The organism is Streptomyces sp. NPDC057900 (assembly GCF_042887885.1).
Lineage (GTDB): Bacteria > Actinomycetota > Actinomycetes > Streptomycetales > Streptomycetaceae > Streptomyces.
This window is the reverse complement of sequence record NZ_JBHVOI010000002.1, coordinates 605210-662880: the sequence shown is the minus strand read 5'-3', so window position 1 is coordinate 662880 and position 57671 is coordinate 605210. Positions and strand designations below refer to the sequence as shown.

The following is a 57671-nucleotide window of genomic DNA, read 5'->3' as shown; positions in this document are numbered from 1 at the left end:
CGGATGTGCGGGCGGCCGTCCTGCGGAGCCGCACCGTGCTGGACGGGCTCCGGGAGTGGGCCGGGGACCACGCGCGGCAGGACGAGGCGATGGCACGGCTGGAATCCGGGTGCCCCGACGCGTTCACCCTGGTCGACCCCGTCGCCGGGCTACTGGTGACACTCGCGGTACGGCGCGTCCGGTCGGGCCGGACCGCGGGCGTCGAACGCGCCGCCTCACGGCAGCACCCGTACGAGCGCGTCCAGGGTGCCCGCCCAGGCGCTGTCGGTCGGGGTTCCGTAGCCGATGACCAGCGCCTCGCGGCTCACCTCGGCGTCCGGGTGGCGATAGCGGGACAGTCCCTCCACCGCCAGCCCCTGCCAGGCCGCGGAGCGGACGACGTCCGTCTCGCTGCCCTCCGGGAGTTCGAGTACGGCGTGCAGACCGGCGGCGATTCCGCTGATCCTGATGGACGGGGCCCGTTCCGCAAGGGCGGCGACGAGCTGGTCGCGGCGTCGGCGGTAGCGCAGCCGCATGGAACGTACATGCCGGTCGTACGCGCCCGAGGCGATGAACTCCGCGAGTGTCAGCTGGTCCAGCGCGCTGGACGACCAGTCGCTGAGCCCCTTGGCCTCGGTCACTTCGCCCACCAGTGCCTGCGGGACCACCATCCAGCCCAGCCGCAGCCCCGGCGCCAGGGATTTGCTGGCCGTGCCGAAGTACACGACGCGTTCCGGGTCCAGTCCCTGGAGGGCGCCGACCGGCTGGCGGTCGTAGCGGAACTCGCCGTCGTAGTCGTCCTCCAGGATCAGCCCGCCCGTGCTCCGGGCCCAGTCGACGGCGGCGGCCCGCCGGTCGGGGTGGAGCGGCACCCCGGTCGGGAACTGGTGCGCGGGGGTCAGCAGCACCGCGCCCGCGCCCCGCATCGCGGGTAGTTCGCCGGTCCGGGAGCCGAGTTCGTCGAGCGGCAGGCAGGGGATGCGCAGCCCGGCCTCGGTGAGCAGACGGGTGTGCACGTCGAGTCCGTACGATTCGACGGCCACCTCCCGTACACGGCGCTCCCGCAGCACCTTGCCCGTCATCATCAGTCCGTGGACGAAGCCGGAGCAGATGACGATGCGGTCGGGGTCCGCGTACACGCCCCGGGCCCGTGACAGGTAGTCGGCCAGCACGGTGCGCAGTTCGACTCGGCCGCGCGGATCGCCGTAGCCGAGGGCGTCGTTGGGCGCGGAGGTGAGCGCGCGGCGGGCGGCCTTGAGCCATTCGGCGCGCGGGAACGTCGACAGGTCGGGCGAGCCGGGCATCAGGCTGTAGGCGGGGCTGGTGCGGGGCGGCCGGGAACGCGGCGCCCTGGTCGCCGCGCGGCGGGGCTCGGCGCGGCGGGCGACCCGGGTGCCGGAGCCCTGGCGGGCGGTGAGCCAGCCCTCCGCGACGAGTTCCGCGTAGGCGTCCGCGACGGTGTTGCGGGCGATGCCGAGGTCCGCCGCGAGGGTGCGGGACGACGGCAGCCGGGTGCCCGGTGCCAGCCGACCCGTCCGGGCCGCCTCGCGCAGGGCGTCCATGAGCCCGGCCCGCAGTCCGGTTGCGCCGGTCGGGTCAATGTGCAGGTCGGCTCCGAAAGTGGCCCAGGGCTCTGTCATGAAAATGGACCATACCGCTGCGCCATCCCGCGCGTAACGTCGTATGCATGACCACGAACGAGCACCACCACGCAACGTCCGAGTACACCGCCGAGCACACGCCCCGTATGCAGTGGGCCGAGCACGCCCCCGACGTCTACAAGGCGATGGCCCGACTGGAGGCCGCGTCCCGCAAGGGGCTCGACCCGGTCGTGGCCGAGCTGGTCAAGATCCGGTCCTCGCAGCTCAACCACTGCGCGTTCTGCCTCGACATGCACACCAAGGACGCCCTCGCGGCGGGCGAGTCCATCCAGCGGATCGTGCAGCTCAGCGCGTGGGAGGAGTCGCAGCACTTCTACACGCCGAAGGAGATCGCGGCGATCGAGCTGACCGAGGCGGTGACCGTCCTGACCGACGGTTTCGTCCCGGACGAGGTGTACGAGAAGGCCGCCAAGCACTTCGACGAGGCGGAGCTCGCCCAGCTCATCGCCGCGATCATCACGATCAACGCCTGGAACCGGTTCGCCGTGTCCACCCGGATGGTCCCGGGCCACTACACGCCGGGCGACCACCGCTGACCGTCCCCTCTCCCCGCCCCTCCCCCGTCTGGAGCCCCGCGATGACCGCGTACGACCTCCGCGCGCTGCACCACGGCCGCACCCCCGGCGATCCCCTGGTCCTGCCCGGCCCGTGGGACGCCGCCAGCGCCCGGGTCTTCGCGGACGCCGGGTTCCCGGCCCTGGCCACACCGAGCGCGGGCGTCGCGGCGTCGCTCGGGTACGCGGACGGGGAGACGCCCGCGGCGGAGATGTTCGCGGCGGTGGCACGGATCGCCCGCGCCGTCGCCGTCCCCGTCTCCGCGGACATCGAGGCGGGGTACGGGCTGGCGCCGAAGGAGCTGGTGGAGCGGCTGCTGGCCACCGGGGCGGTCGGCTGCAACCTGGAGGACTCGGTGGACGGTGTCCTGGTCGAGCCGGACCGGCAGGCGGACCGGCTGGCGGAGGTGCGGGCGGTCGCCGGGGACGCGCTCTTCGTCAACGCGCGGGTCGACACCTACGTGCACGGCGTCCCGGCCGGTACGGGCGACCAGGAGGCGGAGACCGTGCGCCGCGCGCTGCTGTACGTGGCGGCGGGCGCGGACTGCGTCTACCCGATCGGCGCCCCGGCAGAGTCGCTCCCCCGGCTGGCCGCCGCCGTGCCCGCGCCGCTCAACGCGCTCTCCCGGCCGGACGGTCCCGGCCCGCGCAGGCTCGGGGAGCTGGGCGCCGCCCGGATCACCTTCGGTCCAGGGCTCCAGCGCCGGGCCATGGCCGCCGTACGCGGAATCGCGGACGAGCTGCGCGACGAGCTGCGCACGGCCTGAGCCGCTGGCGTACGGAAAGCACCGGCGTACGGAAACACCGCGCCCCCGGCAGCGAGCTGCTGCCGGGGGCGTCTGCGTACCCGCGAACGGGCGGTGGATCAGATGAGGCCGAGCTCGCGGACCGCGTCGCGCTCTTCGGTGAGCTCCTTCACCGAGGCGTCGATGCGCGCACGGGAGAACTCGTTGATGTCCAGGCCCTGGACGATCTTGTAGGTGCCGTTCTCCGTGGTGACCGGGAACGACGAGATGATGCCCTCGGGGACGCCGTAGGAGCCGTCCGACGGGATACCCATGGAGGTCCAGTCGCCCGCGGCGGTGCCGTTGACCCAGGTGTGCACGTGGTCGATGGCGGCGTTCGCGGCGGAGGCGGCGGAGGACGCGCCACGGGCCTCGATGATCGCGGCGCCGCGCTTGGCGACGGTCGGGATGAAGGTGTCGCCCAGCCAGGCCTCGTCGTTGACGAGCTCGGCGGCGTTCTTGCCGGCGATCTCCGCGTGGAAGATGTCCGGGTACTGGGTGGCCGAGTGGTTGCCCCAGATCGTCAGCTTCTTGATGTCGGAGACGGCGGCACCGGTCTTGGCGGCCAGCTGCGAGATCGCGCGGTTGTGGTCCAGGCGGGTCATCGCGGTGAAGCGCTCGGCCGGTACGTCCGGGGCGGCGGCCTGCGCGATGAGCGCGTTGGTGTTGGCCGGGTTGCCGACGACGAGGACCTTGATGTCGTCCGCGGCGTTGTCGTTGATCGCCTTGCCCTGCGGCTTGAAGATGCCGCCGTTGGCGGAGAGCAGGTCGCCGCGCTCCATGCCCTTGGTGCGCGGGCGGGCGCCGACGAGCAGGGCGACGTTGGCACCGGCGAAGCCGACGTTGGCGTCGTCGGTGATCTCGATGTTGCGCAGCAGCGGGAAGGCGCAGTCGTCGAGCTCCATCGCGGTGCCCTCGGCGGCCTTCAGACCCTGCGGGATCTCCAGGAGACGCAGGTTGACCGGCACGTCCGGGCCGAGCAGGTGGCCGGAGGCGATGCGGAAGAGCAGCGCGTAGCCGATCTGGCCGGCTGCGCCGGTCACGGTGACATTCACGGGAGTGCGGGTCATGGCGATCTCCGTTAGACAGCTGGCGGTGGGGGCTCCTGGCCCCTGGTGCTGGACATCCCTGAATCTTGATGTGAAGAGATATCCAGCGATCAGGCTATCCGACCCGGAACCCCGTGGCCGCCCGGCCCCCTGTGGCACCGCACACAACCGGTCACTCCGCGCTCACGAGAGCCGTCACCCGGTCGCTTCGGCCGTGCATCCCTTCGTGCCGACGGCGAGGGTGGCGCAGGCCTTGACGTCCGCGACCCGCTTCACGGCGACCATCGGGGTGTACGTGTCCAGCGCGGTGGACACCTTGCCGTCCTGGCCCGCTCCGCCCGCGCTGATCCGCACGGTGTCACCGGCCGCCGCCTTGGTGATCCGGGCCCACGCCGCCCCGCAGGGCTCGCTGTAGCGCACCTCGACGACGCTCGCGCCGACGGTGGCGCTGGCGACCGTACGGACGTGCTTGCCGCCGCAGCCCATGTCCTCCGGGTCCTGCCCGGCGCACGCGGAACCGTTGCACCCGACTCCGGCCGGCGGTTCCGGCGCGCTGCTCGTCGGCGTGGGGGAAGGCGCGGCGGCCCGCTCTGCGTCGGCGTCCCCGCCGGGGGAGGTCAGCAGGACGGCACCGGTCACCGCCAGCAGGAGGGCCAACGCGGCCACGGCGACCACCAGCTGTTTACGGCGGCTGCCGTCGCGGCCCCCGCCACTGCCACGACCGGCACGGCGGCTTCCGGGCTCACGGCGCTCGGACGGCGGCTGCTGCGGATACGGCTGCTGTTGCGGGTGTGGCAGCGGCTGCGACTGCTGGGGGATGTGCGGGACGGTCCCGCGCTGGACGGGTACGGACGGCGAGCGGTGCGCGCCGCTCGCACCGGCAGCGCCCTCCGCCGTGCCGACGGCTCCTGAGGGGCGGCTCCTGCCATGGCCGCGCGACGGCTGCCCGGTCTCACCGAGCGCGGCACGCGCCTGGATGATCCGCATGCCCTCCATCGTCATGTCGTGGCGCATCTCGGCCCGGCTCCAGGCCCGTTCCGTCAGCTCCCACATGGTGTTCAGGTGGACGTGGTTGGTGCCCGTCACCTCGGCCAGCGCGACGATCGCACCCCTGGGTGGGAGCAGCCGCCCGTTCAGGTACCGCTCCCACGACGTCCTGCTGTACCCCGTGCGGTCGGCCACCGCGGCGATGCTCAGGCCGCTGCGGTCGACGAGTCTGCGCAGCTGGCCCGCGAACTCCCGTACCTGTGGGTCGAGGTCCTCCGGCAGCGCCTTCCAACGCGGCATTACTTCCCCCTGCTTCCCGATTCCCGCTTCACGTCATACCCGCTTCACGTCGTTTCGGCTTCACGTCGTTTCGGCTTCCGCTTTTCCCCTGTCCGGGACCGGTGGTCTTCCGTTCCGGACTACCCAGGGAGATGCGCGAAGCGGGCTGCCAGTTCCTGGCGGGACAGCGCACGGTTGCACTCGCGCGTCCGGCACGCACCCGCGCGCGCCCCTGCCTCGCCGGCCCACGGCCATCCGCCGGCTGCCGTACACCGGCCGTCCGCCGGGCCAGTCTGCCATCGTTGCCTGACGATCACACCGTGGCGGAATGGTCACTTCCGTGCCACAGGCCACAGTCATCCCTTGAACAGCCCTCCCCCAACCACAAGGCTGGAGTCAGGACGGGGCAAGGCCGCTCAACTCGCCGCATTCCGGAGCTTTTCGCTCCGGCGCGCCCCGCCTCCCGGCGTCCGTCCCCCCACGGGGGAGGGGACGGACGCCGATGAGCGGTCGGTTCAGCGGACCGGTTCAGCGGATCTGAAGCGGACCGGTTCAGCGGATCGTGAAGTGGACCGCGTTCTCCAGGAACGGGATGTCCAGCCACGGCTTGGGCTGGGCCATCAGCGAGAGCATCACGATGAGGACGCCCAGCAGTCCGTACGTCACCAGGTCCGTGAAGCGGGAGCGCACCGCGAGCATGCCCACCGAGGGGATCACGAGGCGGAGCACCGCGCCCCCGATGAGGGCGACGCCGATCAGTATCGTGCCGATCCGGAAGGCCTCCTCGAAGGGATCGGTGGCCACGACCAGCAGCCCGATCGCGGCCGTGCAGAGCACCGCGAGCAACGGCCACTGGCGGGCGGGGGCCGGGGCGTCCCCGCCCGCGGCCCGGCCGCCGCCCTCGGGGCGCGCGGTGTCCGTGGTGAGCGACGCCGGCTCGCGCGTACGGCCCGTCGTGGACCCCTCGGCGGGAGCGGGTGCCAGATGGCTGCCGGTGCGGCCGTCCGCGGTGTCGTCCGCCACGCCGCCCGGCGCCTCTACGGCTTCCGCTTCCACTTCCGCGTCATCGCTCCCGGCGGCCGGCCCGTCCGCGGCGGCGGCACGGTCGGCCGGACTCGTACCAGCACCCATGGGGTTCCTTCCGGTTCGGATCAGCCCGCGGCCGGGGCGGCGTCGCGCTCGGCCGCCTCGACCACGTTGACGAGCAGCTGGGCGCGGGTCATCGGGCCGACGCCGCCCGGGTTGGGCGAGATCCACGCGGCGACCTCGGCCACGCCCGGGTGGACGTCGCCGACGATCTTGCCGTTCTCGTCCCGGCTGACGCCGACGTCGAGCACGGCCGCGCCCGGCTTCACGTCCTCGGGCTTGATGATGTGGGGCACACCGGCCGCCGCGACGATGATGTCGGCCTGCCGCAGCTGGGCGGACAGGTCACGCGTACCGGTGTGGCACTGGGTCACCGTGGCGTTCTCCGACTTACGGGTCAGCAGCAGCGGGATCGACCGGCCGATGGTGACGCCGCGTCCGACGACCACGACGTGCGCTCCGTTGATCTCCACATCGTGGTGGCGGAGCAGCTGTACGACCCCCTGCGGGGTGCAGGGCAGCGGGCCCTTCTCGTTGAGCACGAGCCGGCCGAGGTTCATCGGGTGCAGGCCGTCGGCGTCCTTGGCCGGATCCATCAGTTCCAGGACGCGGTTGGTGTCGATTCCCTTGGGGAGCGGCAGCTGCACGATGTACCCCGTGCACTCGGGGTCGGCGTTCAGCTCGCGTACGACGTCCTCGATCTCCTCCTGGGTGGCGGTGTCGGGGAGTTCGCGCTGGATGGAGCCGATGCCGACCTGGGCGCAGTCGCGGTGCTTACCGGCCACGTACCACTTGCTGCCCGGGTCGTCCCCCACCAGGAGGGTTCCCAGGCCGGGGGTGATGCCCCGCGCCTTGAGGGCCGCCACGCGGACGGTGAGATCGGACTTGATCGCGGCTGCGGTGGCCTTGCCATCGAGAATCTGGGCAGTCATGTGCACATACTCGCGGATGACCCCTCCCTCGTACCAATTCTGGACGCGGGGGTGACCGGCTGATTGCACTTGCACAACACATACAGCAACCGACTGGACAAAAAGACGATGTCACGACGACGATGAGCCGCGCAGAACGCGGACAGTGTCGGGGGGACAGACCGTTCTTTATGCGCAGCATTCCTCCGCCCGGACCGCATCGTCCCCGCATATTTCACAACGGAGGAATCTCGCCATGAGCAACGGCGACCCGAACAACCCCTACGGCCAGCCGCAGCAGGGCGGGCAGCCGGGTTACGGCTATCCGCAGCAGGCCCCGCAGGGCGTGCCGCAGCAGGGCTACGGATACCCCAGCGCCCCGCCCGTCAACCCGCAGTTCGGCGGCGGCTACGGCGGCGTGCAGGAGATGCCGGGTGGCGTGAAGGCCGCCCGCGTCATGCTCTATGTCATCGCGGGCTTGCAGCTGATAGGCGTGATCCTCATCGCGCTCAGCGCCGCTGCCGTGAATGCCGCGAAGAACGACGAAACGCTGAAGGACGACGTCCAGTTCCAGCAGCTCGCCGACTACTCCTCAAGTGCCCTGTGGATCATCGCTGTCATCGCCCTGGTCTGGGGCGCGCTCGCCGTGTACCTGGCCGTGAAGTTCGGCAAGGGCGGCAACGGGATCCGGATCTTCGCGATCGTGTTCGCGTCGATCACGGCTCTGCTGGGCATTTACCCCTTCATCGTCGTCGGTCTGGTCCACACGGTCCTCTCCGTGCTGGTCATCGTCTTCGTCGCCAAGTCCGACGGCGGTGCCTGGTTCAACCGCCAGCAGCAGCCCCAGTACTGAGCACTGCTGAGCCCTGCTGAGCACTACTGATCAGTGCGCAGTGAGCAGTCGTCACTGCGCGAAAAGGCCGAAGGCCGTGCGCCCCTCGTTCCGGGGTGCACGGCCTTCGGCCTTTTCAGCGGCTCAGTGGAAGAAGTGCCGGGTGCCCGTGAAGTACATCGTCACGCCCGCCTTCTTCGCGGCCTCGACCGCCAGCTCGTCACGGACCGAACCGCCGGGCTGGGCCACGGCCTTGACGCCGGCCCCGGTCAGGATCTCCAGCCCGTCGGGGAAGGGGAAGAACGCGTCGGAGGCGGCGTACGAGCCACGGGCCCGCTCCTCGCCCGCGCGCTCGACGGCGAGCTTCGCGGAGTCGACGCGGTTGACCTGGCCCATGCCGACGCCGACGGAGGCGCCGTCCTTGGCGAGCAGGATCGCGTTCGACTTGACCGCGCGGCACGCCTTCCAGGCGAAGGCCAGCTCCCGCAGCTCGTCGGCGGAGAGCGCCTCACCCGCGGCGAGCGTCCAGTTGGCCGGGTCGTCGCCCTCGGCCTGGAGCCGGTCGGTGACCTGGAGCAGCGCGCCGCCGTCGATCGGCTTGACCTCGACCTCTGCGGACGGGGCCTCGGGACAGCGCAGCACCCGGATGTTCTTCTTGCGGGACAGCACCTCGACGGCGCCGTCCTCGTACGCCGGGGCGACGACGACCTCGGTGAAGATCTCCGCGACCTGCTCGGCCATGGCGACGGTCACCGGGCGGTTGACGGCGATGACACCGCCGTACGCGGAGAGCGGGTCGCAGGCGTGCGCGTTGCGGTGCGCCGTCGCGACGTCGTCGGCGATGGCGATGCCGCACGGGTTGGCGTGCTTGATGATCGCGACGCAGGGCTCGGTGTGGTCGTACGCGGCCCGGCGCGCGGCGTCGGTGTCCGTGTAGTTGTTGTACGACATCGCCTTGCCGTGCAGCTGCTCGGCACCGGCCAGGCCGCCGGTACCGGAGGTGTAGAGCGCGGCGGGCTGGTGCGGGTTCTCGCCGTAGCGCAGCACGTCCTGGCGCTCGTACGTCGTACCGAAGAAGTCGGGGAAGCCCGAGTCGTCGGCGGCGGCGTAGTCGTCCGCGAACCAGGAGGCGACGGCCACGTCGTACGCGGCGGTGTGCTGGAAGGCCTCGGCGGCGAGCCGCTTGCGGGCGGTCAGGTCGAAGCCGCCCGCCTTGACGGCGGCGAGCACGTCGGCGTACCGCTCGGGGCTGGTGACGACGGCGACCGACGGGTGGTTCTTCGCGGCGGCACGGACCATCGACGGGCCGCCGATGTCGATCTGCTCCACGCACTCGTCGGCCGAGGCCCCGGAGGCGACGGTCTCCTTGAACGGGTAGAGGTTGACGACCACCAGGTCGAACGGCTCCACGCCGAGCTCGGCGAGCTGCTCGCGGTGGGCGTCCAGGCGCAGGTCGGCCAGGATTCCGGCGTGGACGCGGGGGTGCAGCGTCTTGACGCGGCCGTCGAGGCACTCGGGGAAGCCGGTGAGCTCCTCGACCTTGGTGACCGGCACTCCGGCGGCGGCGATCTTCCCGGCGGTGGAGCCGGTGGAGACCAGCTCGACACCGGCCTCGTGCAGGCCGCGGGCGAGGTCTTCGAGCCCGGTCTTGTCGTAGACGCTGACCAGGGCGCGGCGGATGGGCTTATTCACCGACATGATCGAGATGAACCTTTCGTCCCTCAATGCGATAGCCGTCACGGGCGAGCCGCCCCACGGCCTCGACGAGCAGCTTTCGCTCGACTTCCTTGATGCGTTCATGGAGGGCCGCTTCGCCCTCCGGGGTGTCCTCTTCGGTCACCTCGACCACGCCCTGCGCGATGATCGGACCGGTGTCGACGCCGTCGTCGACGAAGTGGACGGTGCACCCGGTGACCTTCACGCCGTACGCGAGCGCGTCACGTACCCCGTGGGCACCGGGAAAGCTGGGGAGCAGGGCGGGGTGGGTGTTGATGATCCGGCCGCCGAACCCGGCGAGGAACTCCTTGCCGACGATCTTCATGAACCCGGCGGACACGACGAGGTCCGGGCGGTGCGCGGCGGTGGCCGCGGCGAGCGCGGCATCCCACTCCGGACGCGTCGCGTGGTCCTTGACCCGGCACACGAAAGTGGGGATTCCGGCTCGTTCGGCCCGCTCCAGACCGGCGATCCCGTCGCGGTCCGCACCGACCGCCACGACCTGCGCGCCGTACCCCTCGGGGTCGTCACCGATCGCGTCGAGCAGCGCTTGGAGGTTCGTACCTGAACCGGAGACCAGGACGACCAGTCGGGCCGGGGCGGCGGGAGGGAGCGGGGAGGCCACGGCTGGGCCCTTTCTCGCGTATGGAGCAGTTCGAAGCGGCCGCGCCACGGCGGCCATGCTGTGTTTGTACGGTCGTACGAAAGAATCACGCCCCCCGATACGGGGAACTCTACGAACGAGCCGACCGTCAGCAACGATACCGGCACCTCGCGAGGCCCTTGCGTGACGGGGGTGAGGGACCGGTGGCGCTCCGGCCGGTACCGGGAGCGGGTGCTGCGGGCGGCAGCTGTCGGCCACCGCGCGCGCACGCCCAGCTTTCGGCCCCTCCTCGCCGGGAGGTAGCGTCAGGGACAGCGAACCGTCCGCAGGGCGGCAATGACGAGATGGGGAAGACGTTCACCATATGCCGGACCGACGCCGCCGCACCGCCTTCCGCCACCCGCTGACCGGGCCGAGCTCACTGCTGTTGCGGGAGCGCCAGTCCCCCACGCCGGGCTCCTCCTCTTCTTCCTCGTCCTCTTCTTCCTCGTCCTCTTCGCCGTCGGGGTCCTCCGGGTCCGGCCCGCAGGACGACAACCCCTTCGCGCCGCCACCGGAGGACCGCCCGGACCAGCCGTGGCAGCCGCGCCACCCGGTCAACGGCGGGAACGGCGGACACAACGGGAACGGGAACGGGGACGGCGGGGACGCGCCCGAGGGCGGCTCCACGGACAACCGGCCCGTCTGGGGCAGCCAGTGGAGCAGCCACCAGCCCGGACGCCAGAGCGGCGGCTTCGGCGGGCAGCCCGCCGGACCCACCGGCCCGAACGGGCAGGGTGGCGGCAAGGGCGGCCCGGACGGCAAGCCCGGCGGATTGCGCTGGGACCCGACCGACCCCGTCCAGCGCCGGGCGCGCTACTCCTTGCTCGCCGGTATGTGGGCCTTCTTCTTCGCGATCTTCGACCTGCCGGAGATCGCCCTGCTGCTGGGCGCGCTCGCGACCTACTGGTCGATCAGCGCGCTCCGGTCCAAGCCGAAGGACCCGGCGGCGACCGGTGACAAGGCCGCCGCGCAGGCTGCGACGCCGGGCGCGAACGCCGCTCTCCAGGGACCCGGTACGGCCGCCGGCCCGGCCCCCGCGCCGGGCGCACCGGGCGCACCGGGCTCCAATGTCCTGCAGCGCGGCAGCAGGCAGCAGACGACGGCCGCTGTCAGCGGTCTGGTGACGGCGCTGATCGCTCTGTCGATCGTCGCGACGTCGTTCACGGTGCAGCTGGTCTACCGCGACTACTACACCTGCGTGAACGACGCCCTCACCAAGTCGGGCCAGGTGGCCTGCAACGATCTGCTGCCGAAGCCGCTGGAGCCCCTCTTCGGCGTCAAGAAGTAGCTTCCGGCGGGCGGACCGGTCCGGCTTCGGCCGACTGGTCCGCCCGTTCGCTGTCCGCCCGTTCGCTGTCCGCCCGTTCGCTGTCCGCCCGTTCGCTGTCCGCCCTCGCGTGCCAGGGGTCGGTGGGCAGGAAGTCGTACAGCTCGTCGTCCCCGCCGTCCACTCCGCTTTCACCGTCCTTGGCGCCCCCAGCGTCCTTGGCGCCCGTGTCCCGCCCGGCGGTGCCTGCCGATACGGGAGCCGGGGCGGGGGCTGGCGCGGGGGTCGGTGGCTGTGCCGGTGCGGGCACGGTGCTCTTCGTCGGCTGCTCGGGGGCGGTACGTCCACGCAGCCGCCAGGCCCGCAGCAGCAGCGCCAGCGGAACGCCGAGCACCGTCGTCCACACCAGGGCCGCCGCCCCGATGAGCCACCACACCGGGCCGAACTCCGCCAGCGCACGGGTCCCGAGCGGTCCCCCGGCCGCCGCCGCGAGGAGCGCCGCACCGGCCCCGCACCCCAGCGCCCCCAACGCGGCGGTGAACGCGGTCTCCCGCAGGCTCCACGCCTCCTCGCGCTCACCGTGTGCGGGCGCCGCCCGCCGTACGGTGAACCAGGCCACCGCCAGCGCCGCCGCGACCGGGACCGCGGCCGTCGCCCAGTTCGGCGGCGTCCCCGCGCCCTCGGCCGGCATCGCGGCCAGCAGCGGGAAGTCCGGCACCGCCGGGCGGCCGGTGAACCCGAGCGGGGCGACCGTGGACGCCGTACCGAGCGCGAACCCCGGCCCGAGCCCGTACGCCGCACCCCACACCGCGGCGTTCGGCACCAGCAGCAGCGCCAGGAACAGCACCGCCAACCGGCCTGCCCAGTCTCCCGAGAGCCGCAGGAACGAGTCCTGGACCGGGTCCGCGTGCCACACCAGCGCCGCCGCGACCACCAGCGCGCCCCCGCCCAGCAGGACCATCGTCCCGGCCGCCGCGGAGCGGCCCGCAGCCTCCGCCCGCCGGACGAACCGGGAGCGCGCCATCGCCTCGTGCAGCCGCACCGGCGCCCATGACGGCGGCGGTCCGACCGGGCGCCCGGCCGCCGTCCACACCCCGGCCGCCGCCGCGCCCGCCACCACGAGGAGCGCCGGGAACAGCAGGGACAGCGGCTCCGCGGAGAGCGCGGCCCCACGTGCGTAGAGCGCGACCGGCGCCCCGACCAGCAGGTATCCGCCCGTCACCAGGGCGAACGCGGCTCCGGGCGAGGGGGCCACGCGCCCTTCGTCGGGCTCCAGCGCGTCCCTGACCGCGCGGTGCACCAGCCAGACCGGCACGGCGGCGAGCAGCAGCGGGACGACGCCGACGGGGGCCGGGGCCCCGGTCAGGGTGTCGGTTCTGATCAGTTCGGCGCCATGGGCGAGCAGCCAGAGCCCGGCGGCCGTGTGCACGGCCTCGCCGGGACCGCTGTCGGAGGCCGGGGAACTGATCCACAGCACCATGACGAGCACCGCGATGGAGCCCAGCCCGAGCCCCGCCGCGAGCACCCCGCGCAGCAGCGCCGAGGCCAGTACGGCGGGCCGTCCCTGCTCTGCCGACAACGAGGGGCTGCGTTCGGTCACTTGGGTCACGCCGCAATGCTCCCAACGACACGCGCTTAATCCATGTAACGGGCGAATGACCGCTGTGTCGCTCAATATATGTTTATGTACTTTTCGACCCAGTGCAGACCGGGCGGGGAACCCTCATGACACAGAGCACGACCGGCACGGCGGCCGCCCAGCCGCTCCCCTCGCCCAAGGAGCGCCGCAGGCTGCGCGAGGCGAAGTCACTGAGCGAGGAGCAGGTCGCGGCGGCCATGGGGGTCACCCGGGCCACGGTCCGGTCCTGGGAGACGGGCCGCACCAGCCCGCGCGGGCGCAAGCGCGAGGCGTACGCCAGGCTCATCGGAACGGCGGACGCGGCGCCCGCTCCCGCGTCCGCATCCACGCCCACGCCCCCGGCACCCCCTGCACCCCCGCAGCCCGCCGCCGAACCGCTCGCCGAACCGCCCGTCGCGATGCCCGTCGAGGTGCCCGCCGACACGTCCGTCGAGTCTCCCGCCGAGGCGCCTCCTGGGACGCCCGCCGTGTCGCCCGTCGAGACGCCCACGCAGTCACCGGCCGAGGCGTTCGACGCGCTGTACCGGCACGCGGCCGCCGCGCTGTACCGCCAGACGTATCTGCTGACCGGCCGCCGGAACCTGTCCCGCGAGGCCGTCGGCAAGGCCTTCGACCTCGCCTGGCAGCGCTGGCCGGAGGTCGCCGTGGACCGTGACCCGGTGGGCTGGGTACGGGCGGCCGCCTACGAGCACGCGATGTCGCCGTGGCGCCGGGTGCACCCCGAACACCGCCGCGCCGATCCGCCGCCAGAGGCGCCGGGCCCCCGTGCGCTGCTCGACGCGCTGCTGGCCCTGCCGCCCGCGTACCGCCGCACGCTGCTGCTCCACGACGGGGTCGGGCTCGGGCTGCCCGAGACCGCTGCGGAGACGGAGGCGAGCACCCCGGCGGCGGCGGGGCGGCTGATGACGGCGCGGGCGGCCGTCGCGGAGAAGCTGCCCGAGCTCGCGACGGCGACGGCACCGGCCGAGCAGGCGGCGCTGCTGCACGAATGCCTGGGCGCACTCGCCCTCGCCCAGCCCGCGACCTCGCTGCCGGTCCCGGAGCTGATCCGGACGGGCAGCGAGCGCAAGGCGCAGCTCTGGACGCGGGCGGCCATCGCGTTCACCGTGCTGCTGATCGGCCTGACCCTGATCACCCTGGCCACCGCCCCGAGGAAGTACGAAACGCCCCAGTCGCCCGCGCAGAAGGTCGGCGGGGTACCGGCGCTCGGCGGGCCGCAGAAGCTCACGCCGCAGGACAAGAAGCTGCAGAAGAAGCTCGCCGGCGAGCTGGTGCACGGCCCGGCCCGGCTGGTCCCCCGGGTGGGCTGAGCCCGAGGCCGTACACGAAAGACGCGGGCCCGTACCCCCAGGTGGTGGGGGTACGGGCCCGCGTCCGTGCGTTCGGTGACGCGATCCCGCGGTGCTGCTCCGACGCGGTGGGGCGTCAGGCGCCGAGGATCTCGCGCGCCAGCTTGGCGGTCTCGGTCGGCGTCTTGCCGACCTTGACGCCGGCGGCCTCAAGGGCCTCCTTCTTCGCCTGCGCGGTGCCGGACGAACCGGAGACGATGGCGCCCGCGTGGCCCATGGTCTTGCCCTCGGGGGCGGTGAAGCCCGCGACGTAACCGACGACCGGCTTGGTCACGTTCTTCGCGATGAAGTCAGCCGCACGCTCCTCGGCGTCGCCGCCGATCTCGCCGATCATGACGATCAGGTCGGTCTCGGGGTCGGCCTCGAACGCCGCGAGGGCGTCGATGTGCGTCGTACCGATGACCGGGTCGCCACCGATGCCGACGGCGGACGAGAAGCCGATGTCACGGAGCTCGTACATCATCTGGTAGGTCAGCGTGCCGGACTTCGACACGAGACCGATGCGGCCGGGCTTGGTGATGTCGCCCGGGATGATGCCGGCGTTGGACTGGCCGGGGGTGATGAGACCCGGGCAGTTCGGACCGATGATCCGGGTCTTGTTGCCCTTGGCGTTGGCGTACGCCCAGAAGGCGGCCGAGTCGTGCACGGCGATGCCCTCGGTGATCACGACGGCGAGGGGGATCTCGGCGTCGATCGCCTCGACGACGGCGGCCTTCGAGAAGGCCGGCGGCACGAAGAGGACGGACACGTTCGCGCCGGTCTTCTCCATCGCTTCCTTGACGGAACCGAAGACGGGGACCTCGTTGCCGTCGAAGTCGACGGAGGTGCCGGCCTTGCGCGGGTTCACGCCGCCGACGATGTTGGTGCCGTCGGCGAGCATGAGCTTGGTGTGCTTCATGCCCGTCGCGCCGGTCATCCCCTGGACGATGACCTTGCTGTCCTTGGTGAGGAAGATAGCCATGGTGGTCTGAGTCCCTCTTCCTTACTTCGCAGCCGCGGCGAGCTCGGCGGCCTTGTCGGCCGCGCCGTCCATGGTGTCCACGCGCTGAACGAGCGGGTGGTTGGCGTCGGAGAGGATCTTGCGACCCAGCTCCGCGTTGTTGCCGTCGAGGCGCACGACGAGCGGCTTGGTGACCGCTTCGCCCTTGGTCTTGAGCAGTTCGAGCGCCTGGACGATGCCGTTGGCGACCTCGTCACAGGCGGTGATGCCGCCGAAGACGTTGACGAACACGGACTTGACGTCCGGGTCGCCGAGGATGATCTCCAGGCCGTTCGCCATGACCTCCGCGGAGGCGCCGCCGCCGATGTCGAGGAAGTTGGCGGGCTTCACGCTGCCGTGGTTCTCACCGGCGTACGCGACGACGTCCAGGGTCGACATGACCAGACCGGCACCGTTACCGATGATGCCGACCTCGCCGTCGAGCTTGACGTAGTTGAGGTTCTTGGCCTTGGCCGCAGCTTCGAGCGGGTTGGCTGCGGCCTTGTCCTCAAGCGCCTCGTGGCCGGGCTGACGGAAGTCGGCGTTCTCGTCGAGAGAGACCTTTCCGTCCAGGGCCAGGATCCGGCCGTCCTTGGTCTTCACCAGCGGGTTGACCTCGACGAGGAGGGCATCCTCCGCGACGAAGGTGTCCCACAGGGTCACCATGGCCTCGGCGACACCCTCGGCCACCTCGGCCGGGAACTTCGCCTGGGCCACGATCTCGCGGGCCTTGACGATGTCGACACCGTCAACGGCGTTCACCGGGACCTTCGCGAGGGCCTCGGGGGTCTTCTCCGCGACCTCCTCGATGTCCATGCCGCCCTGCACGGAGGCCATGGCCAGGAAGGTGCGGTTGGTGCGGTCCAGGAGGTACGAGACGTAGTACTCCGCCTCGATCTCCGGAGACAGCTCGGCGATCATCACCTTGTGGACCGTGTGGCCCTTGATGTCCATGCCGAGGATGTCGGTCGCACGGGCGACCGCCTCGTCGGGGTTGGCTGCCAGCTTGACGCCACCGGCCTTGCCTCGGCCACCGACCTTCACCTGCGCCTTGACGACAGACTTGCCGCCCAGCCGCTCGGTCGCCTCGCGGGCTGCCTCAGGCGTGTCGATGACTTCACCGGCCAGCACCGGTACACCGTGCTTGGCGAAGAGGTCCCTCGCCTGGTACTCGAACAGGTCCACGCGCGTCCGTCCCTTATCAAATGGTCTCGCGGTTGGTTTTCTGCGTGGGCGTGCCGCGAGGGGCAACGTGACTGCTCTGTCACTAGGAAGGCGCACACGGTGACCGAATACGCGGCATGTCCATCTCGCAGGTTATCCCCGCGCCCCGCAGGACCCTAAATCGCAGATCCCCCCTGGGCGGTGATTACGGTCACAGATCGCCCTGGTGGCCGGGTCGCAGTGGACAAATCGGCCCGGGTACGGGGGTCGGGGGACGGCCTGTGCCGGTCCGGGGGCACCACCGTCACGCGGGGGCCTCCCGGTCCGGCACGGGCAGCGGCCGCTTCTCGATGGCGGCCGCCATCACCTCCGGGAAGAGGTCCGGCGTGCAGGCGAAGGCCGGTGCGCCCAGCGCGGCGAGCGCCGTCGCGTGGTCACGGTCGTAGGCGGGCGCGCCCTCGTCGGAGAGGGCGAGCAGGGTGACGAACTGGACCCCGGACGACTTCATCGCGGCGACCCGCTTCAGCATCTCGTCGCGGATGCCGCCCTCGTACAGATCGCTGATGAGCACGACGACGGTGTCCGCCGGGCGGGTGATCCTGGACTGGCAGTAGGCGAGCGCCCGGTTGATGTCGGTGCCGCCGCCGAGCTGGGTGCCGAAGAGCACGTCCACCGGGTCGTCGAGCTGGTCGGTGAGGTCGACGACGGCCGTGTCGAAGACGACGAGTCTGGTCCGCAGGGCGCGCATGGAGGCGAGCACGGCGCCGAAGACCGAGGCGTACACGACGGAGGCCGCCATCGAACCGGACTGGTCTATGCAGAGGATGACGTCCTTGCGTACCGACTGTGCCGCGCGCCCGTAGCCGATGAGCCGCTCGGGCACGACCGTGCCCGTCCCGGCCGTCCCGGCCCTCCCGTCTTCGCCGCCTTCTCCGTCTTCTCCCGCCTCGCCGGGGAGGGTCAGATAGTTCTTGAGGTTGGCCCGGATGGTCCGGTTCCAGTCGATGTCGTGGTGGCGCGGCCGGCTGACCTTCGCCGAGCGGTCCAGCGCACCCGTGAGCGCGGTCCTGGTGCGGGTGGTGAGGCGGCTCTCCAGCTTCTCGACGACCTTGCGCACGACGGCTCGTGCGGTCTCCTTCGTCGTCTCCGGCATGACCTTGTTGAGCGAGAGCAGGGTGCCGACGAGATGGACGTCCGCCTCGACGGCCTCCAGCATCTCCGGTTCCAGCAGGAGCGCGGAGAGGCCCAGCCGGTCGATCGCGTCGCGCTGCATGACCTGGACGACGGAGCTGGGGAAGTACGTACGGATGTCCCCCAGCCAGCGGGCCACGGAGGGCGCTGACGCGCCGAGCCCGGCCGAGCGGCCGCTGCCGCCCCGGCCGCCGGGCTGTCTGCCGCCGCTCTCGTACAGCGCGGTCAGTGCGCCGTCCATCGCGGCGTCGCGTGCGGTCAGGGTGTGGCCGGTGCTCTCGGCGCTGTCCGCGCCCAGCACCATGCGCCAGCGCCGCAGCCGTTCGGCGTCCGCCCCCTCGGTCTGCGCGCGCGTGTCCGGGTCCTCGGCCGTGTGCGTGTTCCTGGTCATCCCGTCGCCCCCAGCGGTTGTGCGTCGTTCTCGGTCGTCGCCGCTTCCCCGTCCAGGCCCAGCAGGAGGCGGAGCACCGGCAGCACGGCGTCCGCGCGCGGCCCGTCCAGGACGGGGCCGAATCCGGGGGCGGTCGTCCCGCCGGGGACCGCGCCCGCGCCGGTCCCTCCCCCGGCGGCCGGGCCGCGCCGGACGAGCTCGCCCAGCGTGCGCCGGACGCCTGACTCGTACGCCGAGAAGGTGCGGCGCAGCAGCGGCAGCACGTCGGTGAAGGTGTCGGCGGCGACTCCGGAGAGCCAGGCGTCGACCAGGGCGAGCAGCCTCTCGTCGTGGACCAGGAGCATGCCGCCGCCGGCCGCCCCGCCGACGAAGCCCTCGATCCACGCGGCGGCCTCCGCCGGCGGTGTGCCGGGCGAGAGGGCCAGGCCCATCAGCCGGGCCGCGTCGTCCTGTTCGAGGTGTCCGTCGTCGAGCAGCAGGCGGGCGGCCCGGCCCCGGATCACTCCCGCGACCGGGTCCCGGGCGGCGAGCTTGTGCAGGACCGCCCTCCAGCGCTCGCGCAGCCCGTCCGCGTTGGCCGGTACGGCGCCGGCGAGCAGGCCGACCGCCGTGTGCACGCCGTCCACCTGGCGGCGCAGCGCGGCGGCCCCCTCGTCGTCGAGTCCGGTGCAGGCGGGGGGCAGCCCGACGCAGATCCGCTCCGCGAGCCCGGCCGCGACCTCCCCGAGCGCGGCGGTGTCCGTGGACCTGACGTCTCCGTAGCGCAGCGCGCGGGCCAGGGACGGCAGGGCGTCCGCGAGGTGGCCGACGTCCGTGTCGAGCGCGGCGCGGTCCGCGAGCATCCGCATGACGACGGGCAGCGCGTCGGGCAGTCCGGCCAGCAGGCAACGCTCCGCGAGGGCGGTGACGTCGGCCAGGGCGGTGGCCGACAGGGCGTCCGACTCGGCGCGGGCGGTGGCGGCGGAGAGCACGGTGGTGCCCCAGATGCCCGCCTCCGCGACGCGTACGTACAGCTCGGGCTCCCAGCGCAGCCGCCAGCTCTCCCGGAAGGTGCCGGTGCTCCCGCGCCCCTCGGTGGGCTCGCCCCAGCCGACGCCGAGGATCCGCAGCCGGTGCAGCAGCCGGCTGCGTGCCGCGTCGGTGTCCTTGCGGAGGTCGAGTTCGATGTCCCGTTCGGACGCCTCCGGTTTGAGGCGCAGGGTGCGCTGTACGCGGGTGAGGTCGCGCTGGAGCGGCACGGCGGGGGCGGTGTCCGGTACCTCGCCGAGGGTGGAGCCGACGATCAGCCGGTCCCGGACGAGGGCGAGCGGCTCGTCGGAGCCCTCGCACATCACCGCCCGCACGGCGTCGGTCGCCTCGCTCAGTCCGGCCAGCGGGCGGCCGCGCATGGCGGCGAGGGTGCCGGCGAGCCGGACGGCCTCGATGACATGGGCGGAGGACACGAACCGGTCCTCGTCGCGCAGGAGTCCGGCGACTCTGGTCATCCAGCGTTCGACCGGGCGGTCCGGGGACGCGAAGAGGTGGGCGTACCAGCCGGGTGAATCGATCCCTGCCCCGTATCCGCTGTGCCGGGCGAGCCGCTGGTGGGTCCAGGGCACCCAGGTAAGTTCGGCCTTGACCTTGGGCAGCCCCTTGAGGAGGGCCCGGTCGGCCGCGAGCGTCGTCCTCGCTCCAAGCGCGGGTACGTGCCAGGCACCGCAGACCACGGCGACGTCGTCGTCGAACTCCTTGCGGGCCGTGCGCAGCTGGATCCGCATGTACGCCTCACGGACCGCGTCCCTGGGGTGGCCGCCGTCCCCGTACACCTCGCGCAGGGCCGTCATCGCCTCGCCGAGCGCGGCGAAGGCCGCCAACGGGTCGCCGGGGCGCCCGTCGTGGGCGCGGTGTTCGACGACGTCCTCCCACCAGCGCTCGGGATCGTCGTAGCCCGCGGTCTCGGCGAGCACCCCGATGGGGTCGACCGGGACGGGCGCGGGGCCCTCTTCGCCGTGCCGCTCCTCCTCCTTCTCCGCCATGGCCAGCGAGTGGGCGGCCGGGAGGTCGATGAAGCGGACCGGGACGTCGTGCGCGAGGGCCCAGCGGATCGCGACCCATTCGGGTGAGAACCCGGCGAGTGGCCAGAAGGCCGCCCGGCCGGGATCGTCCACCGCGTGGGCGAGCAGCGCGACGGGCGGCCGCATCTGCTCGTCGGCGGCGAGCGGCAGCAGCGCGTCGCCCTCCGGCGGGCCCTCGATGAGCACCGCCCTGGGCCGGGCGGCCTCCAGCGCGGCGCCGACGGCTCGGGCGGAGCCGGGGCCGTGGTGGCGCACCCCCAGCAGCAGCGGCCCGCCGGAACGCGGGGTGCCGGGGCGCGGGGTCACGGAGCTCGGGGTGCCGGTCATGCGGAGGCCTCACGGCAGGCGCGGTAGAAGTCCTTCCAGCCGTCCCGCTCCCGCACCACCGTCTCCAGGTACTCCTGCCAGACCACCCGGTCGGCGGCCGGGTCCCGGACGACCGCGCCGAGGAGGCCGGCCGCCACGTCACCCGCGCGCAGCACCCCGTCACCGAAGTGGGCGGCGAGCGCGAGGCCGTTGGTGACGACGGAGATGGCCTCGGCCGTGGACAGCGTCCCCGAGGGCGATTTGATCCTGGTGCGGCCGTCGGTGGTGACCCCGTCGCGCAGCTCGCGGAAGACGGTGACCACGCGGCGGATCTCCGCGAGGCCGTCGGGGGCGGGAGGCAGGTCGAGCGCGCGGCCGACCTGCTCGACGCGCCGGGAGACGATCTCGACCTCCGCCTCCGGGGTGGCCGGCAGCGGCAGGACCACCGTGTTGAACCGGCGGCGCAGCGCGCTGGACAGCTCGTTGACCCCCCGGTCGCGGTCGTTGGCGGTGGCGATGACGTTGAACCCGCGGACCGCCTGGACCTCCTGTCCCAGCTCGGGCAGCGGCAGGGTCTTCTCGGACAGGATGGTGATCAGCGAGTCCTGGACGTCGGCGGGCATGCGGGTGAGCTCCTCGATCCGCGCGGTCATGCCCTCGGACATGGCGCGCATCAGCGGGCTCGGCACCAGCGCGTCGCGGCTGGGGCCGTGCGCGAGGAGCTGCGCGTAGTTCCACCCGTAGCGGACGGCTTCCTCGGGGGTACCCGCCGTGCCCTGGACCAGAAGGGTCGAGTCGCCGCTGACGGCGGCCGCGAGGTGCTCGGACACCCAGGTCTTGGCGGTGCCGGGCACCCCGAGCAGGAGCAGCGCCCGGTCCGTGGCGAGGGTGCTGACGGCGACCTCCACGAGGCGGCGCGGGCCCACGTACTTGGGTGAGATCACCGTGCCGTCGGGCAGCGCGCCACCCAGCAGATACGTGGCGACGGCCCACGGCGACAGCCGCCAACGGGCGGGACGCGGGCGGTCGTCGGCTGCCGCGAGCGCCTTCAGCTCGTCGGCGAAGGCATCCTCCGCGTGCGGGCGCAGCGCCTCCGCGCCCACGGCTGCGGTGGTGGTTTCTGACACGGTCATGGATCCCCCTCCAGATCGGTCGTCCCGATGTGCTTCCACCGTGCACCATGGCACTGACAATCAACGTTCCCGCAGGTCAGTGCAGTTGTCAGTGGGGCGGCCTACCGTCGTATCCATGCTGCTGACTGACGGGGGAGAACCCTTGGGCACCGCTGCTCCGGCGGTGCGCTGGACGGTGGAGCAGGTCCTGGCCCTGGCTCCTGATGACGCCTCACGCAAGGCGGGCAACAAGCTCGGTGCGGCCGGTCCGTGGTCGGAGACCGGACGGGAGGAGCAGGGGGCGGTGTGGGGGCTGTGCAGGGGGAGCGGGAGCACGCCGTACCGGACGGTGGTCGACACCACGGGGCCCGCGTACAAGTGCAGTTGCCCCAGCCGGAAGTTCCCCTGCAAGCACGCGCTGGGCCTTCTGCTGCTCCGGGCGTCCGACGAGGCGGCCCTGCCCCCGGCCGCTCCGCCGGACTGGGCCGGTGAGTGGCTGGCGGACCGGCGCCGCCGCGCGGCGGCCTCGGCGGTGCGGGAGGAACCGGGGGGCGGTGGAGGCGGCGCGGCCGGGCCAGCCGATCCGGCTGCCGCCCGGCGCCGGGCGGAGCGCAGGGCCGAGCGGATCGGCGGCGGCGTCCAGGAGCTGGAGCGGCGCCTGACCGACCTGGTGCGCGGCGGCCTCGCGGCGGCCGAGCAGTCCGGGTACGGGCTGTGGGAGGAGACGGCGGCCCGGATGGTCGACGCCCAGGCGCCCGGTCTCGCGGGCCGGGTGCGGGAGTTGGGGGCGATACCGGCGTCCGGGCCGGGCTGGCCGGTCCGGCTGCTGGAGGAGTGCGCGCTGCTGCACCTGCTGGACACGGGCTGGCAGGGCATCGACCGGCTGCCGCCGCCACTGGCGGCCACGGTCCGTACCCGGGTCGGGCTGCCCGCCGCCGCCGGGGGCGCGCCGGTCCGCGATCACTGGCTGGTCCTCGCCCAGTACGACACCCAGGAGGGCAAGATCGTCGCCCGCCGCATCTGGCTGTACGGGAGGGAGTCGGGCCGCACCGCGCTGCTGCTGTCCTTCGGAGCACCCGGCCGCTCCCCCGGCCAGGCCCTGCCGGTGGGGGTCACGCTGGACGCGGAGGTCACCCCGCACCGGGGGGCGGGGCAGCTACGGGCCGAGCTGGGGCCGCAGTTCGGCTCTCCGGTGCCGACCGGCGCCCCGCCGCCGGGTGTCACGGTCACCGGGGCCATCACCGCGTACGGGCGGGCCCTGGGCGATGACCCCTGGCTGGACTCCTGGCCGGTGATCCTGCGCGACGTCATACCCGTGCCGTCCCGGGACGGCTGGCAACTGGCGGACGCGGAAGGGGACGCGGCCCTGCCCGTCGCCCCGGCCGCGCTGTCCCGGCCCGCGCTGTGGAAGCTCGTCGCGCTGTCCGGCGGCGGACCGCTCACCGTCTTCGGGGAGTGCGGCCACCGCGGCTTCGACCCGCTCGCGGCCTGGGCGCCCCCGGATCCACGGCCGGACACTGACGCGCAGTCGGACACGGACGCGCGGCCGGCCGACGCCGAGACGGTTCCGCTCATCTGACCCCGGCGAACTCCGGCCGCCCCGGCCAACTCCGTTGATTCCTGCGACTACTGGTGGAGGAACGATGACCCGTACCAACCCACCCAGCACGCCAACCACACCCTCCACACCCTCCACACCCACCGCCGCCCCGTGGGACGAGCTGGTCACCTCGGCGCTGCTCGGCACGGACCGCCGCCGACCACCGGGTGTGCCGGGCGGCGCCGGTCCGGACGGCGCGGCGGTCGCGCTGCTGGACGCGGCCGCCCTGCACACCGTGCGGCGCCGGGCGGGACTGCTGCCCGCCCCCGCCGCGCCCCGGCCCGGTCCGGCACCCACCGACCCCCGCCCCGCCCTACCGGGGCCCGCCCGGAGCCGGCTGGAGCGGCTGCTCGCGGACCGGGCGGCCCCGAGCGGCTCCGCCGGCAGACGCGGCACCGCTCCCGATCTGACCGAACTGATCCCGCAGTGGCTGGCCACCGCCAATCTGCACGGATACCGGGCACCGGACGCGACACTGCCCGCCCTGCTGGACGCGGCCCGCGCGCGGACCGATCTGCGGCCGCAGGCACTGGCGTTCGCCGGGCCGCGCGGGCTCTGGCTCGCCGGGCTGAACCCCGAGTGGAAGTTCGCGCTGCGCGGTGCGTCCGGCACCGCGCTGCTGCCGGACGTGACCGACGGGGAGGCGGTCCACCGGCTGTGGGAGGAGGGCCTGTTCGCCGAACGGGTCGCGCTGCTCTCCGCGGTACGGGCGCACGAGGCCGATGCCGCTCTCGCCCTGCTCGCCACCACGTGGGCCACCGAGCGGGCGGAGGACCGGCTGATGTTCGTCGACTCGCTGCGCACCGGGCTCTCCGACGCCGACGAGCCCTTCCTGGAGCAGGCCCTGACCGACCGCAGCCGCAATGTACGGGCGACGGCCGCCGAGCTGCTCTCCGCGCTGCCCGGCTCCGCGCTCGCCCGCCGGATGGCGGACCGCGCCCTGTCCTGCGTGAGCCCCGGCCTCACCGGTACCGGGCCTTCCGTCGCCGTGGAGGCCCCGCACGAGTGCGACGCGGCGATGCAGCGCGACGGCGTGGTGGCGCTCCCGCCGTCCGGCCGGGGTGAACGGTCCTGGTGGCTCGGGCAGTTGGTGGAGTCGTCGCCGCTCTCGATCTGGCCGGCCCGGTTCGGCGGCCGCGAGGCGCGGGAGATCGTCGCGCTTCCCGTGGCCGACGGCTGGAGCGAGGAGCTGCACGCGGCCTGGTGCCGGGCCGCCGTCCGGCAGCGGGACCCAAAGTGGGCGCGGGCGCTGCTCGGCGCCCCTTCGACACCCCCGTCGCACGGTCCGGGCACCGCCTCGCTGGCCGAGCGGTCGAAGCTCCTGATCGTGCTGCCCGCCGCCGAACGGGCTTCCTGGGTGGCCGAGTTCATCGCCGCGCACGGGCTGTCGGAGGCGTTCCAGCTGCTGGGGGTCTGCCCGACCCCCTGGGCGGAGCCGCTCGGCCACTCCGTCGTCGACGCCCTCGACATCGCCCGGGACGCCGGCAGCTACCCGTGGAGCTTCAGCGGGGTGATGGGCCTCGCGGAGCGCTGCCTGAATCCGGCGGAGGCCGACCGCCTGGAGGTCCTCACCACGACCCCCGACGAACCGGCGGACGCCTCCCCCGGCGCGAACGGCTACTGGTCGGAGGCGTTCCAGCGGCTGGTCTCCACCCTGCGGCTCCGCGCGGCGATGGACGCGGAGCTGGCACCGGGCGGGGTCAGGCCTCCGCCGGCTGGCGGACGTTCGCGTTGACCCAGGAGACGATCTCGACCGTCGTCGCGCCCGGGGTGAAGATCTCCGCGACCCCCTGCTCCTTGAGCGGTGCGATGTCCGCCTCCGGGATGATGCCGCCGCCGAAGACCTTGATGTCCTCGGCCTCGCGCTCCTTCAGCAGGGCGATCACCTTCGCGAAGAGCGTGTTGTGCGCACCGGAGAGGATCGAGAGGCCGATCGCGTCGGCGTCCTCCTGGATCGCGGTGTCCACGATCTGCTCGGGAGTCTGGTGGAGCCCCGTGTAGATGACCTCCATACCGGCGTCGCGCAGCGCCCGCGCGATCACCTTGGCCCCTCGGTCATGGCCGTCGAGGCCCGGTTTGGCCACCACCACTCGGATCGGACCGGTCACACCCATCACTGCCTCCACACGCGTCTCCCGCCCCCGACGGGCCGGGGATGTGAACGAACGTTATCCACAGCATCCCGCAAGCCGCTGTTTCGCGGTGGGCGGGGAGGGGGAAATCACACGTGGGACATGTTCACCGGGCGCCGTTCCCCGCAGCACGCGGCACACCTGCCGTGCGGGACCGACCGCCGGGGGAGCCGCACGAGGTCGTCGTACCACCGCGCCGTCAGCCGCACGGCACGGTGGTACGGCTCACCGACCGCCCACCGGCCGGTCACCGAAGGTGATCCGGCGGGCACGGCGGGCGGCGGGTCCCGGACGGTGGACCACGGTGGACCGCCGCCCGGACGTCCGACACGGCGCCCCACGAGGGCATACGGGGCGGGAGCCGCCGCTCCCCGGGTGCCGGAAGCAGGAGGTCGGTCAATGAGGACCCTGCCTTTTCTTCCCCTACTGCCGCGTCTTCCCCTGCTGCCGCGCCGGACGGGCCCACGCAACGCCTGGCTGTCGTCCGCACTGCTGAGAGCGACCGCGCTGGAACTCGTGGTGCTCGCCGGACACGCGCTCATCTACCCCACCGGCATACCCGGCGAGCGGCGCACACCGCCACGCCCGCCGGCCGAACCGGCCCCCACTCCTCCCGGCACCACGGCCCTGCCCGGCGCGCACGCCGGAAGCACCGCGCACGCCGGGCGCACCGGGCAGATCGGCCACAGAGAACGGCCGCCCGTCGTGCTCCTGCACGGCTTCATCGACAACCGCTCCGTCTTCGTGCTGCTGCGCCGCTCGCTGGCCCGGCACGGCTGGCGCCATCTGGAGTCGCTCAACTACTCCCCGCTGACCTGCGACATCCGCACCGCCGCCGAGTTGCTCGGCCGTCACGTCGAGGAGATCTGCGCCCGCACCGGGCACCGCGAGGTCGACATCGTCGGGCACAGCCTGGGCGGCCTGATAGCGCGCTACTACGTACAGCGACTGGGCGGTGACCAGCGGGTCCGCACCCTGGTCACGCTCGGCACGCCGCACGCGGGCACCGCTGTCGCTCCGCTGGCCAGCGCCCTCCCGATCGTGCGCCAGATGCGCGGCGGATCGGCCCCGATCGAGGAGCTCCGGCTGCCGGCGCCCGGCTGCCGTACCCGGTTCATCAGCTTCTGGAGCGAGCTGGACCAGGTCATCGTCCCCGCAGAGGCGGCCTGCGTCGACCATCCCGACCTCGACGCCACCAACGTCCGCGTCAGCGGGATCGGCCATCTCGCGCTGCCCGTTCACCCTGCCGTGGCCGCCGGGGTCCGCCAGGCGCTCGACGCACAGGAGCCCGGAAATAGAACGAGTGTCGAACATAGAGCCAAGGCTGTGTGAGCGGTCCGTCGAAAGGCAGCCGATTGCCCGATTCCTGATCGCCCGCGAGCCGTGGAAGATTGTCGGCGTCGCGTACCGCCGGGTACAGTCGCGGCCACTGGTTTCCCCCGAGGTCCCCCACGGGCCCCGGACCCAAGGTCCTGCTGCCGAGGCGAGAGAGAAGTTGGTGAACGACCAGCACCCCCACGCCGGGTATGTCGGATACGACGGCCACTCCACGAGCGGTTTCGACGACGACCCGCTCTTCGGCTCCCTCCCCAGCGGTTACGACGGCCCGTACGACACCACGGCCGGTTACGCCGCCCCGTACGACACCGGCCAGGCCGGTCACAGCGGCCAGTACGACACCACCCAGTGGGACACCGGCGCACACCGCACCGCCGCGTACGACCACGCCGCCGACTACGCGGCCTACGCCCCCCACTTCCAGCAGCACCCCCAGTACGAAGCGGCCCCGCAGTACGACGCGGCCCCGCAGCAGTACGACACCACCGGCGCCTGGGCAACGGCCGGCGCCCCCGATTCCTCGGGCCAGTGGGACACCTCCGGCTGGTACGCGAACGGCCAGTGGTCAACCACCGACACGGCGGGATATGACTCCGGGGCGTACGACGCCACCGCCTGGAACACCGGCGCCACGCCCGAGCACGCACAGCGGGCTCCGCAGAATCTGACGGCCTCGCACGAGCCCGAACAGACACGGCAGCATCCGTACGAGGTGCACGAGACGCACGAGCCGTACGAAACGCATGAGGCGCACGAGGCGTATGAGCCGTACGAGACGTACGAGCCCGTGCTGACAACCGCCGAGCCCTCCGAGAACTCCGAGACCGCCGCGTTCAGCCTCTCCGAGGCGGGCCCGGCCCCGGAGCCGGACGTCCACCGCCCCGCAGGCCGTCAGGTCTCGCGCGGTGGCAGCCGCAGCCGCAGGCGTTCGCCCGCCAAGCGCTCCGCCCTCCTCACCGTCGCCGTCCCCTCCGCCTGCGTGATGAGCGTGGCCGGTATCGCCGCCGCTTCCGTGGGCGGCCTCGGTGGCGGCGAGGAGAAGAAGGACGACAGCACCACGACGATGGCGGCCGCCGATCCCGGCACGGTCGAGCCGGTGGCCGCGAACAACAAGCTGGACACCCAGCTCGCCAACCTCAGCGCCGACGCGGAGAACTTCGCCGGCCGAGCCAGCCGCACCCAGGAGCGCATCGACCTGAAGGAGCGGCAGGCCGCGGAGAAGAAGAAGCGCGAGGAGGAGGCGGCCCGCAAGGAGGCCCTGCGCCCCAAGTACGTCATGCCGGTCAAGGAGCACGGGCTCAGCGCGTACTTCGGCCAGGCGGGCGTCAACTGGATGTCCGTGCACACCGGCATCGACTTCCCCGTCCAGTACGGGACCCCGGTGATGGCGGCGACCGACGGCACCGTCCGTACGCAGTACAACAGCGCCTACGGCAACATGGCCATCGTCACGATGGCCGACGGCACCGAGACCTGGTACTGCCACCTCAGCAGTACCCGGATCCGCTCGGGCCACGTCAAGGCCGGGGACGTGATCGCGCACTCCGGGAGCTCCGGCAACTCGACCGGACCGCACATGCACTTCGAGGTGCGGCCCGGCGGCGGCGCGGCCGTCGACCCGCTGCCCTGGCTCCGCAGCCACAACATCGACCCGACCTGATCCGACCGGGCCGGGGCGCTACAGCTTCTGGACCGGGGCGTACCGCAGCAGCAGCTTCTTCGGCCGCTCGTCCCCGAAGTCGACCGTGGCCTTCGCCTGGTCGCCGATGCCGTCGACCGCCGTCACCGTGCCCAGACCGAACTGGTCGTGCGTGACCCGGTCACCGACCACCAGCGTGATCGTCGGCTTGTCCGACGTCCGCCGGGTCGCGAAGCCCGAGGGCCCGGAGCGCGAACGGGACGCGGACAGCGATGAGGTGATGCCCGACGTCGGTCCCGCCGGAGCCGCCATCGGGCCCTTGCGCTTCCACTCCAGGTGCTGATCCGGGATCTCCTCCAGGAACCGCGACGGCGGGTTGTACGAGGGCTGGCCCCACGCGCTGCGCATCGACGCCCGGGTCAGATAGAGCCGCTCGCGGGCGCGGGTGATGCCGACATAGGCGAGCCGGCGCTCCTCCTCCAGCTCCTTGACCTGGCCCAGCGCGCGCATGTGCGGGAAGACGCCGTCCTCCATGCCGGTCAGGAAGACCACCGGGAATTCGAGGCCCTTCGCCGTGTGCAGGGTCATCAGCGTGACGACTCCGGAGCCGTCGGTGTCCTCGTCGGGGATCTGGTCGGAGTCGGCGACGAGCGCGACCCGCTCCAGGAACTCGGCGAGCGTGCCCGACCCCTCCTCCTCGCCCCGGTCCTGCTCGAATTCGAGCGCCACGGAGGCGAGCTCCTGGAGGTTCTCGATCCGGGTCTCGTCCTGCGGGTCGGTGGAGGCCTGGAGCTCGGCCAGGTAGCCGGTCCGCTCCATGACGGCCTCCAGCACCACGGCCGGGCCCGCGCCCGACTCGACGATCGTGCGCAGCTCCTCCATCAGCGTGTTGAACCGCTTGACGGCGTTGGCGGAACGGGCGGCCATGCCGTACGCCTCGTCGACGCGGCGCAGCGCCTGCGGGAAGGTGATCTTCTCGCGCATCGACAGGGCGTCGATCATCGCCTCCGCCCGGTCCCCGATGCCGCGCTTGGGCACGTTCAGGATGCGGCGCAGCGGGACGGTGTCCTCCGGGTTGGACAGCACCCGGAGGTAGGCCAGGACGTCCCTGACCTCCTTGCGCTCGTAGAAGCGCACGCCACCGACGACCTTGTAGGGGAGGCCGACCCTGATGAAGATCTCCTCGAAGACACGGGACTGCGCGTTCGTCCGGTAGAAGATCGCGACGTCGCCCGCCTTGGCGTCGCCCGCGTCGGTCAGCCGGTCGATCTCGTCCGCGACGAACTGCGCCTCGTCGTGCTCGGTGTCCGCGACGTAGCCGGTGATCCGGGTGCCGGAGCCGGCGTTGGTCCAGAGGTTCTTCGGTCGGCGGCTCTCGTTGCGCTCGATGACGGCGTTGGCGGCGGACAGGATCGTCTGGGTGGAGCGGTAGTTCTGCTCCAGCAGGATCGTGGTCGCGTCCGGGTAGTCCTCCTCGAACTGGAGGATGTTGCGGATCGTGGCGCCCCGGAAGGCGTAGATCGACTGGTCGGCGTCACCGACGACGCACAGTTCGCCGGGGGCGTCGGCGGCACCGGACGGGCCGACCAGCTCCCGTACGAGGGTGTACTGGGCGTGGTTGGTGTCCTGGTACTCGTCGACCAGGACGTGCCGGAAGCGGCGGCGGTAGTGCTCCGCGACGTCGGGGAAGGCCTGGAGCAGGTGCACCGTCGTCATGATGATGTCGTCGAAGTCCAGCGCGTTGGCCTCGCGCAGCCGGGACTGGTACATCGCGTAGGCCTGGGCGAGGGTCTTCTCGAAGCCGTCCGTGGCCTGTCCGGCGAAGGTCTCCTCGTCGATCAGCTCGTTCTTCAGGTTCGACACCTTGGCCGTGAACGACTTCGGCGGGAAGCGCTTCGGGTCGAGGTCGAGATCGCGGCAGACCAGGGCCATCAGCCGCTTGGAGTCCGCCGCGTCGTAGATCGAGAACGAGGAGGTGAAGCCGAGCTTCTTCGACTCGCGGCGCAGGATGCGGACGCACGCGCTGTGGAACGTCATGACCCACATGGCGTTGGCGCGCGGGCCGACGAGCTGCTCGACGCGCTCCTTCATCTCGCCGGCGGCCTTGTTGGTGAAGGTGATCGCCAGGATCTGGCCGGGGTGCACCCCGCGCTCGGCCAGCAGGTGGGCGATGCGGTGCGTCAGCACCCGGGTCTTGCCGGAACCGGCCCCGGCGACGATGAGCAGCGGGGAGCCCGCGTGCACGACGGCGGCGCGCTGCTCGGTGTTCAGCCCGTCGAGCAGCGCGGCGGCGTCGATGACCGGGCGGTGGGCCCCGTCGCGGTAGTACGCGTCGCGGGGCGGCGGGGGCCCGTCGAACACGCCTCCGAAGAGGTCCTCCGGCACCGCTTCGGGTGCGGAGTCCTCGGGGGGCGGCGGGGGCCCGTCCTCCGCGTGCTGGAGGCCGGCCAGGAAACTGTCGTCAAAGAGGCTGCTCATCGCTGTCCGAGTCTAGGCGGCCCCACTGACACCCCGGGCCCGCACGGCAGAACCCGTACCCGCCGGAGCCACACACGGCGATGTCCGGGCCACCCTGTGTAGGGAATCTCCCCGCCGCGCCCGGCCGTACCGCACCGGTTCCGCAAGGTCACGAAAATGTATCGGGCATATCGAACATCAACCTTCACAGCGGCACCATGAGTTGGCTAGCGTGCTCGTTCGGACGGCCGTACCCCCAGAGGCGAACCACGCCGAGCGGGCGTCCACGCCGAATCCGGGCCGCCCGTACGGGGTCCGGAACCGGGGACCCACACGCAGCACCGGGGTGAATCGGTCCGCAACCCCCACCAGGACCGTAGGGCAGCCTTCCGTTCCGCCCGAACCCGACAGCTAACCCGGTAGGCGGTCCACGGAAGGAAATGCCGGCCTTGGCATCGCATCGCAAACCGCGCCCCCGGGTGCGCAGCACCACCCCCGCCATCGGGTTCACAACGGCCGCACTGGCCTCCGTGACCCTGCTGTCCACGCAGAGCGCGCTGGCGGCCCCGGCCCCGAAGCCCAGCATCGAGGACGTCCAGAAGAAGGTCGACGACCTCTACCGGCAGGCGGGGACCGCGACCCAGCACTACGACGAGGCGAAAGAGGCGTCCGCCGCGCAGCGCACCAAGGTGGACGCGCTGCTGGACGACATCGCCAAGCGCGCCGACAAGCTGAACGACGCCCGCCGCACGCTCGGGAACTACGCGGCCGCCCAGTACCGCGACGGCGCGCTCGCGCCGACGGCCACCTTCTTCCTGGCCAACGACCCGCAGTCGTTCTTCGACCAGACCCACCTGATGAACCGGATGGCCGCCAACCAGCAGCAGGCCGTCACGGACTTCCGTACGAAGCAGGCGGAGGCGTCGAAGAAGCGGGCCGAGGCGGTGACGAGCCTGGAGACGCTCACCGCGTCGCAGACCAAGCTGCGCACCAGCAAGCAGAACGTGCAGAACAAGCTGACCGAGGCGCGCACGCTGCTGTCGAAGCTGACCGCGCAGGAGAAGGCGCGGCTGGCCGAGCTGGAGGAGAAGAAGAAGGCCGAGGCCGCGCGCAAGGCCGAGGAGCTGGCGAAGAAGCAGGCGGCCGCGAAGGCGGAGGCCGACCGCAAGGCCAAGGAGGCCGCCGGCGGGAGCGGCACGGGCTCCGGTACGGGCACGGGATCGGGCACGGGGTCAGACACCGGCACCGGCACCGGCACCGGCACGGGTTCCGGTTCGGACAGCAGCGCCACGACGAAGGCCGAGAAGGTCCTCGCGTTCGCCAGGGCCCAGATCGGCAAGCCGTACGTCTGGGGGGCCACCGGCCCGTCCTCGTACGACTGCTCCGGGCTGACCCAGGCGGCCTGGAAGTCCGCGGGCGTCACCATTCCCCGGACCACCTGGGACCAGGTGAACGTCGGCACCCGGATCGCCACGGAGAACCTTCAGCCCGGGGACCTGGTCTTCTTCTACGACGACATCAGCCACGTCGGGATCTACAAGGGCGACGGCATGATGATCCACGCGCCGAAGCCGGGGGCCAATGTGCGCGAGGAGTCGATCTACTACATGCCGATCTACGGGAGTGTGCGTCCCGGCTAGGCCGCCGTCGCGGCGGGTTCTCAGGTCCAGAGCGTGGCGATGAAGATGTTGACCATCGTCAGTCCGCCCACCGCCGCGAAGAGGCCCTTGTCGACCCTCTCCTCGTCCCGCTTGACGTAGACCAGCCCGAGGATGACGACGAGGATCAGCAGCTTGATGCCGATCTTGACGTTGTTCACGGGGTGGTCGTCGGCCTGGTCGAGCCCGACCAGGGCGATTCCGGTGACCAGCATGGTCAGCGCGCCGTGCAGCATCCCCGGTACGAATCGGGCCGTCCCCGCGCTCATCGCCTTCATCTGGGTGAGGAAACCTCCCAGCAGGGCGGCGATTCCGATGATGTGGAGGGCGACGAAGACATCGATGAGTACACGCATGGTTCCGCACCCTAGCCCTGCCCCTAGCAGGCCTCCGCAGCCAGGTGCCAGTTCCTGACCTCTTGACTGATGAATGCACCAATTGCCTGACTCTGGTGCAATTTTCCCTGTCATTCAGGAACAACGCAGCGCCAAATTCGGGCAATAAGCGTCATTACGACTCTTCCCCGTGCCCCGGGTTTAGCGTCCCTACCAGGTGACCGGATCACCGCCGCTCCGCACCCGGACGGCACGGCCCGGTCGCCCCGCCGAGAGATCCGGCGGCGGGCCGCTCCCCCTGTTGGTGACCCGCCGCCGGACCGGGCGGGTCCGCCGGTAGGCCCCGGCGGGCAGTCGACTGGAAGGACCACCGCCCTCGTGGCCGCGCACCGGAAACCCAAGCAGCGCCCGTACACCGGCTCTGCTGCCCGCACCGCAGCGACCCTCGCCCTCGCCGGGGCCGCGACCGCTGCCGCGCTGCCGGGATCCGCGCACGCAGAGCCGACGCCCACCGCCGCCGAGGTCAAGGCCGAGGTGGACCGGCTGTACCGGGAGGCGGAGGTCGCCACCGAGCATTACAACGGCGCGAAGGTGAAGGTGGCCGCCACCACCAGGTCGATCGACGCGCTGCGCGACGAGGCCGCCCGCAGGACCGAGCGGCTCAACACCTCGCGCGAGGCGCTGGGCTCGTACGCCGCCGCGCAGTACCGTGCGGGCGGCCTCGATCCGTCCCTCCAGCTGGTCCTCTCGTCCGACCCCGACCAGTACCTCCAGCGCGCCTCCTACGTGGAGCAGGCCGCGTCCGGCCGGGCCGACGAGCTCCGCACCGTGCGGCGCCAGGTGGCGGACGTGGCGCAGCTGCGCTCGGAGGCGGCCGGGCAGCTGGCCGAGCTCGCCGCCCGCCAGGCAGAGCTCCAGAAGCACAAGGCGACGGTCCGGGCCAAGCTGTCGCAGGCCCGCACGCTGCTGGCCCGCCTCTCCCCCGTCCAGCGCGCCGCCTACGACGCCTCCGAGGACGGCGGCAGAGGCGGCGCGGGCCACGCCGACCGCAGCGCCCCGCGCGGCTCGGACCGGGCGCCGAACGCCCGCGCGGCGGCGGCCGTCGCCTTCGCGTACGGAGCCCTCGGCAAGCCGTACGTCTGGGGCGCCACCGGCCCCTCCTCGTTCGACTGCTCGGGCCTCACCCAGGCCGCCTGGCGCTCCGCGGGTGTCTCGCTGCCCCGGACCACGTACACCCAGATCAACGCCGGGCAGCGGGTCGGAAGGTCCGAACTCGCTCCGGGGGACCTGGTGTTCTTCTACTCGGGCATCAGCCATGTCGGCCTCTACATCGGCAACGGCCGGATGATCCACGCCCCGCGCCCCGGAGCCCCGGTCCGCATCGCGCCGATCGACGAAATGCCCTTCGCCGGAGCGACCCGGGTGGCATAGGCTCCCGTCCTTCCGACCGACCGGACAGAAGGACACCCACACATGTCCATGGACTTCGACGTCCAGACCCACGCCCGTACGCTCGCCCTCCGCTCCCCGGACCACTACCGGGTGGGCCCGTTCACGGTGCGCCACAATGTGAACTGGTCGCTGAAGTACGCCAATTACGCGATCCCGGACCAGGGCGCGGAACCGACCCCCGGCGAACTCGACGACCTGGTGGCGGCGTTCCGCGAGCGGGACCGGATGCCGCGCCTGGAGTACCTGCCCGGCTGGGCGCCCTCGGTCGAACCCGCGCTGCTCGCCGCCGGGTTCACCGTCGAGAACCGGGCACCGATCCTGGCCTGCGCCCCCGACGGCCTGCTGCCGCCGAAGCCGGTGGAGGGTCTGGTGACGGCGGAACCGGTCACGGCGGCGGAGTTCGACGCCGCCGCGCTCGTCCAGCACCTGGGGTACGGCGGGACCGGCGAGCCGGAGGGCGGCGAGGCGGAGTGGCTGCGCAACGCGGCGGCCAACGGCGGCGTCGCCGCACTCGCCACCCTCGACGGCATCCCGGCGGGCGCGGGCGGCTGTTCGGTGCCGGTCGACGGCCTCAGCGAGCTCGTCGGGCTCGCGGTATCGGCGGAGTTCCGCCGCCGGGGCATCGGCGCCGACCTCTCCGCACGCCTCACCGCGACCGCGTTCGAGCGGGGCTGCCGGGTGGTGTGGCTGGAGCCGGGCGACGCCGATGTGGAACGGATCTACGCGTCCATCGGCTACCGCAGGGTCGGCGAGAAGCTGAACATCTCGCTCGATCCGGAACGGGAAGCCGGCTGACCCGGACGGCCTTCCGGCCCGGACCGGCTTCCCGGCCCGGACCGGTCGTCCGGCTCAGACCAGCCGTCGGGCCGTCGCCCAGCGGGTCAGCTCGTGCCGGTTGGAGAGCTGGAGCTTCCTGAGCACCGCCGAGACGTGGGACTCGACCGTCTTCACCGAGATGAACAGCTGCTTGGCGATCTCCTTGTACGCGTAGCCGCGGGCGATCAGCCGCAGCACCTCGCGCTCGCGCTGGGTCAGCCGGTCGAGGTCCTCGTCGACCGGCGGCGCGTCCGTCGAGGCGAAGGCGTCGAGGACGAAGCCGGCCAGCCGGGGCGAGAACACCGCGTCGCCGTCCTGGACCCGGAAGACCGAGTCGACCAGGTCGGCGCCGGTGATGGTCTTGGTGACGTAGCCGCGCGCGCCGCCCCTGATGACCCCGATGACGTCCTCCGCGGCGTCCGAGACGGACAGCGCGAGGAAGCGCACCGGGTTCTCCACCGCGCCCATGAACGGGGCGCAGCGGCGCAGCACCTCGACGCCGCCACCGCCCGGCAGGTGCACGTCCAGGAGGACGACCTCCGGGCGGGTCGCCGTGATGACGGTGACCGCCTGGTCGACGTCGGCCGCCTCGCCGACGACCTCGACCCCGGTCTCCTCCGTGCGGCCGATCTCGGCCTGTACGCCGGTGCGGAACATCCGGTGGTCGTCGACGAGCACGACTCGTACCCGGCGCTCCGGGTCCGCGTGGCCCCCGGTCGCCTCAGTGGTCCCGTTCATCGCTCGTCCTCTCCATCTCCAACTCGACTTCCGTGCCCCCGCCGGGCACCGAACGCAGCCGTGCGGTGCCGCCGTTGCGCTGCATCCGGCCGATGATTGACTCTCGTACGCCCATTCTGTCCCCCGGTACGGAGTCCAGGTCGAATCCCGGTCCCCGGTCGCGCACGGAGACGAAGACCGTGCGGCCCTCGACCTCGGCGTAGACCTGGACGGCGCCGCCCTCGCCACCGTACTTGGCGGCGTTGACCATCGCCTCGCGCGCGGCCTGCATCTGTGCGGTCAGCTTCTCGTCGAGCGGGCAGTCGCCCACGACGACGACCTCCAGCGGGACGCCGTGCTTGTCCTCGACCTCCGCGGCGGCGCGTTTGACGGCCTCGGCCAGGGTCTCGGGTTCGTCGTCCTCGTCCTTGCCGGTGCCCTCGGGGTTGTAGAGCCAGTTGCGCAGCTCGCGTTCCTGGGCGCGGGCCAGTCTGCGCACCTCTCCCGCGTCCTCCGCGTTGCGCTGGATCAGGGTGAGGGTGTGCAGGACGGAGTCGTGGACGTGGGCGGCCACCTCGGCGCGTTCCTGGGCCCTGATGCGCATCAGGCGTTCTTCTGAGAGGTCCTGGGTCATCCGCACGAGATAGGGGCCGGCGAGCAGGGCGATGCCGGTGAGCACGGCGATGGCGGCGGTCAGGACGTTGCCGAGCTGGGCGGCGGAGCCGCGTACCACCATGAAGCCGGCGAGGCCGAGGCCGACCAGGGCGACTCCGGCGAGCCCGCGCGCCAGGTTCAGCACCCGGCGGCGGCTGCCGACCTCCATCCAGCGGGCCCGGCGGGCGTTGTCGGCCTGCCGCCAGACCAGGACGGAACCGGCGCCGATCAGCAGGGTGGGCCAGATGTAGCGGTCGGCCTTGCTGCCCATGTCGACGTTGCCGACGAAGATCACGGCGCCGATGAGGAGCGCGACCAGGGCGAAGACCTGGCCCCGGTCGGGCTTGCGGAGCCGGCGTCTGCCGTCGGGGGCGGTCTCGAAGACGGACCGGGGGCTGTCCACGCCGCCGACGCCGAGCGGGACGACGATCCAGAACACGGCGTACAGGAGCGCGCCGAGGCCGTCCGCGAAGAACAGTCCGAGGAAGACGAACCGCACCCAGGCGACCGGCAGCCCCAGATGTCCGGCGAGACCGCGTGCGACGCCGCCGAGCAGCCGTCCGTCGGCGCTGCGGTACAGCTTGCGCAGGGGCGGCTCCTCCGGGTCCGGATTGAGGGAGCTGGCGGCTCGGGTGGTGGCGGCTGGCATGACCCGATCGTCACACGTGTGTGCGGCCGGTGGCATCAGGGTCGGCCCCCACTTCGACCCTGAGAGCCGGGGCGGGAACGGGGGCGGGCGGAGCGTGCGGCCCGGAATGGTCCCTTCAGGGTCGGGCGGGGACGATCTCAGGGTTCGTCCAGGGTCGGGGCGGGTGCCGGACGTGCCCGGCGCCCGTCACCATGGAGCCATGACCGTTCCCCAGGATGCGCCGCCCGGCGCCGTACCGTCCGCCGGGCCAGGCGGGCGGCTGCGGCGGAGCTCGCGGCAGAAAGTGGTGGCCGGGGTCTGCGGTGGCCTCGGCCGGTACTGCGACGTCGATCCGGTGATCTTCCGGATCGTGCTCGGGGTGCTCTCCGTGACCGGCGGTCTCGGGCTGATCTTCTACGGCTTCGCGTGGCTGCTGGTCCCGCTGGACGGCGAGGAGGAGAACGAGGCGCGCCGGCTGCTGTCGGGCCGGGTCGAGGGGGCGTCGCTGATCGCGGTGCTGTTCGCGCTGGTCGGCTGCGGGCTGTTCCTGTCGATGCTGGGCAACGGCGGCACGCTGGCGTTCTCCGCGATGCTGTCGCTCGCGGTGATCGGCTTCTCCGTGTGGACGCAGCACCGCAGGACGGGCGATCCGCAGGGCCCGCTGCATCCCGCGGCCGCTCAGGCGGTCTCGGACGCGCCGCCGGAGGTGAAGGCTCCGCCGCGCCCCGGCAGCCCGTCCTGGTGGCGGGACCCGATCATCAAGGACGGCACCACGGGACCGGTGGGTCCCGGCTATCTGTGGGGCCCCGCGGACACCACGCTGGACGGCCGGGCGGCCGGGCCGCGCGGGGCGACGGCCACCGACCCGTTCCGGACGCCCCGCAGGTCGCGGCAGAACCCGGAGGCGACCTCGATCGCCGGGGCCGTCTTCCTGCTGGCGGTACTGGCGGGCGTGGTGGGCGCGCGGGCGAACTGGGACACCCAGCCGCTGGGGCTGAGCCTGCAGATCGGGCTGACCGCCGCGCTCGCGGTGTTCGGGGCCGGGATGCTGGTCAGCGCCTTCGTCGGGCGGACCGGCTTCGGCACGGTGCTGCTCTCGATGATCACCGCGGGGCTGCTGGCGGGGGCCTCCGCGCTCCCCGCCAACATCACCGCGCACTGGGTGCGCCAGGAGTGGCGCCCGGCCACGGTCGCCGCGGTGCAGCCGCGCTACGAGGTGGGCTCCGGGGTGGTGGACCTGGATCTCACCCGGCTCTCCGTACCGAAGGGCGACACGGTCAGGACCCGGGTGGAGGTAGGTGCGGGCCGGGTCGTGGTGCGCGTGCCGAGGACGGTCACCGTGCGGCTGGACGCGCGGGCCGGTCTGGGCGATGTCACGCTGCCGGGCGAGTCGCCCGACGGCGGGTCAGGACAGGGTGACGTGGACATCAGGGTCTCGGAGAACGAGCACCGCACGCTGCCCCCCGAGCCGGGCGGCCCGCCCGCCGGGACCGTGGAGCTCGATCTGAAGGTCGCCGTCGGACAGGTGGAGGTCCTCCGTGCTTCGTCATGAGATCCGGCCCGGACGGGCGGTGGCGGGCCTGGTGATGATGGGCCTGGCGGCCGGTTACGGGGCGGACGCCGCCGGTCTCTGGCACGCTCCGTGGGTGTTCTTCGCCGCGCTGTTCACCGGTGGCCTCTGCGTCGCCGTGCTGACCACCTGGGTCGCCTACCGGATCCGGCGCCGTCGCGGCGGGAGGACGCCGTCCACCGAGAACGACGTGGCCCCGCCGAGCAGCAGCGGCAGCCAGGCCATGAGGTAGATCAGGTCGTTGCCGAGGTAGTACGGCTCGGTCTGCCAGCTGACGGTCAGCCACAGGCTCAGCGAGATCAGCGCGCCGCCGAGCGCGGCGACCCTGGTCCACAGGCCGAGGAGGGTGCCGAGCCCGACGAGGAGTTCACCGATCGCGATGGCGTAGCCGAAGCCGGACGGGCTCTTCAGCGCGAGGTCGACGAGGGCCGGGATCGCGGCGGAGTCCCGGACCGCGTTCATCGTCTGGCCGATGGAACCGTCGCCGGTGGCATGGAAGAAGGCGCTGTCGGTCAGCTTGTCGAGCCCGGCGTAGACGAAGGTGGCTCCGAGGAAGATCCGCAGCGGCAGCAGGGCGTGCTCCCGTGCCAGCTCCCGCAGGCTCTTCGGCTCGCCCAGCCCGCGCCCGTTCATGCCGTAGTGCATTGGTGCCCCGCCTTCCGCGGCCCTGCGGCGGACCGCCCGGTCCCGCTCACAGGGCCATTCGACCCTCGCCGGACCGTTCGACCCGTCACCAGACCCTACGACCTCCGCCGTGGCCGGTTCCCGGGGCTCAGTCGGTCACGTCGATCTCGACCCGGTTCGACTCGGTGCCGGACGCCGTGATCACCTGCACCTCGACCACACCCGGCTCCACCTCCACCGGTACCGGCACGGTCAGCACGGTGTCGGTCGGGTTGGCGAAGCCGCCCGGGACCGGGACCAGCGGGACGTGGACGTGGACCGGGCCGATCCGCACGACCATCCGGGCCAGCCGGTCGGGGGCCCCGGCGCCGGGCGGCACGAATCCCGCGCCGCGGACCTCGATGTCGTCACCGGTCCGGATCGGCGCGTCCAGATCGCCCGCCTCCCGGGCCCTGACGACCGACAGCACCACGGGCCGGCCGGACTCCGTGTACTTGCCCGCGAAGTACGCCGCCGCCGAGACGGCCACCAGCAGGGCCAGCCCCCAGGGCAGATCGGGCAGCTGCTCGGGGCGCCGGGCCAGGCGGACAGAGGCGAAGAGCACCGCGACGGTGGACACCAGCACGTACTGCACATCCGTGAAGCTGCCGCGGCCCGCGTCGTCGGTGAGCAGGTCGGCGGCGCGCGGCCGGTCGGCCCGCAGCTTCTGGAGCCGTCCGGACAGCACCCGTACGCCCACCACCCGGCGGACCACCACGGCGATGGCGCACACCAGCGCCAGCACGGTCACCACCCCGGCGCCGCGCGCCAGGTCCAGGCCCTCGATCAGCGCGTCGCGCTGCGCGTGCCCGGAGGCGACCGCCAGCTGGAGCGCGAGGACGAGTACGGAGAAGACCGCGAGCAGCACCCAGGACGCGGCGACCGTCCGGGAGGTGGAGAGCCGGTTGTCCTCACCGATCAGCGGGGCGAGGAGGCCGCCGCGCGCCCGGTGGACATGGGCGGCCCCGGTCAGCAGCCCGGCGGTGACGAGTCCGGCGACCAGGCCCGCGGTGCGGGCGTGGCTCCAGCCCGCGCCGATCGCGGTGGCGGCCTCCGCGACGGCCAGCACGGCGACGGCGCCCCACACGATGAGCAGGGTGCGCTGCCACACCCGGTACAGCCAGGCGTCACCCGCCTCCCGGCCCCGGTCCGCGACGGCGCGCGCGGACTGCGTCAGCTCGTCGGAGACCCACTGCCGGGTCGCGGAGGGCGACTGCGCGACGGCGGCGGGCAGCCCCTGACCCGCGGCGAGCCCGTCCCGCTTGGCCAGGAAGGCGGCCACCGCGCGGCGGTGTCCCTCGCGCGCGCCGTGCGGGCAGTCGCCGCACGTACAGCCTCCGCCGTGTGCGCCTTGTCGTGCCTCGTCCAACGCCACGGAGAACGCCGCCCTTTCCCGCCCCGGTACAGCTGTGGTCAATCCAACTCAGCTGTGATTGCTGCGAATTGTGCCGTACCGGACGGGGTGCTCCCGCATCGGGGCGCATCGGGCGGGTGGCTTCGTCAGAACGTTCGAGCGATGCGCTGCCACTGCGGCTGGTAGTTGATCCAGGCGACCAGGTCGCTGCCGAGCTGCTCCCGGGTGGTGAGCGCGTCCCGGTGCTCGATCAGCACCGGCTTCCCGGCCGCCCGCGCGGCCAGCTGCACCTGGCAGGACCGCTCCAGCGTGAGGAACCACCAGGCCGCCGCGTCCACCGAGTCGCCCACGGTCAGCAGCCCGTGGTTGCGCAGGATGACCGCCTTGCGGCCGCCGAGCGCGGTGGCGATCCGGCGCCCCTCCTCCTCGTCCACGACGACGCCCGTGTACGCGTCGTAGAGGGCGTGGTCCTCGTAGAAGGCGCAGGACTCCTGGGTGATCGGCTCGATCAGCTCCCCCAGGGCGGCCAGCGCGCGCCCGTGCACGGAGTGGGTGTGCGCGACGGCGACGACGTCCGGGCGGGCCCGGTGCACCTGGGCGTGGACGGCGAACGCGGCCTGGTTGACGTGGTGGCGGCCCTCGACGACCTGCCCCTCCCCGTTGACCAGGATCAGCTCGTCGGGGCGCAGCCCGTCGAAGGGGGCGCCGAAGGGGTTGACCCAGAAGCAGTCGGTGAACTCCGGGTCGCGTGCCGTGATGTGCCCGGAGACGCCGTCCTCGTACCCGTACTCACCGAACAGGCGCAGCGCCCCGGCCAGGCGTTCCTTGCGGTACGCGCGCTCCTCTCCGAGGGAGGTGTGCACGGGCGGCATCGCGAAGTGGAGCTGGTCCACCGGTATGGGTGTGGGCTCTGGCATGACGGCTCCTCCGGGGCTCCCTGGCGCGAGGGATCTGACGTACGGGCTCTGACGTACAGGATCAGACGTACGGGATCCGGAAGTTACCGCCGGTCGCCGCAGGTGGCCAGAGGTACGACGATGCCGCCGCCCGGAGGACCGGACGGCGGCATCGTCATGGGCGGGCGGGTGGGACTACTCCCACTCGATGGTGCCCGGCGGCTTGCTGGTCACGTCGAGGACGACGCGGTTGACGTCGGCCACCTCGTTGGTGATGCGGGTGGAGATCTTGGCGAGGGTCTCGTACGGCAGCCGGGACCAGTCCGCCGTCATGGCGTCCTCGGAGGAGACCGGGCGCAGCACGATCGGGTGGCCGTAGGTGCGGCCGTCGCCCTGGACGCCGACGCTGCGGACGTCCGCGAGCAGGACCACCGGGCACTGCCAGATGTCGCGGTCCAGGCCGGCCGAGGTCAGCTCCTCGCGGGCGATGGCGTCGGCCTCGCGGAGCAGGTCGAGCCGCTCCTTGGTGACCTCGCCGACGATCCGGATGCCGAGGCCGGGGCCGGGGAAGGGCTGGCGCTGGACGATCTCCTCGGGCAGGCCGAGCTCCTGGCCGACCATCCGGACCTCGTCCTTGAACAGCTGGCGCAGCGGCTCGACGAGCTCGAACTCGATGTCGTCGGGGAGGCCGCCCACGTTGTGGTGGGACTTGATGTTGGCGGTGCCGGTGCCGCCACCGGACTCGACGACGTCCGGGTAGAGGGTGCCCTGCACGAGGAAGGCGACCTCGGGGCCGTCCTCCTGGAGGATCTCCAGCTGGGCCTGCTCGAAGACGCGGATGAACTCGCGGCCGATGATCTTCCGCTTCTGCTCCGGGTCGGACACACCGGCCAGGGCGTCCAGGAAGCGCTTCTCCGCGTCGACGACTTTCAGCTTCGCGCCGGTCGCGGCCACGAAGTCCTTCTCGACCTGCTCCGTCTCGCCCTTGCGCATCAGCCCGTGGTCGACGTACACGCAGGTCAGCTGGGAGCCGATGGCCTTCTGCACGAGCGCCGCGGCGACCGCGGAGTCCACCCCGCCGGAGAGGCCGCAGATGGCGCGCTTGTCGCCGACCTGGGCGCGGATCGCGGCGATCTGCTCCTCGACGACGTTGGTCGTCGTCCAGTTCGGCTCGATGCCCGCGCCCCGGTACAGGAAGTGCTCAAGGACCTGCTGGCCGTGCGTGGAGTGGAGGACCTCCGGGTGGTACTGGACGCCGTAGAGCTTCTTCTCGTCGTTCTCGAAGGCGGCGACCGGCACGACGTCGGTGGACGCGGTGACGGTGAAGCCCTCGGGGGCGGCGGAGCAGGCGTCGCCGTGCGACATCCACACCGACTGCTGGTCCGGGGTGCCCTCGAAGAGCGTCGAGCCGGACTTGGAGACGGCGAGCGCGGTACGGCCGTACTCGCGGGCGCCGTTGTCGTCGACGGTGCCGCCGAGCGTGGTGGCCATCAGCTGGAAGCCGTAGCACATGCCGAAGACGGGGACCCCGGCCTCGAACAGAGCGCGGTCGAGCGAGGGCGCGCCCTCCGCGTACACGGAGGAGGGTCCGCCGGACAGGATGATCGCGCGGGGGTTCTTGGCCAGCATCTCGGCCACCGGCATCGTGGACGGCACGATCTCGCTGTAGACCCGGGCCTCACGGACGCGGCGGGCGATGAGCTGGGCGTACTGGGCGCCGAAGTCGACAACGAGGACCACGTCGGTGGTGGTGTCGGGGGCGGCGGGGGGTGCTGCTGGCACGGGGCGGCCTTCCGGCGGTGGAGAGGGGGTCGGTTCTTCCGATTCTACCGGCCGTGGACCATCGCCCCGCCGGACTCCCGTCTCACCATCCGGGCCCGGTGCGAGCCCCGGCCGGGAGTGGGTCCATACTGTCTGCCATGCGTCAGCACACGACCTTCGTCTTTACCTATGGCACCCGGCCCGCCGGCTGCCATGGTCGTGCTGCTTGAGCAACTGACAAGCAACGTTCCAGGCGCCCCGGGCCGACAGGCCCGGGGCGTTCTGGCGTTCCGGGCCCGGTCGGTCCGGGGGAGCCGCAGCTACCCGGGAGACCCACCATGAGCAGCACCGCAGCCACCCGCGCCACCGCAGAGGCGACCGGAGCGCACACCGAGGAGGCCGCGTCCCTGATCGGCGACGCACGTGCGCGCATCGACGCCCTGGACGACCGGATCATCGGTCTCGTCCAGGAACGGATGGCCGTCTCCTCGGTCATCCAGGAGGCCCGGATCACCTCGGGGGGCCGCCGGGTGAACCTCTCCCGGGAGATGGAGATCCTCGGCCAGTACCGGGACGCGCTCGGCAAGCCCGGCACCTCGCTGGCGATGACGCTGCTGGAGCTGTGCCGCGGCCGCGTGTGACCCGGCGCGGGCCGGACGGCCCTTGGCACCGCAGGGCTGGAGGGACGTATCCCAGTTCGGGCCCGGTCTCACCCGTACGGCGCGTGACCGGGCCCGCCGCGGCTTCGTTGGTCCCGGTGTCCGTGCCAGCCAGGGGCGGCGGTGGAAGGAAACCACGCGTGGCTCCGCCGGGGCGTGTGGCGTACCGCAGGTACGCCGTGGGACCGCGCACCGGCGTGTGTGACCGGTCGGCAGGGGACAGCAGCCCGGTCACCGCGGGGTCCGCCCCCAGGGGGCTGGATTCTCGAAGGAACGGCCGGCTCCGGGGACGCCCGGGGCCGGCCGTTCTGACGTGTCCGTTCTTCTGCCTGTGCCTACGCTGCCGCGCGGCGGCGGGAGACCGTGTAGAGGACCCCGCCCGCGACGAGGGCGGCCGCGGCCGCGGCGCCGGTCATCAGGGCGACGGAACCGGTCGCGGCGAGGCCGCCGCCACCGGAGTCACCGCCGGTGCTGCCCGAGGAGGACGAGCCGGCCGATCCGGTGGTGGCTCCGGAGTCGCCCGAGCCTCCGGTGGAACCCGTGGAACCGCTGGAACCACCGGAGCCGGTGGTGGTGCCCGTCGAGGACGTGCCGCCCGAGTCCGTGCCGCCGTCGCCGTCGCCGGTGGTGGCTCCGGAATCGCCCGTACCGGAGTCCTTGGCGTTCAGGACCAGCGAGGCGGTGTTGTTGGCGGGCTCGGGGTCGAACCGCAGTTTCGGGTCCTGGAGGAAGGGGTTGCGGACGACGACCTTGCCGGACGCCCCCGCGACCACCTTGTCGATCTTCAGCTCGAAGGGCAGCGCGAAGTCGGCGTCCTCGCGTACGGACATCGGGGTCGAGCAGAAGTAGCGCGGGGCCGCGGTCTGGTTCTCGCGGTACTCCCCGGCGGCCGTCACACCCCGGCAGGACTCGGGCTTGGCGACGACAGAGGCGCCCTCGGGGACGGTGACGTCGACGGTGGCGACGTCCTCGCCCGAGCGGATGTAGCCGATCCACGCCGGGCCCCGGTTACGGAATCCGACCTTCACCTGGACCGAGTCGCCCTCGGCGCCCTTCGCGCGGTCGCCGTACGCCGCGAAGTCGGCGGTGTTGGAGGTCCGGAAGTCGACCTCCTGCTGGTTGTCGCTCGGGTCCAGGTCGGCGGAGAGCGCCGCCGGGGCCTTGTGCAGGGCCAGCGCGGCGCCCTGTCCGGGGCTGTACTTCGCACCGGCGCGCTGCGCGGCGCGGGCCGCGGAGCCGCCCTCCTCGACGCGGTAGAGGAAGGAGTCGTAGAAGGCGCGCTCCGTCGCCCTGATGGCGGGCGGCTCGGCCAGCGTGTAGGCGACGCCGGGCTCGTAGCTGCCGTCGAAGGAGCACAGGGCGGTGGTCCAGACGCCGGGGCTGCCCATGCCCCCGTCGGACTCGCTGTACTCGCAGTTCCGGTACCGCTCGGTGAACTCCATGCCGCGCGTGTACCGCAGCGTGAGCAGTACGCCCTCGGCCGCGCGGGTGCCGTTGTTCGTGAAGGTGACGGGCACCGGCTGGGTGTCGCCCGTCTTCAGCTCCGTCCTGAACGGCAGCCGCTCCATCGACAGGTCGGGGCCGCCGATGCCGATCCGCGCGGTGAACGAGGTGAACGTGGCCCCGTCCGCCTCCGCGGTGACCTCGATGGCGCCCGTGTCGCCGTTCCGGCTGCCCTCGGCCGCGGTGACGTCGAGCTCCGCGAGGGTGCTCAGGCCGGGGAAGATGCCCCAGTCGTGGCAGACCGCGCTCGCCCCGGTCACGGTGCAGTCGGCGCCGCCCTTCTTGGCGAAGGCCACGTCCGCGACGCCCTTGATCCCGCTGAGGTCGAAGCGGACGGTGTACTCGCCCTGGAAGGCGCCGTTCTCCTCGTCCTCCGAAGGGTTGTTGACCGTGAAGTCGAGTGAGGCCTTCTGCGGCTTACCCGTCGCCGGGTAGGGGTGCAGCGCGGTCTCCGCCGGTCCGCCGAGCGTGAACTCGGGGGCGGCGGCCTGCGCCGGGGCGGTCAGCGCGAGGGATCCGACGGCCAGCAGACCGGCGGCGGCGAATCCTCCCGCGGCCCTGCGCAGAGCGGCTCTCGGGGTCGTGCTTCTCATATAGCGGGCTCTCCGGGTCGTGAGGAGCTGAGTAATCGCCTTTGCGGCGACGTGGGTACGACCATGGGCCCGGGTGAATAGTTGCGCGGCTCCAGATCACGGATCGAGCACATCGCGTGGCGTGACCGACGTCACATAAGGATTTCGTGGACTTCGGGACAACCATCGGGATGCCTTGCAGGTCATGCATGCGGAACCACCGGTCACATCCGTAACTCGGCTTCACCGGTAGAGCATGAGGGGCTGCACTCGGAGGGGGGTGCAGCCCCTTCTGCTGTCCCGGGTCAGGACCTCCCGGTCTTCCCGGTCTTCTTCCGCGGCATCGCGGGCATCCCCAGGAACGGCAGCCTCAGCGCGCCGAAGGCCTCCGCCGGGACGGCAGGCGCCTGCGGTTCGACCGCCGCCAGCCGCTCGTACGGCTCTCCCGCCGCCGGGCGGGGGTCCCGCTCGCCCTTGTTCGGCCAGAAGGACATGGCCCGCTCCGCCTGCGCGGTGATCGTCAGCGACGGGTTGACGCCGAGGTTGGCGGAGACCGCGGAACCGTCGACCACCGAGATCCCCGGGTGCCCGTACAGCCGGTGGTAGGCGTCGATCACCCCGTCCTCCGCACTCGCGCCGATCGGGCAGCCGCCGAGGAAGTGCGCGGTGAGCGGGGTGCCCATCAGCTCACCGATGTTGGAGCCCGCGAAGCCGTTGATCTCCTCCGCGAGCAGCGTCGCGCCCCTGGTGGCCTCCGCGATCTGGGTCGGGTTGGGCGCGCCGTGCCCCTGCCGGGCGGTGAGCAGGCCCTTTCCTATGCCGCCCGGCTTGCGGTAGGCGGTCAGGGAGTTGTCCAGCGACTGCATGACGAGCCCTATGATCGTCCGCTCCGACCAGCGCCGGTTGGAGAGCGAGCGCATGGCGAGCGCCGGGTGCCTGGCCATGCTGCCGAGCCAGCCGAGCACCCGGTGGGTGCTGTAGGGGACCTGGAGGATGGTCAGCCCGCCCATCGCGTTGGATCCCTTGCCGTAGCGGACCGGTTCGATGTGGGTGTTCTCGTCGGGGTGGATCGAGGAGGTGATGGCGACGCCCCTGGTGAAGTCGGCCTTGGTGCCGTGCTTCTTCCGGTAGCGCCGGTCGGAGGTCTGCGCCCCCACGAGTCCCTCGGAGTTGGTACGGGTCAGCTCGCCGAGCCGGGACGAGAGGCGGGGCAGCAGTCCCCGGTCCTTCATCGTGTGCAGCAGGGTCTGGGTGCCGTACGTGCCCGCCGCCACGACCACCTGGCGGGCGCGCAGCCGTGTCGGCTTCGCCTTCCGGCGGCGGTCTGTGGGCACGGTGGTGACGCGGTAGCCGCCCTCCGGGTGGTCGGTGACCGCGACGACGGAGGTCATCGGGTGGATGACCGCGCCGGCCTTCTCCGCGAGGTGGAGGTAGTTCTCGTTGAGGGTGTTCTTCGCGCCGTGCCGGCAGCCCGTCATGCATTCGCCGCACTCGGTACAGGCCTTGCGCGCGGGGCCCGCGCCGCCGAAGTACGGGTCCGCGACCGTGCCGCCGGGCTTGGCCCGCGCCGTCCCGTCGGCGTCCTTGCCGTCACCGAAGAAGACCCCGACCGGGGCGAGGTGGAAGGTGTCCCCGACGCCCATCGCCTCCGCGGCCGCCTTGAGGTGGACGTCCGAGGGGGTCGTCGTCGGGTTGAGCCGGACCCCGAGCATCCGGGTGGCCTGGTCGTAGTACGGCTTCAGCTCGTCCTGCCAGTCGGTGATGCCCGCCCACTGGCGGTCCTCGAAGAACGGCGCCGGGGGCACGTACAGCGTGTTGGCGTAGTTCAGCGAACCGCCGCCGACCCCCGCGCCGGCCAGCACCATCACCTTGCCGAGCAGATGCACCCGCTGGATGCCGAAGAGGCCGAGGGCGGGGGCCCAGAGGTAGTTCTTCAGGTCCCAGGAGTTCTTGGGCAGGGTGGCGGGGGTGAACCGGCGGCCGGCTTCGAGGACGCCGACCCGGTACCCCTTCTCGCTCAGCCGCAGGGCCGAGACCGCGCCGCCGAAGCCCGAACCGACGACCAGTACGTCGTAGTCGTACGCGGCGTCGTCGTCCGCCGCACCGCCGGGTCCGGCCTGATTCTGGGCAGGGCTGTCCTGGGACATGGCACTCCTCCGTACGAAAAGGACAGAAACGCTGAGGTGGTGCGGGGGCAGTGGGGCCGTGGGGTCAGCGCAGGCGGAAGGCCTTCATCGCCTTCAGGCTGCGGCTCATGAACGCCGCGTACTTCTCGTCGTCCATCCCAAAAGACGGGGCGAGCGGGATCAGCCGCTGCTGGGCGACCGTCTGGGCCTCGGTGTACTTGAGGATGCCCTCGGAGCCGTGCCGGCGGCCGAGACCGGATTCCTTCATGCCGCCCATCGGGGACTGCACGCTGCCGTACGCGGGGGCGTAGCCCTCGTTGATGTTGACCGTGCCGGTCCGTAGCCGGGCGGCGACGGCGTGGCCGCGCCTGCCGTCCTTGGTCCAGACACTGGAGTTGAGGCCGTACGGGGTCGCGTTGGCGAGGCCGATGACCTCGTCCTCGTCGCTGAAGCGGTAGATGGAGACGACGGGCCCGAAGGTCTCCTCCGTGCAGACGGCCATCGGCGCCTCGACGCCGTCCAGGATGGTCGGCTCGTAGAACAGCGGGCCGATGTCGGGGCGGGCGACGCCGCCCGCGACGAGCTTGGCGCCCTTCTCGACGGCCTCCGCGACATGCCGGCTGACGGTCTCCAGCTGGCGCTCACCGACCAGCGAGCCCATGTCGGCCCCGTAGGCGAGGGAGTTGCCGAGCCGCATCGCCTTCGTACGGGCGGCGAACCGCTCCACGAAGTCGTCCGCGACCGACTCGTGCACGTACAGCCGCTCGATGGAGATGCAGAGCTGGCCCGCGGAGGAGAAGCAGGCCCGGACGGCGCCCGCGGCGGCCTTCTCCACGTCGGCGTCCTCCAGCACCAGCATGGCGTTCTTGCCGCCGAGTTCCAGCGACACCCCGACCAGCCGGGCGGCGGCCCCCTGGGCGACCTCGCGCCCGGTGCGGGTGGAGCCGGTGAACGAGACGTAGTCGGCGTGCTTGACGACCTCGGGGCCGACCACCGGTCCGTCACCGAGCACGACCTGGAACACCTCGGCGGGCAGCCCCGCCTCGATCAGCAGGTCACGGGCCCACAGCGCGGTCAGCGCGGTCTCCGTGTCGGGCTTCATGACGACGGCGTTGCCGGAGACGAACGCGGGCAGCGCGTCACCGACGGACAGCTCGAAGGGGTAGTTCCACGGCGCGATCTGGCCGACGACTCCGCGCGGCTGACGCAGCTCGGTGACCTTGGTGAGGGTCGGTACGACTCCGGTGTGCCGCTTCGGCTTCAGGTACGAGCCGGCCTTGCGGCCGTAGTGCCGGGCGGCGACGGCGACGGCCTGCACCTCCTCGTGGGCGTGCAGCCGGGCCTTGCCGGTCTCCAGCTGGATGAGGTCGAGGACCTCCGACTGGCGGCCGAGCACCAGGTCGTGGAAGCGCAGCAGCACGGCGGCCCTGGCCCGGACGGGCGTCGCCGCCCAGGCGGGCTGGGCGGCACGGGCCCGCTCGAAGGCGGCGGCCACGTCCTCGGGGGTGGACTCCGGCAGGTCGGCCAGCTTCTCCCCGGTGAACGGGGTGTGGTTGGCCGTACGGCCGGAACCGGCGACGCCACGGGTGAGCTGGGCAATCACCTCGGGGGTCACGACGTCGGCGGCCGTGCGCACGCCCGCGGGCGCCGCGGCCACCGGGTTGGTGCCGACAGCGGCGGCGGAGGTGGGCGTGGAGGCCTGCGAGTCCGTCATGAGGGCGAGAGTACGTCCAGCCGGATGCTTTGGGTACCCGTGGGTAACGGCTTTTCACAGTCCCCACAAGAGCCCTCCGTGAGCACCCGCCGATCGAGCCAGTGTCCACTGGCTACATAACCGCTGATCAGGGGCTATCTTCGCGGTCGCGCATCGCGGACTGCGATCGGGAGGAGTGGCGGACGCGCAGTCGGGTTCCGGATGTCAGTCGGTGTCCCCCGGTGCGCGCCAGCCGCGCAGCATGGTGTCGAACTGCTTCCGGGTGGTGTCCCAGTCCTCCGCCGGACCCGTCATGTACAGCGCGTACTCCGGTCCGTCGTCGCCCGCGTAGTACATCTGGTCGATGGCGTGCCGCTGTTCGCCGTTGTTCTCGGTCCAGGTGAACTCCCAGAGCGATCCGGGGTGGTCACGGTAGAAGTTGGCGCGCAGGGCCAGGCCCCGGTACTGCGGCAGCCGCTTCCGCAGGCCCGGCTCCATGTTCTGCATGTGCAGGTACGAGGTCTCGAAGTCGGGCTGCTGGTCGATGCTGATCCGGAGGTAGTGCTTGCCGTTGTCCGGGGTGTAGTCGATGTTCGTGCCGTTCTTCCGGCGCTGCCAGCCGTCCGGTACGAGGAGCCCGAACCCCTCCGGGTCCTGGACCCGGTGCCAGCCGGCCGGTACGCCCTTCAGCGTGGGGTCCGGCTTCGGGCCCGGCTTCTCGGAGGGGGCCGGCGAGGACTTGTGGGGAGCCGGGTCCTGGGACCGGGTGCCCGGGTCCGCGCCGCCGCCGCTCGCGGTGCCGGTGTCCGGGCGGTCGTGGTACTTCATCGCGGCGATCCCCCCGCCGACGCCGAGCAGCGCCGCCAGGGCGAGCACCAGCAGGGCCGTACGCCACCTGCGCCGGGTCGCCGGGGCGGTCCCGGCGGGCGGCACGGCGCCGGGGTGGTGGTGCTGCGCCGTACCACCGGGGTGCGGCAGTTGCCCCGTGGAGCCGGGGTGCGGCAGCTGGGCCGTGGAGCCGGTCGCGCCGCCGGGTCCCATCGCGCGCAGGGCCTCCTCCGGCACCTGCTGCGTCGGGACGAACTCCTGGGCGGCCCGGGGCTGACGCCCCTCCATGGCCTCCAGCAGCATCCGCTCGGCCTCGGCGGCCGACGGCCGGTCCGCCGGCTCCTTGCGGAGCAGCGCCGTGATGACGGGGCCCAGCGCCCCGGCCCTGACGGGCACCGCGGGTTCCTCCGCGACGACGGCCTGCATGGTGGATATCGGGGAGGTGCGCCGGAACGGCGAGCTGCCCTCGACCGCCGTGAACAGCGTGGCGCCCAGCGACCACAGGTCGGACGCGGGGCCGGGATCGCCGCCGCGGACCCGCTCGGGCGCCAGGTAGTCGATGGACCCGACCAGCTCACCGGTCCTGGTGATGGTCGAGTCGCCCTCTATCGCCGCTATCCCGAAGTCGGTGAGCAGCACCCGGCCGTCCCGGGCGAGCAGGACGTTGCCGGGCTTCACATCGCGGTGCAGCACCCCGGCGCTGTGTGCGGCGCGCAGCGCGCCCAGCACGTGGAGGCCGATCCTGGCGGCCTCGCGCGGCACCAGCGGCCCGGATTCCTTGGCGGCGTCGGCGAGCGACGGGCCGTCGACGTACTGCATGACGATCCATGGCCGGTTGTCGTACTCGATGACGTCATGGACGGTGACCACGCCCGGGTGCGTGATGCGGGCGGCGGCGCGGGCCTCCTTCTGCGTACGGGCGTGCAGCACCACCCGGTCCGCCTCCGCGACGTACAGCCCGGCGGTCAGCTCCTTGACGGCGACGGTGCGGTGCAGCACCTCGTCGTGGGCTCTCCAGACCTTGCCCATGCCGCCGCGCCCGAGGACTTCACCGAGCCGGTATCGCCCGGCCAGCAACAGTCCCGCATCCGTGCCCTGTGATCGATCCACGTATCCCTGCCCCGTTCCTTCGGATGACAGGTTACGGAGGGGAGGTGCGGCCACGGAACCTCGCACCGCCCACGAGATCGCACTGTGATGCTTGTCGCGTCGTCCGGCCGCCGCACGGTCGCTCTGGGGTCCCGTCAGGTATCAGGGCGTCACACGGTAGGAAGCGATGGCTTGTTGGTAGATGTCCGAAACCTTGTCGCGCTGACTCTCCGGGCCGATGACCTGGAGGATGTGGTAGCGGCCCTTGACGATCATCGCGAGGTTGCGTACGTACACCTCCCGTCCGGAGCTGTCCTGCCAGGTGAACTGACCCTCCGCCATGGCCTGTCGGCCGACGTCTATTCGGCGCAGCCCGCTCGCGGTCGACCAGCTGGAGTCCCGGAAGGGCTTCAACTCGGCTTCCTTGTCGCGCTGGTAACCGAGCGGGTCCGCGCCGTTCGCCTTGACGGTGTCGCGGCCGGGGACGACCAGCAGCGTGAAGCCGTCGCTGCCGTAGTGGACCTGGCGTTCCGTGTTGGCGGGGCTGCGCTGCCACCCCTTGGGCACCCCGACCTCGAACCCCTCGTCGTCCTTGCGCAGCGCGTAGCCGGACGGGAGCGCGACGGCGGACCGGCTGGTCTGCGGTTTCTGCTTCCCGGCCGACTCGGCCGCGGACGGCGAGGACCCGGCCGGTTTACCGGAGCCGCTCGGGCGGGCGGAGCCGGGCTCCGGAGATCCGGTCGCCGTACGGGACGGACTGGCGCCCGCGCCGGACTGCGAGTCCGACTTGGGCATGAACTTCACGGCGTACACGATCGCCGCGACCAGCGCCAGCAGGATCAGGACGAGGAGCAGCCGGCCGAGCCGTCGCGGCGCGCGCTGCCCTTCCTGCTGCGGGCGGGGCGGGGTGCGCAGCGCCTTGGGGCCCTTGGGCTCGCGCGGCGGCCTGACGGCCCGGGGTTCGCGCGGCTCCGCGTGGACCGGCTCCACCTCCGTCCGGCCCCTGGACTGGCGGTGGCGGCCGTGCGCGGCGCCGCCCCGGCGGCCTCTGCGCTTGCGGACGAGCTCGCCCCGGCGGCGTACGACGGGCAGCTTGGTCTCGTCCACGGACGGCAGCGGCACCACGTCGAGCCCGGCCTCGGGCTCGGGCGCGGAGCGTACGAGGGAGCGCAGCCAGCCGCGCAGTTCCTCGAAGTCCGGCCGCTCGGTCGGGTCCTGCCGCAGCAGCGATTCGACGACGGGCCGCAGCGCGCCGCACTCCTCCGCGAAGGCGGGCGGCTCGCCGCAGACCATCTGGACGAGCTCGGCGGCGTTCTCCTCCGGGTACGGGGCGTGGCCCTGGACGGCGCGGTAGAGCAGCGCGCCCAGTGCCCAGAGGTCGGTGGAGGGGCCGATGGGCGGTGCGAGCTGCCAGTTCTCGTGGACCGGTCCGGCCTGCTCGGGCGCCCAGCGCTCGGTGACCGCGCCGACGACGGCGATCCGGGCCTGCCGCGCGCGTTCGGCGGCGAGGGTGGTGGCGGGGCCGCGGTAGGAGGAGGTGTCGCGGCTCCCTGCGACGATCCCGTCCCAGCCGCCCGGAGCGGCCGCCCCGGACTCCCCGGCCCCGGCGGCGGCGGGCGGCGTGTGGCGGACGACGGCCGGGGTGGTGCCCTGCCGCCGGGAGTCGGCCCGCAGGGCGTCCTCGCTGGAGCCGCCGGCCGGGACCGGGCGCCCGGCGCCGGGGCCGTCGTCCCAGGAACCGGTCAGATGCAGCCGCCGGGGCGGCGCCTGACCGCCGTCACCGCCGTCACCGTTCTCGCCGTTACCGCCGTTACCGCCGTTACCGCCGTTGCCGTCCTCGCCGTACGGGGCGTCTTCGTCGTCGTACTCGTCGTCGTATTCGTCGTCGTGGCCGTAGTCGTACGTGTAGTCGTCGGCCAGCGGGTCGGACAGCTGCGGAGCGGCCGGGCCGGTGCCTTCGCGCTGGACCGGCAGCACGCCGGTGTCCCGCGTCTCGTCCGTGCCGGCACGGCGCTCCTCCTCGCTGACGCGTGCGGCGGCGGCGCGGGCCCCCGCGCGGTACGCGGCGATGGCGCCCGCGCGCGCGGCACGCGCCTGGGCGGCGCTGCCGGGCTCGGGGGCGGGCAGGGGCTGCGGCGGCGGACGGCGCACGGACTCCAGCTCGGCGGCGGCGTACGGATACCCGGAACCCCCCGCGTACGGCCCGGACTCGATCGCCGCGGGGCCGCGCGAACCGGGCACCTCCGGCTGCTCCCCGGAGCCGGGAAGAGACTCGTAACCGTCCTCGTAGTCGTTCTCGTAGTCGTTCCCGTAACCGTCCTCGTACCCGGTCGCGGGCTCCTGTTCGGCCGTCGGCGGGACGTACGGGCCGGTGGGGCCCGACTCCACGGCGGGGCCGCCGTACTCCCCGTCCTCCGCCGCGTCGTCCTGGCGCGGCACCGGCACATAGCCGCAGAGGGCCTCCTCCGCCGCCCCGGCCGCCAGACCGGTCAGCACGACGCGTCCGTCGTCGCAGATGAGCACGGTGCGCACGGTGATGTTGCGGTGGGTCCAGCCGTGGGCGTGCAGCACGCGCAGCGCCGTCAGGACGTCGGAGCCGATCTCCGCGGCCCGGTACGGATTGAGCGGGCGCTCCGCGAGCAGCGCCGCCAGCGGGCGGGCCGCGACCAGTTCACTCACTATCCAGAGCGATCCCGCCTCGGCGAACACGTCGAAGACCTGGTCGAGCCGGGGGTGGTCGGGCACCTGGGCCGCCGCCTGGGCGGCCTCGATCGCGCGCCGGACCGCCGGATCGGTGGACCGCCGCACCGTACGCCCGCCGGTCAGCCGGGCCGGCGCGGGCAGTCCGTCGGCGTCCAGCACCTCGGCGTCCACGACTTCCGGTAACGGCACCTGCCGGACCAGGACTTCCTGCCCGCTATAGGTGTCGAACGCCCGGGTTTCCACCAGTTCGTACGCGTCGGACGGGGGCAGCGGAAGGCGGTAGCGGTCGGCAAGCACCCGACCCGCGTAGTCGTCCACGACGCCTCCCCAGAGCGCGCTGTCCCCCGGTCACACAGACCACACCGAACCAACCAATTGTGGTCACTCAACGTGCAATTGACACGCGGTTTCGGCTGCGTACGGTCTTCGGGCTCTCACAATACGTGGCAACGGGCGGCCGCGCGGCAGGGTCTGCGCAACCCGGCCCGGCAGCCGTCCTCAGTCGAGCGGTTTGAACGTGTCGAACGCGGTCCCGCGCAGCGTCTTGCACGCCTTGCTGTCCCACTCGTCGACCTTGCAGCTGATCATGATCGAGTAGCCGCGCTTCGCGTCGACCTTGAAGCCCCGGTTCAGTACCCGGCTGCGCTGGCCGTGCTCGTTCCGCTCGAACTGCCAGTCCGCGACGGTCGGGTACCCGTTGTACTCGACCTTCTTGATACCCAGGTGCTGGTACCCGCTGCTGCTGCCGGCAACCGCGCCCTTCAGCCCGTTCCAGGCGGCGGCCGCGTCGTCTCCCGGCGAGCTGTTGTAGTCGATCTGGACGCGCGGGAAGCCCTTGTCGATGTTGTAGATGCCACCGGAGTTGCTGCCCGCGATCGAGTTGCGCTCGAATCCCTCGGGCATCGCCATGGTGAAGTGGAACCGCTTGTCGGTGACCCACTTGTACCCGGCGGGCAGGGCGCCCTTGCCGTCCGCGCCGTCCTCGGAGTCGTCCGAGCCCTTGCCGGAACCGTCCTTGCCGGAGTCGTCCTTTCCGGCGTCGTCCTGGCCCTTGCCCTGGCCGTCGTTCCCGTCCTGGTCCTTGCCCTGGTCCTTGCCGCTGCCGCCCTGTTCCGTGCCGCCGGTCCCGGCGGAGGAGCCGGCCGTCGCGGCGCCGGCCGAGGCCGAGGTGTCGTCCTTGCCCTTGCCCGCGTTGCCCTTGTCCGTGTCGTCACCGCCCAGCGAGAGCGCGAGGACCGTGCCGAGCACCGCGAGCACGATGACCGCCGCGATGATCGCCAGGGTGCGGCGCGGCACCACGTCCGTGAGCGACGCGCGGGGCGGGGCGGGCGGGGTGGTGGCCGGACGCGGCGGCGGTACGGCCCCGGAGGCGGATGCCGTGGCCGTGGTGGGCGCCGTGGCGGGCCGGGCGGGTGCGGCGGCCGGGACGGCCGGGGCCGCGGCGACGGGCGCGGCCTTCGCGTTCCGGGCGGAACGCAGCGCGCCCCGCAGCCGGTCGCGGGTGCCCTCGCCCGGTTCGCCGCTCTTCGACGCGGGCTTCGCGGGGGCGGGCACCTTGGGCAGCGCCATCACCTGGGTGGCGTCGGCCGGCGGCACCGGGGCGTCCGACCGCTCGGGGGCGTTGATCACGTCGTTGAGCAGGGCGCGCGCACCGGCGTCGTCGAGCCGCTGCTCGGGGTCCCGGGCGAGCAGACCGTAGATGACCTCTTCCAGCGGACCCGCGTTCTTCGGCGGGTCGAGCGGCTCGGTCATCACTGCGGTCAGGGTCGCGATCGCGGAGCCCTTGTCGTAGGGCGGGCAGCCCTCGACGCTCGCGTAGAGGAGTCCGCCGAGCGACCAGAGGTCGGCCGGCGGGCCCGGCTTGTGCCCACGGGCCCGCTCCGGCGAGATGTACGAGGGTGCGCCGACGAGCATGCCCGTGGAGGTGACGGAGGGGTCGCCCTCGACCTGGGCGATCCCGAAGTCGGTCAGGACGACCCGGCCGTCCTCCGCGATCAGCACGTTGGACGGTTTCACGTCACGGTGCAGGATGCCCTCGCGGTGGGCGGAGCGCAGCACGTCGAGTATGGCCAGGCCCACCTCGGCCGCCCGTCTCGGCGTCAGGACACCGTCCTCGCGCACCGCCTCGGCCAGCGACTTGCCCTCGATGAGCTCCATGACGATCCACGGCCGGTCGTCCTCGTCGACCACGTCGTAGACCGTGACCGCGCCGTTGTTGCGAATCCGGGCGATCGCCTTCGCCTCGCGCAGCGTGCGCGTGATGAGACGGCGTTTCTCGTCGTCGTCGATGGCGGTCGGGAACCGCAGTTCCTTGACCGCGACCGTGCGGCCCAACGTCTCGTCGACGGCGCGGTGGACCGTGCCCATACCGCCCCGGCCGAGCACCTCCCCGAGCCGGTAGCGCCCCGCAAGGAGACGCCCGTCCTTGTCCCGTTGGGGCTCCCGTGCCTGCTCCGCCTCCGACATGCGTCCCCTCTGCGATCAACCCGCCCTGGCAGAGCGTTCATTGTCCCCTACCCCGGGACCGGTCCTGGTGCCGGGGCCCGGCTCCGCCCCGATGTGACCGGCGGAGGGGAGTCGCTGACACACCGACTCCCGGAGCGCCGTTCGCCGCCCTGCCGGTGACGGGCGCCGCCGGGGCCTGGAACAGCCGGCCTGCCCAGCGAACCACACCCCACGCCCGCAGCCTGCTACCTGCCACGGCTCGCCGTCCAGCCCGAAGCCCCCACCGCAGCACTCCTGATACACACGTGCGCGGTGGCGGGCGCCCGGGCGCCCCCCGAACCGGCGCTCCCGGAAGCGGAGTTCCGTCCGGCCAGGGGACGCCCGCGGCACTTGGACGACAGGCCCTAGATCGGCTGGATGTCCGGTGCTCCGAGCCGTGCCGCGTC

At 72.5% G+C, this 57671-nt stretch carries 43 protein-coding genes and 1 riboswitch (1 of these 44 cut by a window edge); of the genes, 14 read left to right on the top strand and 29 right to left on the bottom strand.

Features of this window, described 5'->3' with window-relative positions:
* Positions 1 to 215: 215 nt before the first annotated feature.
* Positions 216 to 1619, bottom strand: a complete 1404-nt coding sequence (locus ACFVQ0_RS10330; RefSeq protein ID WP_390086445.1) for a PLP-dependent aminotransferase family protein — start codon at positions 1617 to 1619, stop codon at positions 216 to 218.
* A 47-nt stretch (positions 1620 to 1666) separates the two neighbouring features.
* On the opposite strand from ACFVQ0_RS10330, the gene ACFVQ0_RS10325 reads away from it, so the two are divergent.
* Positions 1667 to 2176, top strand: coding sequence for a carboxymuconolactone decarboxylase family protein (locus tag ACFVQ0_RS10325; protein ID WP_390086443.1), 510 nt, complete (start codon positions 1667 to 1669; stop codon positions 2174 to 2176).
* Positions 2177 to 2217: 41 nt separating this feature from the next.
* A complete protein-coding gene (locus tag ACFVQ0_RS10320; RefSeq protein WP_390086441.1) occupies positions 2218 to 2961 on the top strand; it encodes an isocitrate lyase/phosphoenolpyruvate mutase family protein in 744 nt (247 codons plus the stop codon).
* Positions 2962 to 3059: 98 nt separating this feature from the next.
* Here the strand turns inward: ACFVQ0_RS10320 and ACFVQ0_RS10315 are convergent, their stop codons facing one another.
* The 4 genes from ACFVQ0_RS10315 to ACFVQ0_RS10300 all read right to left on the bottom strand — a co-directional run bounded on the left by ACFVQ0_RS10315 (position 3060) and on the right by ACFVQ0_RS10300 (position 7312).
* On the bottom strand, positions 3060 to 4049 hold the full coding sequence (locus ACFVQ0_RS10315; RefSeq protein ID WP_024488992.1) for a malate dehydrogenase: 990 nt from the start codon (positions 4047 to 4049) through the stop codon (positions 3060 to 3062).
* A 174-nt stretch (positions 4050 to 4223) separates the two neighbouring features.
* The gene (locus ACFVQ0_RS10310; protein ID WP_390086440.1) at positions 4224 to 5315 is read right to left on the bottom strand and encodes a helix-turn-helix domain-containing protein; all 1092 of its coding nucleotides are present in this window, start codon (positions 5313 to 5315) and stop codon (positions 4224 to 4226) included.
* Positions 5316 to 5846: 531 nt separating this feature from the next.
* Complete coding sequence (locus tag ACFVQ0_RS10305) at positions 5847 to 6425, bottom strand: DUF3017 domain-containing protein (protein ID WP_390086438.1); 579 nt, start codon at positions 6423 to 6425, stop codon at positions 5847 to 5849.
* A gap of 20 nt (positions 6426 to 6445) precedes the next feature.
* Complete coding sequence (locus tag ACFVQ0_RS10300; protein ID WP_390086436.1) at positions 6446 to 7312, bottom strand: bifunctional methylenetetrahydrofolate dehydrogenase/methenyltetrahydrofolate cyclohydrolase; 867 nt, start codon at positions 7310 to 7312, stop codon at positions 6446 to 6448.
* Between the two features lie 235 nt (positions 7313 to 7547).
* Here ACFVQ0_RS10300 and ACFVQ0_RS10295 point away from each other — a divergent pair, with 235 nt between their 5' ends.
* Positions 7548 to 8144 carry a hypothetical protein gene (locus ACFVQ0_RS10295; RefSeq protein WP_390086434.1) on the top strand — a complete coding sequence of 199 codons (597 nt, stop codon included), beginning with the start codon at positions 7548 to 7550 and terminating at the stop codon, positions 8142 to 8144.
* A gap of 123 nt (positions 8145 to 8267) precedes the next feature.
* On the opposite strand, the gene purH is transcribed toward ACFVQ0_RS10295, so the two are convergent.
* Together purH and purN are read right to left on the bottom strand one after the other, a co-directional pair.
* A complete protein-coding gene (gene purH / locus ACFVQ0_RS10290) occupies positions 8268 to 9821 on the bottom strand; it encodes a bifunctional phosphoribosylaminoimidazolecarboxamide formyltransferase/IMP cyclohydrolase (protein WP_390086432.1) in 1554 nt (517 codons plus the stop codon).
* Positions 9808 to 10464 (bottom strand): phosphoribosylglycinamide formyltransferase, encoded by a 657-nt coding sequence (gene purN / locus ACFVQ0_RS10285; protein WP_390086430.1) that lies wholly within the window; start codon positions 10462 to 10464, stop codon positions 9808 to 9810. Before purN ends, purH begins: the two co-directional genes overlap by 14 nt.
* 343 nt (positions 10465 to 10807) lie before the next feature.
* Between purN and ACFVQ0_RS10280 the strand changes: the two genes are divergently transcribed.
* Entirely contained in the window at positions 10808 to 11773 is a 966-nt protein-coding gene (locus ACFVQ0_RS10280; protein ID WP_390086428.1) for a hypothetical protein, read from the top strand.
* Here the strand turns inward: ACFVQ0_RS10280 and ACFVQ0_RS10275 are convergent.
* On the bottom strand, positions 11763 to 13352 hold the full coding sequence (locus ACFVQ0_RS10275) for a DUF6350 family protein (protein ID WP_390087751.1): 1590 nt from the start codon (positions 13350 to 13352) through the stop codon (positions 11763 to 11765). The two genes, ACFVQ0_RS10280 and ACFVQ0_RS10275, sit on opposite strands and share 11 nt — an antisense overlap.
* Positions 13353 to 13477: 125 nt before the next feature.
* Here ACFVQ0_RS10275 and ACFVQ0_RS10270 point away from each other — a divergent pair, with 125 nt between their 5' ends.
* Positions 13478 to 14701, top strand: a complete 1224-nt coding sequence (locus ACFVQ0_RS10270) for a helix-turn-helix domain-containing protein (RefSeq protein ID WP_390086426.1) — start codon at positions 13478 to 13480, stop codon at positions 14699 to 14701.
* Between the two features lie 115 nt (positions 14702 to 14816).
* Here ACFVQ0_RS10270 and sucD read toward each other — a convergent pair whose 3' ends face one another.
* The 5 genes from sucD to ACFVQ0_RS10245 all read right to left on the bottom strand — a co-directional run bounded on the left by sucD (position 14817) and on the right by ACFVQ0_RS10245 (position 21958).
* On the bottom strand, positions 14817 to 15701 hold the full coding sequence (gene sucD, locus ACFVQ0_RS10265) for a succinate--CoA ligase subunit alpha (RefSeq protein WP_390086424.1): 885 nt from the start codon (positions 15699 to 15701) through the stop codon (positions 14817 to 14819).
* 21 nt (positions 15702 to 15722) lie between these two features.
* The gene (sucC, locus tag ACFVQ0_RS10260) at positions 15723 to 16904 is read right to left on the bottom strand and encodes an ADP-forming succinate--CoA ligase subunit beta (RefSeq protein WP_390086422.1); all 1182 of its coding nucleotides are present in this window, start codon (positions 16902 to 16904) and stop codon (positions 15723 to 15725) included.
* A 283-nt stretch (positions 16905 to 17187) separates the two neighbouring features.
* Positions 17188 to 18465 carry a VWA domain-containing protein gene (locus ACFVQ0_RS10255; RefSeq protein WP_390086420.1) on the bottom strand — a complete coding sequence of 426 codons (1278 nt, stop codon included), beginning with the start codon at positions 18463 to 18465 and terminating at the stop codon, positions 17188 to 17190.
* Positions 18462 to 20846 (bottom strand): DUF5682 family protein, encoded by a 2385-nt coding sequence (locus ACFVQ0_RS10250; RefSeq protein WP_390086418.1) that lies wholly within the window; start codon positions 20844 to 20846, stop codon positions 18462 to 18464. The genes ACFVQ0_RS10255 and ACFVQ0_RS10250 overlap by 4 nt, the downstream gene beginning before the upstream one ends.
* Positions 20843 to 21958: an AAA family ATPase gene (locus ACFVQ0_RS10245; RefSeq protein WP_390086416.1), complete on the bottom strand. Its 1116-nt coding sequence runs from the start codon at positions 21956 to 21958 to the stop codon at positions 20843 to 20845. The genes ACFVQ0_RS10250 and ACFVQ0_RS10245 overlap by 4 nt, the downstream gene beginning before the upstream one ends.
* 115 nt (positions 21959 to 22073) lie before the next feature.
* Here ACFVQ0_RS10245 and ACFVQ0_RS10240 point away from each other — a divergent pair, with 115 nt between their 5' ends.
* Positions 22074 to 23516, top strand: coding sequence for an SWIM zinc finger family protein (locus tag ACFVQ0_RS10240; protein WP_390086414.1), 1443 nt, complete (start codon positions 22074 to 22076; stop codon positions 23514 to 23516).
* A 64-nt stretch (positions 23517 to 23580) separates the two neighbouring features.
* Complete coding sequence (locus ACFVQ0_RS10235; RefSeq protein ID WP_390086412.1) at positions 23581 to 25272, top strand: DUF5691 domain-containing protein; 1692 nt, start codon at positions 23581 to 23583, stop codon at positions 25270 to 25272.
* On the opposite strand, the gene ACFVQ0_RS10230 is transcribed toward ACFVQ0_RS10235, so the two are convergent.
* The gene (locus tag ACFVQ0_RS10230; RefSeq protein ID WP_311303688.1) at positions 25238 to 25651 is read right to left on the bottom strand and encodes a cobalamin B12-binding domain-containing protein; all 414 of its coding nucleotides are present in this window, start codon (positions 25649 to 25651) and stop codon (positions 25238 to 25240) included. The two genes, ACFVQ0_RS10235 and ACFVQ0_RS10230, sit on opposite strands and share 35 nt — an antisense overlap.
* Before the next feature lie 417 nt (positions 25652 to 26068).
* On the opposite strand from ACFVQ0_RS10230, the gene ACFVQ0_RS10225 reads away from it, so the two are divergent.
* Both ACFVQ0_RS10225 and ACFVQ0_RS10220 read left to right on the top strand, forming a co-directional pair.
* The gene (locus ACFVQ0_RS10225) at positions 26069 to 27001 is read left to right on the top strand and encodes an esterase/lipase family protein (protein WP_390086411.1); all 933 of its coding nucleotides are present in this window, start codon (positions 26069 to 26071) and stop codon (positions 26999 to 27001) included.
* A gap of 166 nt (positions 27002 to 27167) precedes the next feature.
* Positions 27168 to 28667 carry a M23 family metallopeptidase gene (locus ACFVQ0_RS10220; RefSeq protein WP_390086409.1) on the top strand — a complete coding sequence of 500 codons (1500 nt, stop codon included), beginning with the start codon at positions 27168 to 27170 and terminating at the stop codon, positions 28665 to 28667.
* An 18-nt stretch (positions 28668 to 28685) separates the two neighbouring features.
* Here ACFVQ0_RS10220 and pcrA read toward each other — a convergent pair whose 3' ends face one another.
* Positions 28686 to 31124 (bottom strand): DNA helicase PcrA, encoded by a 2439-nt coding sequence (pcrA, locus tag ACFVQ0_RS10215; RefSeq protein ID WP_390086407.1) that lies wholly within the window; start codon positions 31122 to 31124, stop codon positions 28686 to 28688.
* A gap of 256 nt (positions 31125 to 31380) precedes the next feature.
* Positions 31381 to 31545: riboswitch (cyclic di-AMP (ydaO/yuaA leader) on the top strand.
* On the opposite strand from pcrA, the gene ACFVQ0_RS10210 reads away from it, so the two are divergent.
* Positions 31544 to 32743 (top strand): NlpC/P60 family protein, encoded by a 1200-nt coding sequence (locus ACFVQ0_RS10210; protein WP_390086405.1) that lies wholly within the window; start codon positions 31544 to 31546, stop codon positions 32741 to 32743. It overlaps the preceding riboswitch by 2 nt.
* 20 nt (positions 32744 to 32763) lie before the next feature.
* Here the strand turns inward: ACFVQ0_RS10210 and ACFVQ0_RS10205 are convergent, their stop codons facing one another.
* Positions 32764 to 33117 carry a hypothetical protein gene (locus ACFVQ0_RS10205; RefSeq protein WP_390086403.1) on the bottom strand — a complete coding sequence of 118 codons (354 nt, stop codon included), beginning with the start codon at positions 33115 to 33117 and terminating at the stop codon, positions 32764 to 32766.
* A 357-nt stretch (positions 33118 to 33474) separates the two neighbouring features.
* Here ACFVQ0_RS10205 and ACFVQ0_RS10200 point away from each other — a divergent pair, with 357 nt between their 5' ends.
* Together ACFVQ0_RS10200 and ACFVQ0_RS10195 are read left to right on the top strand one after the other, a co-directional pair.
* Positions 33475 to 34527 (top strand): NlpC/P60 family protein, encoded by a 1053-nt coding sequence (locus ACFVQ0_RS10200; RefSeq protein WP_390086402.1) that lies wholly within the window; start codon positions 33475 to 33477, stop codon positions 34525 to 34527.
* Between the two features lie 42 nt (positions 34528 to 34569).
* Positions 34570 to 35343, top strand: coding sequence for a GNAT family N-acetyltransferase (locus ACFVQ0_RS10195; protein ID WP_390086401.1), 774 nt, complete (start codon positions 34570 to 34572; stop codon positions 35341 to 35343).
* A 54-nt stretch (positions 35344 to 35397) separates the two neighbouring features.
* On the opposite strand, the gene ACFVQ0_RS10190 is transcribed toward ACFVQ0_RS10195, so the two are convergent.
* Both ACFVQ0_RS10190 and ACFVQ0_RS10185 read right to left on the bottom strand, forming a co-directional pair.
* Entirely contained in the window at positions 35398 to 36102 is a 705-nt protein-coding gene (locus ACFVQ0_RS10190; RefSeq protein ID WP_073732601.1) for a response regulator transcription factor, read from the bottom strand.
* Complete coding sequence (locus ACFVQ0_RS10185; RefSeq protein ID WP_073732602.1) at positions 36086 to 37384, bottom strand: ATP-binding protein; 1299 nt, start codon at positions 37382 to 37384, stop codon at positions 36086 to 36088. Before ACFVQ0_RS10185 ends, ACFVQ0_RS10190 begins: the two co-directional genes overlap by 17 nt.
* 199 nt (positions 37385 to 37583) lie before the next feature.
* Between ACFVQ0_RS10185 and ACFVQ0_RS10180 the strand changes: the two genes are divergently transcribed.
* Positions 37584 to 38915: a PspC domain-containing protein gene (locus ACFVQ0_RS10180; RefSeq protein WP_390086399.1), complete on the top strand. Its 1332-nt coding sequence runs from the start codon at positions 37584 to 37586 to the stop codon at positions 38913 to 38915.
* A 156-nt stretch (positions 38916 to 39071) separates the two neighbouring features.
* Here the strand turns inward: ACFVQ0_RS10180 and ACFVQ0_RS10175 are convergent, their stop codons facing one another.
* The 4 genes from ACFVQ0_RS10175 to guaA all read right to left on the bottom strand — a co-directional run bounded on the left by ACFVQ0_RS10175 (position 39072) and on the right by guaA (position 43628).
* Positions 39072 to 39578, bottom strand: coding sequence for a DoxX family membrane protein (locus tag ACFVQ0_RS10175; protein WP_390086397.1), 507 nt, complete (start codon positions 39576 to 39578; stop codon positions 39072 to 39074).
* Between the two features lie 127 nt (positions 39579 to 39705).
* Positions 39706 to 40971, bottom strand: a complete 1266-nt coding sequence (locus tag ACFVQ0_RS10170; RefSeq protein WP_390086395.1) for a hypothetical protein — start codon at positions 40969 to 40971, stop codon at positions 39706 to 39708.
* A 125-nt stretch (positions 40972 to 41096) separates the two neighbouring features.
* Positions 41097 to 41867, bottom strand: coding sequence for a class II aldolase/adducin family protein (locus tag ACFVQ0_RS10165; RefSeq protein WP_390086394.1), 771 nt, complete (start codon positions 41865 to 41867; stop codon positions 41097 to 41099).
* 174 nt (positions 41868 to 42041) lie between these two features.
* Positions 42042 to 43628 (bottom strand): glutamine-hydrolyzing GMP synthase, encoded by a 1587-nt coding sequence (guaA, locus tag ACFVQ0_RS10160; RefSeq protein WP_390086392.1) that lies wholly within the window; start codon positions 43626 to 43628, stop codon positions 42042 to 42044.
* Positions 43629 to 43945: 317 nt separating this feature from the next.
* On the opposite strand from guaA, the gene ACFVQ0_RS10155 reads away from it, so the two are divergent.
* On the top strand, positions 43946 to 44248 hold the full coding sequence (locus ACFVQ0_RS10155) for a chorismate mutase (RefSeq protein ID WP_390086390.1): 303 nt from the start codon (positions 43946 to 43948) through the stop codon (positions 44246 to 44248).
* Between the two features lie 353 nt (positions 44249 to 44601).
* On the opposite strand, the gene ACFVQ0_RS10150 is transcribed toward ACFVQ0_RS10155, so the two are convergent.
* The 7 genes from ACFVQ0_RS10150 to ACFVQ0_RS10120 form a co-directional block, all read right to left on the bottom strand.
* Entirely contained in the window at positions 44602 to 46362 is a 1761-nt protein-coding gene (locus ACFVQ0_RS10150) for a peptidase (protein ID WP_390086388.1), read from the bottom strand.
* 284 nt (positions 46363 to 46646) lie between these two features.
* Positions 46647 to 48488 (bottom strand): GMC family oxidoreductase N-terminal domain-containing protein, encoded by a 1842-nt coding sequence (locus tag ACFVQ0_RS10145; RefSeq protein ID WP_390086385.1) that lies wholly within the window; start codon positions 48486 to 48488, stop codon positions 46647 to 46649.
* Between the two features lie 64 nt (positions 48489 to 48552).
* Complete coding sequence (locus ACFVQ0_RS10140; protein WP_390086384.1) at positions 48553 to 50181, bottom strand: succinic semialdehyde dehydrogenase; 1629 nt, start codon at positions 50179 to 50181, stop codon at positions 48553 to 48555.
* 204 nt (positions 50182 to 50385) lie between these two features.
* Positions 50386 to 52098 (bottom strand): protein kinase, encoded by a 1713-nt coding sequence (locus ACFVQ0_RS10135; RefSeq protein ID WP_390086382.1) that lies wholly within the window; start codon positions 52096 to 52098, stop codon positions 50386 to 50388.
* Between the two features lie 141 nt (positions 52099 to 52239).
* Positions 52240 to 55098, bottom strand: a complete 2859-nt coding sequence (locus ACFVQ0_RS10130) for a protein kinase (protein ID WP_390086380.1) — start codon at positions 55096 to 55098, stop codon at positions 52240 to 52242.
* Positions 55099 to 55278: 180 nt separating this feature from the next.
* Complete coding sequence (locus ACFVQ0_RS10125; RefSeq protein WP_390086378.1) at positions 55279 to 57246, bottom strand: serine/threonine-protein kinase; 1968 nt, start codon at positions 57244 to 57246, stop codon at positions 55279 to 55281.
* 383 nt (positions 57247 to 57629) lie between these two features.
* Positions 57630 to 57671: the end of a glycerol-3-phosphate dehydrogenase/oxidase gene (locus tag ACFVQ0_RS10120; protein ID WP_390086376.1), read on the bottom strand. Its footprint extends 1665 nt past the window's final position; the window shows 42 of its 1707 coding nt (coding positions 1666-1707); its start codon lies beyond the right edge, outside the window; the stop codon is at positions 57630 to 57632.

Bases quoted from the DNA above. Each gene is read 5' to 3' on its own strand.
- ACFVQ0_RS10315 (WP_024488992.1), bottom strand. From the start codon at position 4,049: ATGACCCGCACTCCCGTGAATGTCACCGTGACCGGCGCAGCCGGCCAG.
- ACFVQ0_RS10150 (WP_390086388.1), bottom strand. From the start codon at position 46,362: ATGAGAAGCACGACCCCGAGAGCCGCTCTGCGCAGGGCCGCGGGAGGA.
- ACFVQ0_RS10125 (WP_390086378.1), bottom strand. From the start codon at position 57,246: ATGTCGGAGGCGGAGCAGGCACGGGAGCCCCAACGGGACAAGGACGGG.
- ACFVQ0_RS10310 (WP_390086440.1), bottom strand. From the start codon at position 5,315: ATGCCGCGTTGGAAGGCGCTGCCGGAGGACCTCGACCCACAGGTACGG.
- sucD (WP_390086424.1), bottom strand. From the start codon at position 15,701: ATGGCTATCTTCCTCACCAAGGACAGCAAGGTCATCGTCCAGGGGATG.
- ACFVQ0_RS10325 (WP_390086443.1), top strand. From the start codon at position 1,667: ATGACCACGAACGAGCACCACCACGCAACGTCCGAGTACACCGCCGAG.
- ACFVQ0_RS10300 (WP_390086436.1), bottom strand. From the start codon at position 7,312: ATGACTGCCCAGATTCTCGATGGCAAGGCCACCGCAGCCGCGATCAAG.
- ACFVQ0_RS10230 (WP_311303688.1), bottom strand. From the start codon at position 25,651: ATGGGTGTGACCGGTCCGATCCGAGTGGTGGTGGCCAAACCGGGCCTC.
- ACFVQ0_RS10255 (WP_390086420.1), bottom strand. From the start codon at position 18,465: ATGACCAGGAACACGCACACGGCCGAGGACCCGGACACGCGCGCGCAG.
- ACFVQ0_RS10280 (WP_390086428.1), top strand. From the start codon at position 10,808: ATGCCGGACCGACGCCGCCGCACCGCCTTCCGCCACCCGCTGACCGGG.
- ACFVQ0_RS10185 (WP_073732602.1), bottom strand. From the start codon at position 37,384: ATGCCAGCCGCCACCACCCGAGCCGCCAGCTCCCTCAATCCGGACCCG.
- ACFVQ0_RS10195 (WP_390086401.1), top strand. From the start codon at position 34,570: ATGTCCATGGACTTCGACGTCCAGACCCACGCCCGTACGCTCGCCCTC.
- ACFVQ0_RS10270 (WP_390086426.1), top strand. From the start codon at position 13,478: ATGACACAGAGCACGACCGGCACGGCGGCCGCCCAGCCGCTCCCCTCG.
- ACFVQ0_RS10250 (WP_390086418.1), bottom strand. From the start codon at position 20,846: ATGACCGGCACCCCGAGCTCCGTGACCCCGCGCCCCGGCACCCCGCGT.
- ACFVQ0_RS10320 (WP_390086441.1), top strand. From the start codon at position 2,218: ATGACCGCGTACGACCTCCGCGCGCTGCACCACGGCCGCACCCCCGGC.
- ACFVQ0_RS10175 (WP_390086397.1), bottom strand. From the start codon at position 39,578: ATGCACTACGGCATGAACGGGCGCGGGCTGGGCGAGCCGAAGAGCCTG.
- ACFVQ0_RS10245 (WP_390086416.1), bottom strand. From the start codon at position 21,958: ATGACCGTGTCAGAAACCACCACCGCAGCCGTGGGCGCGGAGGCGCTG.
- ACFVQ0_RS10295 (WP_390086434.1), top strand. From the start codon at position 7,548: ATGAGCAACGGCGACCCGAACAACCCCTACGGCCAGCCGCAGCAGGGC.
- ACFVQ0_RS10190 (WP_073732601.1), bottom strand. From the start codon at position 36,102: ATGAACGGGACCACTGAGGCGACCGGGGGCCACGCGGACCCGGAGCGC.
- ACFVQ0_RS10180 (WP_390086399.1), top strand. From the start codon at position 37,584: ATGACCGTTCCCCAGGATGCGCCGCCCGGCGCCGTACCGTCCGCCGGG.
- ACFVQ0_RS10155 (WP_390086390.1), top strand. From the start codon at position 43,946: ATGAGCAGCACCGCAGCCACCCGCGCCACCGCAGAGGCGACCGGAGCG.
- ACFVQ0_RS10165 (WP_390086394.1), bottom strand. From the start codon at position 41,867: ATGCCAGAGCCCACACCCATACCGGTGGACCAGCTCCACTTCGCGATG.
- ACFVQ0_RS10240 (WP_390086414.1), top strand. From the start codon at position 22,074: ATGCTGCTGACTGACGGGGGAGAACCCTTGGGCACCGCTGCTCCGGCG.
- ACFVQ0_RS10205 (WP_390086403.1), bottom strand. From the start codon at position 33,117: ATGCGTGTACTCATCGATGTCTTCGTCGCCCTCCACATCATCGGAATC.
- ACFVQ0_RS10330 (WP_390086445.1), bottom strand. From the start codon at position 1,619: ATGACAGAGCCCTGGGCCACTTTCGGAGCCGACCTGCACATTGACCCG.
- purH (WP_390086432.1), bottom strand. From the start codon at position 9,821: ATGTCGGTGAATAAGCCCATCCGCCGCGCCCTGGTCAGCGTCTACGAC.
- ACFVQ0_RS10305 (WP_390086438.1), bottom strand. From the start codon at position 6,425: ATGGGTGCTGGTACGAGTCCGGCCGACCGTGCCGCCGCCGCGGACGGG.
- ACFVQ0_RS10225 (WP_390086411.1), top strand. From the start codon at position 26,069: ATGAGGACCCTGCCTTTTCTTCCCCTACTGCCGCGTCTTCCCCTGCTG.
- ACFVQ0_RS10210 (WP_390086405.1), top strand. From the start codon at position 31,544: ATGCCGGCCTTGGCATCGCATCGCAAACCGCGCCCCCGGGTGCGCAGC.
- ACFVQ0_RS10145 (WP_390086385.1), bottom strand. From the start codon at position 48,488: ATGTCCCAGGACAGCCCTGCCCAGAATCAGGCCGGACCCGGCGGTGCG.
- pcrA (WP_390086407.1), bottom strand. From the start codon at position 31,124: ATGAGCAGCCTCTTTGACGACAGTTTCCTGGCCGGCCTCCAGCACGCG.
- ACFVQ0_RS10235 (WP_390086412.1), top strand. From the start codon at position 23,581: ATGACCCGTACCAACCCACCCAGCACGCCAACCACACCCTCCACACCC.
- ACFVQ0_RS10140 (WP_390086384.1), bottom strand. From the start codon at position 50,181: ATGACGGACTCGCAGGCCTCCACGCCCACCTCCGCCGCCGCTGTCGGC.